43 protein-coding genes, 1 tRNA gene and 1 pseudogene (1 of these 45 running past the window's edge) are annotated in these 57671 nt (G+C 73.0%); 18 read left to right on the forward strand and 27 right to left on the reverse strand.

Annotated features, from left to right (window positions below; all coding sequences use genetic code 11):
• Positions 1 to 4 precede the first annotated feature (4 nt).
• The 8 genes from serS to ACTWP5_RS25290 all read right to left on the reverse strand — a co-directional run bounded on the left by serS (position 5) and on the right by ACTWP5_RS25290 (position 9405).
• Positions 5 to 1282 carry a serine--tRNA ligase gene (gene serS / locus ACTWP5_RS25255; protein ID WP_443223410.1) on the reverse strand — a complete coding sequence of 426 codons (1278 nt, stop codon included), beginning with the start codon at positions 1280 to 1282 and terminating at the stop codon, positions 5 to 7.
• A 471-nt stretch (positions 1283 to 1753) separates the two neighbouring features.
• Complete coding sequence (gene pheA / locus ACTWP5_RS25260; protein WP_443223411.1) at positions 1754 to 2689, reverse strand: prephenate dehydratase; 936 nt, start codon at positions 2687 to 2689, stop codon at positions 1754 to 1756.
• A 63-nt stretch (positions 2690 to 2752) separates the two neighbouring features.
• Positions 2753 to 4024, reverse strand: coding sequence for an iron uptake transporter deferrochelatase/peroxidase subunit (gene efeB / locus ACTWP5_RS25265; RefSeq protein WP_443223412.1), 1272 nt, complete (start codon positions 4022 to 4024; stop codon positions 2753 to 2755).
• Positions 4025 to 4074: 50 nt separating this feature from the next.
• Entirely contained in the window at positions 4075 to 6183 is a 2109-nt protein-coding gene (locus ACTWP5_RS25270; protein ID WP_443223413.1) for a copper resistance CopC/CopD family protein, read from the reverse strand.
• A gap of 6 nt (positions 6184 to 6189) precedes the next feature.
• The gene (locus tag ACTWP5_RS25275; protein ID WP_443223414.1) at positions 6190 to 6711 is read right to left on the reverse strand and encodes a copper chaperone PCu(A)C; all 522 of its coding nucleotides are present in this window, start codon (positions 6709 to 6711) and stop codon (positions 6190 to 6192) included.
• Positions 6708 to 7406, reverse strand: coding sequence for an SCO family protein (locus tag ACTWP5_RS25280; protein ID WP_443223415.1), 699 nt, complete (start codon positions 7404 to 7406; stop codon positions 6708 to 6710). The genes ACTWP5_RS25275 and ACTWP5_RS25280 overlap by 4 nt, the downstream gene beginning before the upstream one ends.
• A 167-nt stretch (positions 7407 to 7573) precedes the next feature.
• Positions 7574 to 8416, reverse strand: coding sequence for a YcnI family copper-binding membrane protein (locus tag ACTWP5_RS25285; RefSeq protein ID WP_443223416.1), 843 nt, complete (start codon positions 8414 to 8416; stop codon positions 7574 to 7576).
• Between the two features lie 83 nt (positions 8417 to 8499).
• A complete protein-coding gene (locus ACTWP5_RS25290; RefSeq protein WP_443223417.1) occupies positions 8500 to 9405 on the reverse strand; it encodes a hypothetical protein in 906 nt (301 codons plus the stop codon).
• A 220-nt stretch (positions 9406 to 9625) separates the two neighbouring features.
• Here ACTWP5_RS25290 and ACTWP5_RS25295 point away from each other — a divergent pair, with 220 nt between their 5' ends.
• The 3 genes from ACTWP5_RS25295 to tatA all read left to right on the forward strand — a co-directional run bounded on the left by ACTWP5_RS25295 (position 9626) and on the right by tatA (position 11207).
• Entirely contained in the window at positions 9626 to 10096 is a 471-nt protein-coding gene (locus tag ACTWP5_RS25295; protein ID WP_443223418.1) for an ATP-binding protein, read from the forward strand.
• 115 nt (positions 10097 to 10211) lie between these two features.
• Positions 10212 to 10727, forward strand: coding sequence for a DUF6174 domain-containing protein (locus tag ACTWP5_RS25300; protein WP_443223419.1), 516 nt, complete (start codon positions 10212 to 10214; stop codon positions 10725 to 10727).
• A 129-nt stretch (positions 10728 to 10856) separates the two neighbouring features.
• Positions 10857 to 11207 (forward strand): Sec-independent protein translocase subunit TatA, encoded by a 351-nt coding sequence (gene tatA, locus ACTWP5_RS25305; RefSeq protein ID WP_443223420.1) that lies wholly within the window; start codon positions 10857 to 10859, stop codon positions 11205 to 11207.
• 186 nt (positions 11208 to 11393) lie between these two features.
• On the opposite strand, the gene ACTWP5_RS25310 is transcribed toward tatA, so the two are convergent.
• Positions 11394 to 12122, reverse strand: coding sequence for a DedA family protein (locus ACTWP5_RS25310; protein ID WP_443223421.1), 729 nt, complete (start codon positions 12120 to 12122; stop codon positions 11394 to 11396).
• Positions 12123 to 12188: 66 nt separating this feature from the next.
• Entirely contained in the window at positions 12189 to 12608 is a 420-nt protein-coding gene (locus ACTWP5_RS25315) for a winged helix-turn-helix transcriptional regulator (protein WP_443223422.1), read from the reverse strand.
• 94 nt (positions 12609 to 12702) lie between these two features.
• Between ACTWP5_RS25315 and ACTWP5_RS25320 the strand changes: the two genes are divergently transcribed.
• Positions 12703 to 13764, forward strand: a complete 1062-nt coding sequence (locus ACTWP5_RS25320; RefSeq protein WP_443223423.1) for an NAD(P)-binding domain-containing protein — start codon at positions 12703 to 12705, stop codon at positions 13762 to 13764.
• A 59-nt stretch (positions 13765 to 13823) separates the two neighbouring features.
• Positions 13824 to 14834: an NAD(P)-dependent oxidoreductase gene (locus ACTWP5_RS25325; protein WP_443223424.1), complete on the forward strand. Its 1011-nt coding sequence runs from the start codon at positions 13824 to 13826 to the stop codon at positions 14832 to 14834.
• On the opposite strand, the gene ACTWP5_RS25330 is transcribed toward ACTWP5_RS25325, so the two are convergent.
• From ACTWP5_RS25330 to ACTWP5_RS25345, 4 genes are all read right to left on the reverse strand, one after another.
• Positions 14785 to 15834, reverse strand: coding sequence for a hemolysin family protein (locus tag ACTWP5_RS25330; protein WP_443223425.1), 1050 nt, complete (start codon positions 15832 to 15834; stop codon positions 14785 to 14787). The two genes, ACTWP5_RS25325 and ACTWP5_RS25330, sit on opposite strands and share 50 nt — an antisense overlap.
• Positions 15831 to 17291 (reverse strand): hemolysin family protein, encoded by a 1461-nt coding sequence (locus tag ACTWP5_RS25335; protein WP_443223426.1) that lies wholly within the window; start codon positions 17289 to 17291, stop codon positions 15831 to 15833. The genes ACTWP5_RS25330 and ACTWP5_RS25335 overlap by 4 nt, the downstream gene beginning before the upstream one ends.
• Positions 17292 to 17598: 307 nt before the next feature.
• Positions 17599 to 19092 (reverse strand): aminopeptidase P family protein, encoded by a 1494-nt coding sequence (locus ACTWP5_RS25340; RefSeq protein ID WP_443223427.1) that lies wholly within the window; start codon positions 19090 to 19092, stop codon positions 17599 to 17601.
• Between the two features lie 167 nt (positions 19093 to 19259).
• A complete protein-coding gene (locus tag ACTWP5_RS25345) occupies positions 19260 to 20759 on the reverse strand; it encodes a SpoIIE family protein phosphatase (protein ID WP_443223428.1) in 1500 nt (499 codons plus the stop codon).
• A gap of 690 nt (positions 20760 to 21449) precedes the next feature.
• Here ACTWP5_RS25345 and ACTWP5_RS25350 point away from each other — a divergent pair.
• Complete coding sequence (locus tag ACTWP5_RS25350) at positions 21450 to 22403, forward strand: bifunctional DNA primase/polymerase (RefSeq protein WP_443223429.1); 954 nt, start codon at positions 21450 to 21452, stop codon at positions 22401 to 22403.
• Between the two features lie 332 nt (positions 22404 to 22735).
• On the opposite strand, the gene ACTWP5_RS25355 is transcribed toward ACTWP5_RS25350, so the two are convergent.
• The 3 genes and pseudogenes from ACTWP5_RS25355 to ACTWP5_RS25365 all read right to left on the reverse strand — a co-directional run bounded on the left by ACTWP5_RS25355 (position 22736) and on the right by ACTWP5_RS25365 (position 25894).
• Positions 22736 to 23716 carry a DUF5926 family protein gene (locus ACTWP5_RS25355; RefSeq protein ID WP_443223430.1) on the reverse strand — a complete coding sequence of 327 codons (981 nt, stop codon included), beginning with the start codon at positions 23714 to 23716 and terminating at the stop codon, positions 22736 to 22738.
• Between the two features lie 447 nt (positions 23717 to 24163).
• Positions 24164 to 24664: pseudogene (locus ACTWP5_RS25360) on the reverse strand (ATP-binding protein); the annotation flags it as partial.
• 363 nt (positions 24665 to 25027) lie between these two features.
• Positions 25028 to 25894, reverse strand: a complete 867-nt coding sequence (locus ACTWP5_RS25365; protein ID WP_443223431.1) for a glycerophosphodiester phosphodiesterase — start codon at positions 25892 to 25894, stop codon at positions 25028 to 25030.
• A 305-nt stretch (positions 25895 to 26199) separates the two neighbouring features.
• Here ACTWP5_RS25365 and ACTWP5_RS25370 point away from each other — a divergent pair, with 305 nt between their 5' ends.
• Both ACTWP5_RS25370 and ACTWP5_RS25375 read left to right on the forward strand, forming a co-directional pair.
• A complete protein-coding gene (locus ACTWP5_RS25370) occupies positions 26200 to 27657 on the forward strand; it encodes a S1C family serine protease (RefSeq protein WP_443223432.1) in 1458 nt (485 codons plus the stop codon).
• A gap of 117 nt (positions 27658 to 27774) precedes the next feature.
• A tRNA-Ser gene (locus ACTWP5_RS25375) sits at positions 27775 to 27862 on the forward strand.
• A gap of 156 nt (positions 27863 to 28018) precedes the next feature.
• Here the strand turns inward: ACTWP5_RS25375 and ACTWP5_RS25380 are convergent.
• Both ACTWP5_RS25380 and ACTWP5_RS25385 read right to left on the reverse strand, forming a co-directional pair.
• Complete coding sequence (locus tag ACTWP5_RS25380) at positions 28019 to 28318, reverse strand: hypothetical protein (protein ID WP_443223433.1); 300 nt, start codon at positions 28316 to 28318, stop codon at positions 28019 to 28021.
• 254 nt (positions 28319 to 28572) lie between these two features.
• Complete coding sequence (locus tag ACTWP5_RS25385) at positions 28573 to 29139, reverse strand: EF-hand domain-containing protein (protein WP_443223434.1); 567 nt, start codon at positions 29137 to 29139, stop codon at positions 28573 to 28575.
• 743 nt (positions 29140 to 29882) lie between these two features.
• Between ACTWP5_RS25385 and ACTWP5_RS25390 the strand changes: the two genes are divergently transcribed.
• On the forward strand, positions 29883 to 30428 hold the full coding sequence (locus ACTWP5_RS25390; protein WP_443223435.1) for a hypothetical protein: 546 nt from the start codon (positions 29883 to 29885) through the stop codon (positions 30426 to 30428).
• Positions 30429 to 30478: 50 nt separating this feature from the next.
• Here ACTWP5_RS25390 and ACTWP5_RS25395 read toward each other — a convergent pair whose 3' ends face one another.
• Positions 30479 to 31957 carry a serine/threonine-protein kinase gene (locus ACTWP5_RS25395; protein WP_443223436.1) on the reverse strand — a complete coding sequence of 493 codons (1479 nt, stop codon included), beginning with the start codon at positions 31955 to 31957 and terminating at the stop codon, positions 30479 to 30481.
• Complete coding sequence (locus ACTWP5_RS25400) at positions 31954 to 34170, reverse strand: protein kinase domain-containing protein (protein ID WP_443223437.1); 2217 nt, start codon at positions 34168 to 34170, stop codon at positions 31954 to 31956. Before ACTWP5_RS25400 ends, ACTWP5_RS25395 begins: the two co-directional genes overlap by 4 nt.
• A gap of 283 nt (positions 34171 to 34453) precedes the next feature.
• Between ACTWP5_RS25400 and ACTWP5_RS25405 the strand changes: the two genes are divergently transcribed.
• The 7 genes from ACTWP5_RS25405 (at position 34454) to ACTWP5_RS25435 (ending at position 47282) form a co-directional block, all read left to right on the forward strand.
• Positions 34454 to 35926, forward strand: coding sequence for a VMAP-C domain-containing protein (locus tag ACTWP5_RS25405; protein WP_443223438.1), 1473 nt, complete (start codon positions 34454 to 34456; stop codon positions 35924 to 35926).
• Positions 35923 to 37020, forward strand: coding sequence for an AAA family ATPase (locus tag ACTWP5_RS25410; RefSeq protein WP_443223439.1), 1098 nt, complete (start codon positions 35923 to 35925; stop codon positions 37018 to 37020). The genes ACTWP5_RS25405 and ACTWP5_RS25410 overlap by 4 nt, the downstream gene beginning before the upstream one ends.
• Positions 37020 to 41438 carry an FxSxx-COOH system tetratricopeptide repeat protein gene (gene fxsT / locus ACTWP5_RS25415; protein ID WP_443223440.1) on the forward strand — a complete coding sequence of 1473 codons (4419 nt, stop codon included), beginning with the start codon at positions 37020 to 37022 and terminating at the stop codon, positions 41436 to 41438. The genes ACTWP5_RS25410 and fxsT overlap by 1 nt, the downstream gene beginning before the upstream one ends.
• 60 nt (positions 41439 to 41498) lie before the next feature.
• Positions 41499 to 42638: an alpha/beta fold hydrolase gene (locus tag ACTWP5_RS25420; RefSeq protein WP_443223441.1), complete on the forward strand. Its 1140-nt coding sequence runs from the start codon at positions 41499 to 41501 to the stop codon at positions 42636 to 42638.
• Complete coding sequence (locus tag ACTWP5_RS25425; RefSeq protein WP_443223442.1) at positions 42635 to 43729, forward strand: effector-associated domain 2-containing protein; 1095 nt, start codon at positions 42635 to 42637, stop codon at positions 43727 to 43729. The genes ACTWP5_RS25420 and ACTWP5_RS25425 overlap by 4 nt, the downstream gene beginning before the upstream one ends.
• Positions 43730 to 44091: 362 nt before the next feature.
• Positions 44092 to 45834 carry an HEXXH motif domain-containing protein gene (locus ACTWP5_RS25430; protein ID WP_443223443.1) on the forward strand — a complete coding sequence of 581 codons (1743 nt, stop codon included), beginning with the start codon at positions 44092 to 44094 and terminating at the stop codon, positions 45832 to 45834.
• A gap of 341 nt (positions 45835 to 46175) precedes the next feature.
• Positions 46176 to 47282, forward strand: coding sequence for a protein kinase family protein (locus ACTWP5_RS25435; RefSeq protein WP_443223444.1), 1107 nt, complete (start codon positions 46176 to 46178; stop codon positions 47280 to 47282).
• Positions 47283 to 47289: 7 nt separating this feature from the next.
• Here the strand turns inward: ACTWP5_RS25435 and ACTWP5_RS25440 are convergent, their stop codons facing one another.
• The 5 genes from ACTWP5_RS25440 to ACTWP5_RS25460 all read right to left on the reverse strand — a co-directional run bounded on the left by ACTWP5_RS25440 (position 47290) and on the right by ACTWP5_RS25460 (position 54939).
• Positions 47290 to 48510, reverse strand: coding sequence for an epoxide hydrolase family protein (locus ACTWP5_RS25440; protein ID WP_443223469.1), 1221 nt, complete (start codon positions 48508 to 48510; stop codon positions 47290 to 47292).
• A 129-nt stretch (positions 48511 to 48639) separates the two neighbouring features.
• A complete protein-coding gene (locus tag ACTWP5_RS25445; protein WP_443223445.1) occupies positions 48640 to 50001 on the reverse strand; it encodes an FAD-dependent oxidoreductase in 1362 nt (453 codons plus the stop codon).
• Between the two features lie 76 nt (positions 50002 to 50077).
• Positions 50078 to 51106: a terpene synthase family protein gene (locus ACTWP5_RS25450; RefSeq protein WP_443223446.1), complete on the reverse strand. Its 1029-nt coding sequence runs from the start codon at positions 51104 to 51106 to the stop codon at positions 50078 to 50080.
• A gap of 87 nt (positions 51107 to 51193) precedes the next feature.
• Positions 51194 to 53269, reverse strand: coding sequence for a squalene--hopene cyclase (gene shc, locus ACTWP5_RS25455; RefSeq protein WP_443223447.1), 2076 nt, complete (start codon positions 53267 to 53269; stop codon positions 51194 to 51196).
• Positions 53269 to 54939, reverse strand: coding sequence for a polyprenyl synthetase family protein (locus tag ACTWP5_RS25460; protein ID WP_443223448.1), 1671 nt, complete (start codon positions 54937 to 54939; stop codon positions 53269 to 53271). Before ACTWP5_RS25460 ends, shc begins: the two co-directional genes overlap by 1 nt.
• Between ACTWP5_RS25460 and ACTWP5_RS25465 the strand changes: the two genes are divergently transcribed.
• Entirely contained in the window at positions 54829 to 56166 is a 1338-nt protein-coding gene (locus ACTWP5_RS25465; RefSeq protein ID WP_443223449.1) for a cytochrome P450, read from the forward strand. The genes ACTWP5_RS25460 and ACTWP5_RS25465 overlap by 111 nt on opposite strands.
• Before the next feature lie 158 nt (positions 56167 to 56324).
• The gene (locus ACTWP5_RS25470; RefSeq protein ID WP_443223450.1) at positions 56325 to 57167 is read left to right on the forward strand and encodes a methyltransferase domain-containing protein; all 843 of its coding nucleotides are present in this window, start codon (positions 56325 to 56327) and stop codon (positions 57165 to 57167) included.
• A gap of 93 nt (positions 57168 to 57260) precedes the next feature.
• On the opposite strand, the gene ACTWP5_RS25475 is transcribed toward ACTWP5_RS25470, so the two are convergent.
• Positions 57261 to 57671, reverse strand: the 3' portion of a protein-coding gene (locus tag ACTWP5_RS25475) for a response regulator (protein WP_443223451.1). 276 nt of this gene lie beyond the right edge of the window; 411 of the gene's 687 nt are visible here — the last part of the coding sequence; its start codon lies off the right edge, out of view; the stop codon is at positions 57261 to 57263.

Consider the following 57671-nt stretch of genomic DNA (forward strand, 5'->3'; position numbering starts at 1 on the left):
GCCGTCACGCCGCGAGGGGGGTCAGCGTCTCGCGTCCCCCCAGGTACGGCCGGAGCACGGGCGGCACGTGGACGGAGCCGTCGGCCCGCTGGTGGTTCTCCAGCAGCGCGACGATGGTGCGCGGGACCGCGCACAGCGTGCCGTTGAGTGTGGCCAGCGGGCGGGCGCGGCCGTCCTCGCGGACCCGGACGTTCAGCCGGCGGGCCTGGAACTCCGTGCAGTTCGACGTGGAGGTCAGCTCGCGGTACTTCCCCTGGGTGGGGATCCACGCCTCGCAGTCGTACTTGCGGCTGGCGGAGGCGCCGAGGTCGCCCGAGGCGACGTCGATGACGCGGAAGGGGAGCTCCAGCGCGGTCAGCCACTGCTTCTCCCAGGCCAGCAGCCGCGCGTGCTCCGCCTCCGCCTCCTCGGGGGCGACGAAGGAGAACATCTCGACCTTGTCGAACTGGTGTACCCGGAAGATGCCCCGGGTGTCCTTGCCGTAGGAGCCGGCCTCGCGGCGGAAGCAGGGGGAGAAGCCGGCGTACCGCAGCGGGAGCTGGGCGGCCTCCACGATCTCGTCCATGTGGTACGCGGCCAGCGGCACCTCGGAGGTGCCCACCAGGTAGTACTCGTCCTTCTCCAGGTGGTACACGTCGGTGGCGGCCTGGCCGAGGAAGCCGGTGCCCTCCATGGCCCGGGGCTTGACGAGGGCGGGCGGCAGCACGGGGGTGAGGCCGGCCTCGACGGCCTGCGCGATCGCCGCGTTGACCAGGGCGAGCTCCAGCAGGGCGCCGACGCCGGTCAGGTAGTAGAAGCGGGAGCCGGAGACCTTGGCGCCGCGCTCGGTGTCGATGGCGCCGAGGGCGTGGCCGAGGGTGAGGTGGTCGGCCGGCTCGAAGCCCTCGGCGGCGAAGTCGCGGATCGTGCCGTGGGTCTCCAGGACGACGAAGTCGTCCTCGCCGCCGACGGGGACGTCCGGGTGGACGAGGTTGCTCAGCTTCAGCAGGAGGCGCTGCGCCTCGACGGCGGCCTCGTCGCGCTCGGCGTCGGCGGTCTTCACCGCCTGGGACAGCTCGCCGGCCCGCTCCAGCAGCGCGGCCTTCTCCTCGCCCTCGGCGCGGGGGATGCGCTTGCCGAGCTGTTTCTGCTCGGCGCGCAGCTCGTCGAAGCGGGCTCCGCTGGAGCGGCGACGCTCGTCGGCGGAGAGCAGCGCGTCGACGATGTCGACGTCCTCACCACGGACGCGCTGCGAGGCGCGCACTCGGTCGGGGTCCTCACGGAGCAGACGCAGGTCGATCACGTCCCCAGGCTACCGAAGGCGTCCGCCCCGCCGCCCGCCGCTGTCGTGCTGGCCGGCCGCACCGCCGTCCTACCGTGCCGTATCCACAGCTCGGCGGGGTGTGGACGAAGTTATCCACAGGCGTCGTGGCGGACCTGTGGATAAGTTTGGGGAGAGCGGTGGTGGCCGGCGTGTGGGGGCCAATGAATTCCCCCGCCCCGTCGTCCTCACACCCACCCACGGGCGAATTCCGGAGGAAACTGAAGGGAATTGCCTCACTCCCCAGGGTGAGAAGGGGTATCTCGACTGACGAAACCGGACATATCGCTTGTCGATACGCCGGCGCGCGCGGTCGTCGCCCTGGTCGGCCACGCCGCGTGGCGCCGGCTGGGGATTGTCGACTCATCCACAGCCCTCGAGATGGCCTGTGGAAAACTTATTCGGGTCACCTCGGTGGTCGTGTGGACCGCGCGGTCCGCACGGACCGCGCCGTCAGCGCGGGCGGCCGTCGAGGCAGCGCGTGAGCCAGTCCCCGGCGTTGAGGAAGTCGGCGTCGGCCATGCCGGGCCGCACCGTGGGCTGAACGGCGTCCGCACGCGGGTACGAGCCGAGGTACCGCACGTCGGCACAGAGCCGCTTCAGGCCCATCAGCGCCTCCCCCACCCGGCGGTCGGAGAGGTGCCCCTCGCAGTCGACGGAGAAGCAGTACTGTCCGATGCCCTTGCCCGTGGGCCGGGACTCGATACGGACCAGGTTCACACCACAGGTGGCGTACTCCTGGAGCACCTCCATCAGCGCGCCCGGGTGGTCGGCGCGCAGCCACAGCACCACCGAGGTCTTGTCGGCGCCGGTCGGCGCGGCGGGCCGGGCGGGCCGGCCGACGAGAACGAAGCGGGTGGCCGCGTTCTGGGCGTCGTGGATGTCGGTGACCAGGGGCTCCAACGCGTAGGTGGCGGCGGCGAACTCGCCGGCGAAGGCGGCGTCGAAGCGCCCCTCCTGCACGAGCCGGGCGCCGTCGGCGTTGGAGGCGGCCGACTCCCACTGCGCGTCGGGCAGGTGCCGCTCCAGCCAGACGCGGACCTGCGGCTGGGCCACGGGGTGACCGGTGACCGTCTTCACGGTGTCGAGGGTGGTGCCGGGCCGGACGAGCAGCGCGAAGGAGATGGGGAGGACGACCTCGCGGTAGATCATCAGCGGGTCGCCGGACGCCAGCTCGTCGACGGTGGCGGAGACGCCGCCCTCCACGGAGTTCTCGATGGGCACCAGGGCGCCCGCCGCCTCGCCCGTGCGGACCGCGTCCAGGGCGGCCGGGACGGAGATCATCGGGACGAGCTCCCTGGTGGCGGCCTCGGGCAGGGTGCGGAGCGCGGCCTCGGTGAAGGTGCCCTCGGGGCCGAGATAGGTGTAGCGGCTCGCAGCTGGCGTCATGACGTAAACCGTAACGGGGGTGGGCGGTGTGTGTCGGGTGGTCTCGGAGTGCGGTCGGGCGGTTCAGCCCTCCAGGAGGCGCTGCCCGACGTACTCGCCGGGACCTGCCCCGCCCGGCACGGCGAACAGGGCGCTGGCCTCGTGGCGGATGAAGGTGGAGAGGGCGTCCCCCCGGTCCAGCTTGCGCTGCACGGGGACGAAGCCGCGGCGCGGGTCGGCCTGCCAGCACACGAAGAGCATCCCGGCGTCGGGGCTGCCGTCGTCGAGGTGGCCGTCGTGGTACGAGAACGGCCGGCGGAGCATCGCGGCGCCGTCGTTGGTGTCGGGCGAGGTGACGCGGACGTGGGCGTTGGCGGGGATGACGGGCGACCCGTCGGCGCCGGCGGCGTCGAGGTCGACGGGCGTGGTCTCGGTGCCGCCGGTGAGCGGGGCGCCGTCGGACTTGCGGCGGCCGATGACGCGCTCCTGGTCGGCCAGCGGCTGGCGCTCCCAGTCGTCGAGGAGCATCCGGATGCGGCGGACGACGACGTAGGAGCCGCCGGCCATCCAGCCGGGGTGGTCCGCGGCCGTCGCGGCGTCGGGGTCGCTGGGGACGAAGACGCGCTGGTCGAAGTCGGGGTCGTCGGGGCGGGGGTTGTTGGTGCCGTCGACCTGGCCCATGAGGTTGCGGGTGGTCATGGGGCGGGCCGTGGCGCCGGGGCCGCGGTTGAAGCCGGTCATGTGCCAGCGGAGGCCGGCGGCGCCGAGGTCGGCCGCGTCGCGTTGCAGCAGACGCAGGGCGTGGAAGGCGACGAGCGCGTCCTGCGCGCCGATCTGGATCCACAGGTCGCCGTCGGAGCGGGCGGGGTCGAGAGCGTCGTTCGAGAAGGGCGGCAGGGGTTCGAGGGCCTCGGGGCGGGCGTCGGTCAGGCCGGTGGCGTCGAAGAAGGAGCGCCCGAAGCCGAAGGTGACGGTGAGGGAGGAGGGGCCCGCGTCGAGCGCGACGCCGCTGTGGTCGCCGCCCGGGGTGCGGCCGGCCATGAGGGCGCGAGCCGTCGCGGACCACTCGCGCAGCAGGGTGGCCGCCCTGCCGCGGTCGGCGCCGGGGGTGAGGTCGAACGCGGCGAGGTGGCCGTGGGCCTGCATCGGGGTGGTGATGCCCGGCTGGTGGGTGCCGTGGAAGGGGACCGCGGTGGCGCCGACGGTGCCGAGGAGCGCGCCGTCGCCGTCGCCGCCCCCTTCGTCGCTGGTGGCGAGGGTGATGCCGGTGGCGCTGGTGGCGCCGAGGGCGAGGCCGGCGGCTCCTGTGGTGCCTGCGGTGGCCAGGAGGCGGCGGCGGGAGATCTTGCTGGTCATGGTGTCGTTTCGTCGCCTGGAGAGGGAGAGGGAGAGGGAGGGAGAGGTGGTCAGCCGATCGGGATGGTGGTGGAGACGGTGGTCTGGTCGATGTCGGAGGTGCGGACGGTGAGGTCGAGCCGCCACTCGCCGGGGCGGGGGAGCTGGAGTCCGGTGACGGTCCAGCGCCCCTCTCCGACGCGCTCGGGCTCGTCGTAGCGCAGCGGGCCGATGTCCTCCGCGGGGAGGGTGAGGGCGACGCGCAGCTCGACGGCGTCGGCGGTGCCGCCCTCGGGGTCGGTGAGGTGGACGGTGAGGGTGTTGTCGCCGCCCGAGCGGGCGGGGGCGAGGTCGAGGTGGGCGGTGCCCTGGCCGTTGTCGCCGCCGGTGTCGTAGGCGATCGTGCCGGAGAACGGCTCGGGCTCGGCGGTGGGCCGGGCTGGCTGGCTGCTGCCCGGGGTGTCGCCGCCGCCCGGCTCCGCCGGGGTGGCGGCCTCGGTGCGGGCCGGCGTGGTGGTCGTGAGGATCGTGGTGACGGCGAGGACGACGGCGGCGATGCCGGCCTCGGCCAGGACGGAGCGGCGCAGGCCGGCGCGGGTGGGGTCGGCCTCGCGGGCGCGGCGCAGGCGGGTGCGCTCGATCGCGGCGCGCTGGCGGGCGAGCTGCCTGGCGCGCTCGGGGTTCTCGGGGGTGACCTCGGCGCGAGGGTCCGCGCCGTCCCCCGCGTCGTCCCCCGCGCCGTCGTTCCCGTCGTTCCCGTCGTTCCCGTCGGACGCGGACGCGGACGCGGGGGCAGGGGCGGGCGCGTCGGCGAGGCGGGCGGTGAAGCGGCGGGAGAGGGAAGCCACGGCGAGGATCGCCGCGACGAGCGCGACCTTCACCAGGAGCAGCCGCCCGTAGTCGGTGTCGGTCAGCGCGTCGAGCGTGCGGACCTGACGCCAGGACTGGTAGAGGCCCGTGACGGCGAGGGTGACGACGCTGAGGAGCGCGAGCCGCGAGAAGCGCCGGATCGCGTCGCGGGGCAGGGCCTCGGGGGCGCGGTGCAGCAGGCTGAGGAGGGTGGCCAGGCCGCCGAGCCAGGCCGCGGCGGCGAGGAGGTGGAGCGTGTCGGCGGGGATCGCGAGGCCGGTCTGGGGGCCGGTGGAGGCGTGCTCGGACAGCGCCCAGGTGGCGGCGGTGCCGGTGGCGAGGATGAGGCCGCCGACGGCGAGGCCGAAGTGGAGGTCGCGCACCCGCCCCGGCACGGCGTCCCCGGCCCCGAGCGCGCCGCGGAGACGGGCGTAGGACCCGGTGAGGACGGCGAGGAAGAGCGTGGCGGCGGCCAGCAGCAGGAGCCGGCTGACGAGGTACGTGCCGGTCTTGGTGCCGATGACGTCCTGGAGACCGTCGAGGTCGAACGCGTCGGCCAGGCGCCCGCTGCCGGTGTAGGGGGTGCGCAGGAGGAGCTGGGCGAGGGTGGCGACGGTGAGCGTGACCCAGCCGAGGAGGAGGAGGCGGTGCGTCGTGCGGTGGGCGGCGGCGCGCGGCCAGCAGCTCAGGGCGAACGCGGCGGCGCCCGCGAGGAGGACGAAACCGGTGTAGGCGGCGTAGCGGGCGACGTCGTAGAGCGCGCCCACGGCGCCGTCGTCGCCGCCGCCGGTGTCGGCGACGTCGGAGGCGTCGACGGAGGTGTCGGAGGGCGCGCCCACGGCGAAGGTGAACGCGCCGCTGATCGGGTGGCTGTCGGCCGAGACGGCCTGCCAGGCCACGACGTAGGTGCCGTCGGGCACGTCCGCGCGGAGGGAGACGCCGTAGCGGGCGGCGTCTGTCTCGTCCGCGAGGTCGGTGGGCTGCCCGGTGTGGACGGGCCGCCCGTCGGGGTCGAGGACGCGTATGCCGTCGTCGGGGACGGAGACGGGCTCGGAGAAGGTGAGCGTGACGCGGTCCGGCGCGGTGGCCACCACCTCCCCGCTCTCGGGACTCGTGCCGGTGAGGCTGGCGTGCGCCGCCGCGGGCGGGGCCGCCACCAGGAGCAGCGCGAACGCGGTCGCCGCGGTGGCGAGCGCGGCGGCCAGCAGGGAACGCACGGGGCGTCGGCGACGGACCCCGGGGGCCGTTCCGAGGGCTGCTCCGAAAGCTGGTCCGAGGGCTGCTCCGGGGAGGACTCCTGGGAGGGGACGGGGGGAGGTGGGGGCGGTCATGGCGGTCTACTCCTGGCCGGTGTGGGTGGGAGATTCGACCGGGACCCGCAGGGTGATGGGTTCCGAGTGCCGGAAGTGGAGGGTGAGAGGGAGCGTTTCGCCTTCCGTGGGTCTGCGGGTCAGGTCGAGCAGCATCAGGTGGTTGCCGCCGCGGCTGAGGACGAGCTCGCCGTCGGCGGGGACGGGCAGTTCGTCGACGCGGCGCATGGAGTTGTCGACGGTCTCGTGGATCTCGACGGTGCCGGCGGCGTCGCTGGTGACGGACGTGAGGGCGTCGTCGGCGTCGCCGGTGTTGTCGATGGTGAGGAAGCCGGCGGCGACGTCCCCCGTGATGGGTTCGGGGACGTAGGCGTCGCGGGCCGTCAGCTCGGGCGTGCCGCCGTCGCCACCCCCGTCGCCGTCCCCGCCACCCCCGCCGTCCCCGCCGCCGCAGGCGGTGGCCGTGGCGGCGGTGAGGAGGGCGGCGGCGAGCGCCAGGGCGGCCCGCCGCCGGGCGGCGGGGGCGCCGGTCCCGGTGCGGCGGCTCACGGCAGTTCGCCTTCGAGGAGGCGGGGGATGTCGCGCTCGAAGGTCTCGGAGGTGACCCCCTCGGTGTAGATGACGTGCGCCCTGTCGTCGGTGGGGAGGAAGGCGACGACCTGCGTGCCGTGGCTGGAGGTGACGGTGCCGTCCTCCGCGACCGTCGGCGGGTCGATGTGGATGCCGAGGGAGCGGGCGCCCTCCTGGATGGCGTCGAAGTCACCGGTCAGGCCGACGAAGTCCGGGTCCTGGGCGTCGAGCCAGGAGCGGAGGGACTCGGGGGTGTCCCGCTCGGGGTCGGTGGTGACGAAGACGACGCGCAGGTCCTGCCGCTGCTCCTCGGTCAGGGTGGCGGTGGCCAGCGCGATGTTGCTCATGGTCAGGGGGCAGATGTCCGGGCAGTGGGTGTACCCGAAGTAGAGCAGGGTGGCGTGGCCGTCGGTCTCCTCGGCGAGGTCGTAGCGTTCGCCCTCGGTGTCGGTGAGGACGAGCTCGGGCTTGGCGAACGGCTGGTCGAGGACGGTGCCCTCGGCGTCGCTCGCGGCGCCGGAGAGCTCGGCGGCCCCCGAGGTGTCGCCGTGCTCGTGGGCGGCGTCGCCGCCGCCGTTGCCGTTGCCGTCGTCGCTGCCGCAGGCCGTGAGGGTGAGGGCCAGGGCGAGGGCGGTCGCGGCGGCGGTGGTCGTGAGGGTGGTGCGCAGGTGCATGAAGACGTTTCCCGGGTGGTCTGGTGTCGTGGCGCTGTGGCGCACGGAGAGGTACGGGGTGGTGTGAGGTGGCGGCCGGGCCGGTGGCCGGGCGCGGGGCGGTCTCGCTGGTGGCGGGCGCCGCCCCGCGCCCGTCGGCTTGTGGCCGCTACGGGGGGTGGTGCCGGTTACGCGCGGCGGCGGCTGGCGAGGACGCCGAAGGCGACGCCGCCGAGGCCGACGAGGATGCCGACGACGCCGAGAACGCGGGCCGTGGTGTCGGAGGCGTCACCGTCGGAGCTCGCCTCGGTCGTGGTGTCGTCCACGGCCTCCGCGTCGGCGTCGGCGTTCGCGTCGGCGGCGGCGTCGGCGTCGGCGGGCTCGGTCCCCGACTCGGCCTCGGCGGGCGTCAGCTGGAGCACGGGCGAGGGGCTCTCGGGCTCCTCCTCGCCCTCGACGGGCTCCTCGATCCACCGGACGACCTCGCCGCTGTCGTAGGTCTGGATCGCGTCCAGGACCAGCCGGTCGGCGTCCTCGGGCAGCTGCCCCACGGAGAGCGGGAACTGCTGGAAGGTGCCGGGCTCGATGCCGTCGCCCGTGGCGGTCCAGACCACCGTGGCGGGGGCCTCGGTGATCTCGGTGCCGTGGGACTCGATGGGCTCGTCCAGCTCGCCGGTCTCGACCTCCACGTCCCAGCCCGGGACGGGCTGCGGCATCACGGAGGCGAGGGGGTGGTCGGGGTCGAGGTGGAGTTCGAGGCCGACCGTCGAGGCGTCGTCGCGCTCGTTGGGGACCTTGACGTTGATGGTGGCGTAGCCGCCCTGCTGGGCCTCTCCCGGGGTGATGGAGACGTGGGCCTGGGCGGGGGCGGAGAACGTCAGGACGACGGCCGAGGCGGCGGCGGTGAGCGCCAGGACACGGGCGGCGGTCCTGACGCCCGTGCTGGTCCTGATCCTGCTCCCGGCCGTGGTCGGGGCCGGGGCCGGGGTGGTCGTCGTCGGGGTGGACGGGGACGTGGGGGTGGGTGTCATCGGGACACTCCTCACGGTGTGAGTGAAGGCGGGGAGATGAGCGCGCGGCTACGGGCGGACGCACCCGTGCCGTGGGGCGTCCGTCAGGCCGCGAGGATGAGCTGACCGCGCGCGTCGCGCGGGTGGTGCGGGTGTCCGGCCGGGGGCGGGCCGCGCCGGGTCACCGCGTGCGGTGCGATGGGGCCGCACGGCTCGGGGGTGGTGGCGAACGCGCCACGCCGCGCGGTGGCCGCGGTGGCGTACGGCGCGGGGTCGTCGAGCAGGGCTCGGGCCAGGCGCAGCGCGCGCGGCAGGGAGCGCAGGAGGGTGGCGATCCGCGTGACGCGGACGCTCACCTCGACGGTCAGGCGTCCGGAGAGCCGCACCAGGCGCCACAGGGCGGCCTCGCCGCGGCGCAGCAGGAGGCCGGCGACGAGGGCGGCGAGGAGGTGGCCGAGCAGCATGGGCGCGGAGCCGAGGGAGGCGGCGGCGTCCAGGAACGCGCCCGGCAGCTCCGTGACGGTCTCGCCGAAGCTGCTGCCGCTGCCGTTGCCGCCGAGGTCGGCCCCCGTGCCCGTGCCGGCGCCGCCGTTCGCGTGCCCCGAGTGGGCGCTGGGGTCGAGGCCGGCGGCGGTGACGATGCGGGTGGCGTCGGCCTCGGTGAGGGGAATGGCGTGGTCGTTGCACAGCAGCCGCCGGGCCGCGGCGATGATGCCCCCGCCGTCGTCGTGGGCGGCGAGCGTCGGGGCGCTGTGGCGTTGGCCGAGGCAGTAGAGCGTGTGGAGGGCGAACTGGCCGGCGGTCAGGGCGGCGGTGAGCGCGGCGGTGGAGCGGCGCTCGCGGCCCGCGAGCGGGGCGGCGACGGCGAAGACGAGGAGCCAGCCGGCGGCGAGGGCCCACAGGGCGATGCCGGGACCCGCGGCGGCGACGTGACCGGCGGCGGCCAGCGCGGCGCAGACCGCGGCGAAGATCGCGGCACGCAACAGTCGCAGGTCGGCTCCGGCACACATGGCCACGCCATCATCTCACCGTACCCACGCGTCACGGGAGACCAGGGCAGTGATGTCGCACGGGTGTGCTCACATTCACCCCATTCGGTGGATTGCTATATCGACATTGCGACGTCCACGCATCCGCCGAACGGGGGGTGTTCGGTCAATCGGACGCTTACGCCCGTCGCGGCTTGGCAATACCTACGCATATGTCGAGCCGCGGCCAGGAGGCTGGAGCATGAGCATGTGGTGGTCTCTCCAACTGCGGCGGGAAGCGGCCAGCGTCCCGCTCGCGCGGCGGCTGCTGCTCGGCGCGATGGAGGCGGCGGGCGTGGACGCCGACATCTCCCACGACCTGTCGGTGGCCCTCTCCGAGGCGTGTTCGAACGCGGTGCGCCACGGCGGCGCGCCGCCCTCGGACGCGGCGGGCGAGGTGTACCGCGTGACGGCGTTCATCGACGACGAGCTGTGTCGCATCGAGGTCGCGGACGACGGGCCGGGCTTCGCGGGCGGCGCGCCCGCGCCGGTGCGGGAGTCCGAGCCGCGCGAGCTGGCGCAGTGCGGGCGCGGCCTGCACCTCATCGAGGCCCTGTCGGACCGGGTCTGCTACGGCAACGGCTCCGGCAGCGGCGGGGCGGTGGTCAGGTTCGACCGGGCGTTGAAGCGCCGCGAGGCGGCGGCGGACGCCGCGCTGCTCAGGGCGGGCTAGCGTCTCCCCTTCTGTCGGACCGCGGGCGCGACCGCGGTCCGCGTTCCGGCGACCGCCGGCGGCGCCCGGGGAACCGCCCGGGGAACCGCCCGAGGGGCGGCCCCGTCCCAGGGCCATGAACGTCACGACGAGTGGGAGAAGAACGCGCGGCGCGGGCCGGCTGCCCGGCGCCGCGCTCGCGCTGACCGTGGCCGTGGCCTCGGGAGCGGCGCTCGCGGGGTGCGGCGACGACGCCGAACCGGGCGGCGGAGGGGGGTCCGGGGCGTCGCGGGAGGCGGGCGCCGCGTCGCTGTCGGACTGGCGGGAGCCGGCGGACTACGCGTACACGTTGACCTCCTCGTGCGGGGAGCGCTCGCTGATCGGCACCTTCCGGGTCACCGTCGAGGACGGCGACGTCACGGGGTGGGAGCCGGTGGGGGAGAACTACGCGCCCCGCTCCGTCGAGGTCCCGTCGATCGGTGACCTGCTGGCCGAGGCGGAGGCGGCCAGGGAGCGCGGCGCGGACTCCGTCGAGGTGGAGACGGCGGCGGACGGGCGGCCGACACGGATCTCCGTCGACGAGATGGAGGAGGCCATCGACGACGAGGCGTGCTACGACATCGAGGACGTCGAGCCGGTGCCGGCCAGCTGAGTGGCGGAGCCGAGATCGGGACGTTCGGGACGTGGGGCCCTACTGTGTCTCGCCTGTACGAGTTACAGTCGTCTGTGATATCGGCCGTTCGCGTGCCTCTTGGGGCCTGCACAGGAAAAGGCGGTAGCCATGGGCCAGATCGGAGCGAGGGAACTCGTCGTCCTCCTCATCGTCGTGTTGATCGTCTTCGGGGCGAAGCGACTGCCGGACATCGCCCGTTCGCTGGGTAAGTCCGCGCGCATCCTCAAGAGCGAGACGCGGGCGATGAAGGCCGAGAACGAGGCCGCGCCGCAGCCGCAGACCGGGCAGCCGGCCCCGGCGGACGCGCCGACCCAGACGGCGGACGCGCAGCAGAAGACGATCCAGGCGGCGCCCGGCGACGTGACCAGCGCCCGGCCGGTGGCCGAGGAGCAGCCGCAGTCGGCCGCCACGGCCTCCACCGGCGCCACGGCGAGCACCGCGAAGACCCCCACCGCCTGACCGCCGAACGGCAACGCGACGTACGCGAACGACGTACGCGAACAGAGCTGACGACACAGAGCTGACGACCAAGCGCCGAACGCTGCCACTCATCCATGGCGGCAGCGTTCGGCGCTTGCGCTTGTGTGCTCGCTCGTCCCGTCGACCGCCCCTGTCGGTGAGCGGCTGTCGGTGAGCGGCTGTCGGTCAGCGCTTGGCGTGCCGTCCGCGCGTGGGGGAGGCGGGCCGGTCGCCCTCGTCCGACGCCTGTGCCCGCTGCGCCCGCGCGGCGTCCGTCGCGTCCGCGTTCCCGCCGCTGGAGCGGCGCGCCCGCAGGTACTCGATGACGATCGGCAGCACCGACAGCAGCACGATGCCGACGAGGATGTACTCGATGTTCTGGTGGACGAAGTCCACCTTCCCCAGGGCGGCGCCCAGCAGCGTGACGCCCGCGCCCCACAGCACGCCGCCGATGACGTTGAACGTCACGAAGGTGCGGTAGTTCATCTGGCTGACGCCGGCGATGATCGGCGTGAACGTCCGCACGATCGGCACGAAGCGGGCCAGGACGATCGACTTGGCGCCGTGCTTCTCGAAGAACTCGTGGGCCTTCTCGACGTTCTCCTGCTTGAACAGGCGCGAGTCCGGCCGCCGGAAGAGCGCCGGCCCCACCTTCCGGCCGAAGAGGTACCCGACCTGGTCGCCCACGACGGCGGCGATCACGATCAGCACGCAGACCAGCCAGAGCGGGGAGTGCAGGTACTGGTCGGTGGAGACCAGCAGACCCGTGGTGAACAGCAGCGAGTCGCCCGGCAGGAAGAAGCCGATGAGCAGACCGGACTCGGCGAAGACGATGGCGAGGATGCCGATCAGGCCGAAGGACTCGATGAGATGTTCCGGGTCCAGCCAACTGGGCCCGAGAGCAAGAGAATTCATGACGCACGAACCTCGTCATCCGCGGCCCGTGACCTCTTGCCCGGGCGGTATGTCCAGGCTATCAACTCACTTGCCTCCGAACGTCGACACGGCGGCGACGGCCTCCGGCTCCGCGAGCTCCTCACCCCCGTCGGCCCCCTCGGCCGCCGGCGGAACGCCCCGGACGGCCTCGATGTGGGAGCGGTGCGCCGCGCCCCAGGCGCCCAGCGGGGCGAGGGCCTCGTTGAGCGAGACGCCGAGGTCGGTCAGGGAGTACTCCACCCGTGGCGGCACCTCGCGGTAGACCTCGCGGTGGACGATCTGGTCGGCCTCCATCTCGCGCAGCTGCTGGATCAGCACCTTCTCGCTGACGCCGGGGAGGGACCGCCGCAGCTGCCCGAACCGCTGCCGCCGGTCGTGCAGGGCCCACAGGATGAGCACCTTCCACTTCCCGCCGACGACGTCGATCGCCGCGTCGATGCCGCAGCTGTAGGGGAGCTTCCGCACGTCCGCCGTCCCTTCCTTCACTGACCTTCAGGTCAGTACCGCACTTATTTGTAGGTACTTGCCGATTCTACGGTGCCGGGAAAGCCTGGGACGCGTGACGACGAACGTGACAACGCCCACGACCGGACCCAGCGGACGCACCGGACCCACCGGTTCCGCCGGTCCCACCGGTCCGACGGACCACCGGAACGAGCAGGGGAACGCACAGGGGAACGAGTACGAGGACGGACAGCGGGGCGGACGCGGAGGGAAGGACACGGCCGCCGAGGCCGTGGCGGTGATCGGGCTGGGCGCGATGGGCTCGGCGCTGGCCGAGGCGTTCCTGCACGCCGGCCACCGGGTGACGGTGTGGAACCGCACCGCCGCCAGGGCCGAGGCGATCGCGGCGCGCGGCGCGGTGCCCGCGCCCACGGCCCGCGAGGCGGTGCGGTCGGTCGGGGACGGCGGGCTGGTGATCGTCTGCGTGGTCAACGACGAGGCGGCGCGGCAGACGCTCGGAACCCTCGGCGAGGACCTCGCCGGCCGGACCGTGGTGAACCTGACCAACAGCACGCCCGAGCAGGCGCGGAGCCTGGCGTCGTGGATGGCCGAGGGCGGCGCCGCGTATCTCGACGGCGGCATCATGGCCGTCCCCCCGATGATCGGGCAGCCCGGTGCGCTGGTGCTCTACAGCGGCGACGCGGCGGCCTTCGCCGCGCACCGCGCCACGCTGGAGCGGCTGGGCGCGGCGGACTTCGTCGGCGCGGACCCGGGGGCCGCCTCGGCGCTCGACCTGGCGCTGCTGACCGCGATGTACGGCCTGTTCGGCGGCTTCCTCCAGGCGCTCGCGATGGTGGGCGCGGCGCCGTGGGCCGGTGCCGGGACGCTGTCGGAGTTCACCATGGCCCGGGTGCTGCCCTGGCTGAACGGGATGATGACGGGCCTGCCCGAGATGGCGCGGCAGCTCGACGCGGGCGAGACCGTGGCCGCGCAGTCGCCGCTCGCGATGCAGGCGGCCGCCTTCGACAACCTGACCGACACCTGCCGGGCGCTGGGCGTCAGCCCCGAGCTGATCGCCCCGATGGGGGAGTTGCTGAAGCGGGCGGTCGAACGCGGCCTGGGGGACGGGGACCTCCCCAGCCTCGTCGGGCTGCTGCGCGAGGGGACGGACCGATGACCGATCCGACGCCCCGCACACCCGCCGACGCGCCACACCCGAACGAGGAGACAGACGACGTGACCGACGCGACCGACGAGCCCCGGGCGACCGACGTGACCGAGGCGACCGAGGTGACCGAGGTGACCGACGTGACGGTCGTCGGCCTGGGCGCCATGGGCTCGGCCCTGGCCGAGGCGTTCCTGCGCGCCGGCCACCGGGTGACGGTCTGGAACCGCACCCCGTCCCGCGCCGAGCCGCTGCTCGCGCGCGGCGCGCACTGGGCCGGCTCGGGCGGCGTGGCCGAGGCCGTCGCGGCCAGCCCGCTCACCGTCGTGTGCCTGGTGGACCAGAAGGCCAGCCGCCAGGTGCTCTCCGAGCCGGCCGTCGCGGCGGCCCTGTCCGGCAGGACGCTGGTGGACCTGACCTCCGACACGCCCGAGAGGGCCCGCGAGGCGGCGGACCGGGCCGCCTCCCACGGCGTCGCGTACCTCGACGGCGCCGTGATGGTCCCGACCGTGGTCGTCGGCTCGCCCGAGGCGTTGCTGCTGTTCAGCGGCTCCCGGGAGGCGTTCGACACGCACCGGGCGGTGCTGTCGGCGCTCGGCGGGGACCTGCGTTTCCTCGGGCAGGACCCCGGCGCCGCCGCCCTGCACGACCTCGCGCTGCTGGACGTCTTCTGGTCGATGATGGCCGCCGCCGTGCACGCCTTCGCGCTCGTGACCGCCGACGGCGTGCGGGCGGAGGACTTCGCCCCGCTGGCCGTGACGTCGGTCACCGGCCTGGCGCCGCTCCTCACGGAGCTCGCGACCGAGATCGACGAGGGAACGTACCCGGGCGAGCTGGCGAACCTCGTCATGGACGCGGCGGCCGCCGCCCACGTGGTGGAGGCCAGCCGCACCCGGGGCCTGGACACCAGCGTGATCGACGCCGTCCACGGCCTGATGGCCCGCGCCATCGCCGCCGGTCACGGCGGCGACGGCTTCAGCAGGGTCGTCGACGTCGTCCGCGCCGCGGGTGGCGCGGACGACGCCGCACCGGCTACGCCGGCTGCGGGCTCATCAGCCGAACGAGGAGGTCGTCGAGGCTGATCAGGCCGGTGAGCCGACCGTCGGCGCCGCGCACCACCGCGAGGGAGGCGCGGCGCTGACGCAGCTGCTCGACGGCGTGGGCCACCGTGTCCTCGGCGGTGAGCTCCGGCACGGGCCTGGCCAGCTCGCGGGCGGTGACCGCCTGCCCCCTGGCACGGGCCACGACCGCGTCGCGGGCGTGCACGGAGCCGACGACGCCGCCCCACCGCTCGCCCGCCGCCGCGCCGGAGGGCTCCTCGCGGACGAGCAGCCGCGTGTGGTCGCTGGCCGCCGCGGCGGCCAGGATCGCGTCCGCGTCGGCGTCGGCGGAGACCTGCGCGATGCGCGCCGCGGGCACCTGGATGGCGCCGACGGGCGACTGGGGCTCGGTGAGGGAACGGGTGATCAGCCCGGAGTCCGCCTCGCTGATCAGCCCCAGCCGCTGCGACTCGGCGACGAGGTGCTCCAGCTGCTCGCGGTCGTGGACGGAGGCCAGCTCCTCGCGCGGCGTGACCTTGCACATCCGCACCAGCACGTTGGACATCCGGTTCAGCACCGAGATCAGCGGGCGCACCGCCCGCACCACCGCGCGGAACGGCGGGGCGAGCAGCATCGCGGAGCGCTCGGGGTGGGAGATGGCCCAGGACTTCGGGGCCATCTCGCCGACCACCATGTGCAGGAAGACCACGAGGAACAGGGCCAGCACGAACGCGACGCCGTGCGAGAGGCCGAGCGGCAGCCCGGCGCGCTCCAGCCACGGGTCGATCTGGTGGGCGATCGCCGGCTCGGAGATGCTGCCGAGCCCCAGGGTGCAGACGGTGATGCCGAACTGGGCGCCCGCCAGCATCAACGCCAGCTCGTGGGAGCCGGCCAGCGCCGCGCGGGCGCCGCGCCGGCCCTCGGCCAGCGCCTGCTCCAGGCGGTGGCGCTTGGCGGCCGTCAGGGCGAACTCGGCGGCGACGAAGAAACCGCTCGCGATCAGCAGGCCGAAGGTGACGGCCAGGGCCATGGGGACACTCATGACGGCTGCCCCTCACGTTCCCGCACCAGCGGCCGGTCGCCCTCCCGGGCCCGCCGGCCCCCGAAGGCGTCCGCACCGACGGCACCGTCCGCACCGACCCCGTCCTCGGCGGTCGACGTGAGGGCGGAGACCGCCGCGGGCGGCGCCGGCTCCAGCCGCTCCAGCCGGATGCGGGCGGGCACCCTGCGGTCGAGCGACAGGACGACGATGGCGGCCCGCCCGCCGTCGGTCAGCTCCACCTCGATGCCCTCCCCGACCTGCGGGAAGTGCCCGCAGCGGTCGATGACCAGGCCGGCGACCGTCTCGAAGTCCTCGTCCTCGGGCAGCGGGATGCCGGTGGCCGCCGCCGCCTCGTCGACGCGGCGGCCGGCGTCGACGAGCCAGCCCGCGCCGTCCGCGACGGCCGGCTCGATGACCCGGTCCGACTCGTCGGCGATCTCACCGACGAGCTCCTCGGCGATGTCCTCCAGGGTGACGATGCCCGCCAGCCCGCCGTACTCGTCGAGCACGCACGCGAACTCCTCGTCGGCCGCGCCCAGCTGCTCCACGGCGCCGGGCAGCGGCAACGTGTCGGGCAGCAGCAGCGCCGGCCGGGCGAGGGCGCCCGAGGTGAGGCGCGCCAGCCGCTCGGGCGTGGTGCGCATCAGCTCCCGCACGCCGATGACGCCGACGATGTCGTCGACGCGGTCGCCGACGACGAGGTAGTGCGAGTGGCCGTGCTCGCCGATGAGCCCGACGACCTCGGCCGCGGGCGCGGTGGCGCGCACCGTGCGCACGTCGACGCGGGGCACCATGACCTCGGAGAGGGTGCGCTCGGAGAACTCCAGCGCGTGGTCGAGGAGCGCGGCCGTGGCGTGCGGCAGCTGGCCGTGCTCGTGGGACTCCTCGATGAGGTGCCCGAGCTCCTCCAGCGTGGCGCCGTGCCGCAGCTCCTCCACGGGCTGGATGCCCACCCGGCGCAGCAGCCGGTTCGCGGCCGAGTCGAAGACGCGGATGACCGGCCCGGCGATCTTCAGGTACGCGAGGGTCGAGGCGGCCATGGACTTGGCCAGCCGCTCCGGCACCGCCAGCGCGAGGTTCTTCGGGCCGAGCTCGCCCAGCACCATCTGGATGCCGATGGCGAGCGAGAAGCCCAGGACCAGGGCGGCGGCGTGGGAGGTGGCCTCGGGCAGGCCGAGGCCCTCGAAGGCCGGTTCGAGGAGGCGGGCGATGGCCGGCTCGGCGAGGAAGCCGACCACGAGGCCGGTCACGGTGATGCCGAGCTGGGCGCCCGAAAGCATGAACGACAGCCGCTCCTGCACCTTCATCGCGCGGGCGGCGCGTCGGTCACCCGCCGCGGCCTGACTGGACAACGCCAGCCGGTCGGCGGCGACGAAGGCGAACTCCTGGGCCACGAAGTACCCGGTGCCGGCTGTCAGCACCACGACGGCCAGGAGGGCGAGAAGTGCGGCACTCACTGAACACCACCTCGCCGCGTGCCGCGGGCTGCCAGAAGCTGGCGAGGTGGTCCGGGACTATGCCCGGGAGAGTCCGACGGTTGGGCGGACACAGGATTCTCCTTTCTGGCCGCAGGGGGCCTCGTCCCTCTCGAACGCCCGAGGGGGCGTCCGTGTTCCGAGGCTGTACCCGGAAATGCCCGGGTGACACCTGCCCGCGCCGGGGATCGCTCCAGGTCACCGGCGCGTCACGCGAACCGCCGGCGCGACCCCCCGAGGGGACCACGCCGGCGCGTTCACGCGTCGTGTGACGCGGGACGTCACGCGTTCATCCTGCCAGGAGCTCCGCCATCCAGGCCTCGACGTCCTCGGAGCGGCGTGGCAGGGCGGCCGAGAGGTTGACGTTGCCGTCGGCGGTGACGAGGACGTCGTCCTCGATCCGCACGCCGATGCCCCGGTACTCCTCGGGGACGGTGGTGTCGTCGGGCTGGAAGTAGAGGCCGGGCTCGACCGTCAGGCACATGCCGGGCTCCAGCGTGCCCTCGACGTACGCCTCGCGGCGGGCGGCGGCGCAGTCGTGGACGTCCATGCCGAGCATGTGGCCGGTGCCGTGGAGGGTCCAGCGGCGCTGGAGGCCCAGCTCCAGGACCCGCTCCACGGGCCCCTCGACCAGACCCCAGGCGACGAGGTGCTCGGTGAGGACGCGCTGCGCCGCCTCGTGGAAGTCGCGGTACTTCGCGCCCGGCTTCACGGCGGCGAGGCCGGCCTCCTGGGCCTCGTACACGGCGTCGTAGACGCGGCGCTGGAGGTCGGTGAAGCGGCCGGAGACGGGCAGGGTGCGGGTGACGTCGGCGGTGTACAGCTCGGTGGTCTCGACGCCGGCGTCCAGGAGCAGCAGGTCCCCGGGGCGGACGGGCCCGTCGTTGCGCACCCAGTGGAGGGTGGTGGCGTGGGGGCCCGCGGCGGCGATGGTGCCGTACCCGACGTCGTTGCCCTCGACGCGGGCGCGGAGGAAGAAGGTGCCCTCGATGTACCGCTCGGAGGTGGCCTGCGCCCTGTCCAGGACGCGGACGACGTCCTCGAAGCCGCGGACGGTCGACTCGCAGGCGCGGGTGAGCTCGGCGATCTCGAACTCGTCCTTGACCAGACGCATCTCGGAGAGGACGGTGCGGAACTCCTCGTCGCGCTCGGCGGTGACCTTGTCGTTCAGGGCCGCCTCGATCGTGGCGTCGTGGGAGCGGACGACGCGGACGGGGCCCGTGGCCTTCCGCAGGATGTCCGGCAGCTCGCGGACGTCGGCGCAGGGGATGCCGTAGAGCTGCTCGGCCTCGGCGAGGCTGTCGCGGCGGCCGACCCACAGCTCGCCCTGACCGCTGAGCCAGAACTCGCCGTTCTCACGGTTGGAGCGGGGCAGCAGGTACAGCGTGGCGTCGTGGCCCCCGCCCTCGGCCCCGGCGGGGCGGGGCTCCAGGACGAGGACGCCGTCCTCGGTCTGGTTGCCCGTGAGGTACGCGTACTCGACGGCGGCACGGAAGGGGTAGTCCGTGTCGTTGGAACGGGTCTTCAGCCGGCCGGCGGGGATGACGAGGCGCTCGCCGGGGAAGCGGGCGGAGAGCGCGGCGCGGCGACGGGCGGTGTGCTCGGCCTGGGCGACGGGCGCGAGGTCGCGGCGCTCGGTGTCGGCCCAGCCCTGCTTCATGTTGGCGGCGAGCTCGTCGGACACCTGGGGGGTGACGCCGTTCTTCCGCTCCTCGGACTCGCTCGGCTTGTCGGCCTGCTCCGGGTCCGTCTGCTCCGTCTGCTCCGTCTGCTCCGTGGCCACGGGGTGCCTCCTCGCGTGCTGGCGTCGGCCGACTTCCATCGTAAGTGTGATCGATTCGGCTCGGACAGGGTCGCACCGGGCACCGTTTCCCGAGGCGTTCCGGGTCCGTCACCGTGTCCGGCCCCTCGCCGCCGTCGGTCCCTCGCCGCCGTCAGGGGACGCTCTCGTCAGGGGGACGCCGGGCCCTGGAAGCGGGCGGCGAGGAGGACGGCGTCCTCGACGAGCCCGACGCCGCGGTGCGTGGCGCGGCGCCCGGCGGGGTGGCCGTGGGCGGCGTCGGTCGGTTCGGGGAGGCCGGGGACGTGTCGGTCGTCCGGCAGGAGGGCGCGGGCGAGGTGGCGGGTCAGGGCGGCGGGGTCGGCCCGGACGCGGGGAGGGGCGGCGCGGGCGGCCTCCTCCAGGCGGGTGTACGCCTGGTCGAGCGGGGCACGGGTGGCCCGGAGCAGGCCCAGGTTGTAGAGCAGGACCGTTTCTCCGTGAGCGATGTCGAGGCGAACGCTCGGCGCCTCCCAACAGGGCAGCATGCCGAGCGGCGCGGAGAGCGCGGTGTCGGCGAAGACCACCCGCGTCGGGCCGACGACCAGGGGCGGCGGCTGACCCGCCGAGGCGACGACGACGCGGCGGGTGGCGGCGGGGCCGTGGCTGGGTGGCGGTTCCGCGTAGGCGAACAGCGCGGTCGCCACGTGGTGCGGCTCGGTCATGCGCAGCAGCAGCTCCAGGTCGGACAGGACCGCGACCGGGTCCTCGCCCTCCATCACGGCGTACGCGCGCAGGCCGGCGCGGAGCCCGCCCGCGGCGGCGAGGGTGGCGGGCCCGGCGGTGGGGCCGCTGCCGGTGGTGGTGCCGATGGCGAGCCCGAGGGCGCCCTCGGGCAGGGGGAGCGCGTCGTAGAAGGTGCAACTCGCGGTGCCCGTGTCGGCGAAACCGCCCGTGCCGCCGTCCGTCACGGCGTCCGTCACGGCGGCGGCGCCGGCACGCGGGCGGGCTGGGGCGTGGTGGACGGCGAGGGTGACGCCGGGCACCTGCGGAAGGTGGCGCGGCAGCAGGCCGTCGCGGAGCGCGCGGGCGGCGGAGCGCGCGCGGTCGAGCTCGACGCGCTGGCTGAGATGCGCGGTGGCCTGCCGGAGGTAGCGGGCGAGGAGGTGGCGGGAGCGGGGCTCAGGGGCCCCGGGATGGTCGTAGAGCCAGACGGCGACGCCGAGCGGCCCGGCGCTCTCCCCGACCTCCTGCCCCTGGCCCGCCGTCGGGGGGTTCGTCAGCGGGACGGCGTAGCTGGCGCCGCAGCCGAGGTGGGCGGCGACCTCGCGGTGACGGGGGTGAAGCGCCTCGTCGCGCGCGATGTCGGGGTGGACGAGCTCCCGGCCGGCGGCGTCGTCGCGCAGCAGGCGGGTGTGGGGCGCGTCGTGGGGCGGCACGGTGTCGAGGTGGCCGAGTTCGGCGTGGCTGAGGCCGAGGCCGACGACGCGGTGAGGGCCGAGCCCGTCGGAGGGGCGCAGGTTGAGCAGGCCACGCTGGGCGCCCAGGAGCGTGGCGCCGGCGCGGAGCGTCTCGTGGAGCGCGTCCGTGAGGCTGTTGGTGCGGCTGAGGCGGTCCGTGAGGTCGTGCAGGGTGCTGAGCTCGGAGGTGAAGGCGGCGACGCGTTCGTGGATGCCGCCCGGGACCGACACCGGACGCGCCGTGCCGTGCCGCGTTGGGTCGTGAGGCGTCCTGTGCGAGGGCGAAGGATTCTGGGTCGCGCCCAGGAGCGCCGGGCTGATTCCGGCCACTTTCGGCGTTGGCGGGGTGGTCATGCCTGCGGGCCCCGGCCGTGGTACCTGTCCCACATCAGCATCGCGCACCCCATGTCGTGCCTGTGATGTCCCGTGTGGTCTGGATGATGCCCACGCGACGCGGGTCTCGGGGGAGCGACAGGCCGGGGCGGGCGACGTTGGGGAAATCTTGGCCGAAAAGGGCCAGTGGGCCGTCCGACGCGCGATCGACTGAGACGCTGGCTCGGTGGCTCGCGCCGGGCGGCTGGAGAATCAGGCCTGGCCTGAGCGGGTCCGTTTCGCCGCAGGGTCCCTGGGGTGCTCCGCACGATCGGGGGTACAAGACCGTGGGGCACGCACCGGTCGGTACAAACCGGTGGCAACGGACTCGGTAGGTACAGAGCGGAACGGCTCGCCGCGTTTCGGCGTCCTACCGAACGGGCGGGCCGGCCAGGCGACCTTCGGCCACGCCGGTCCACGACCGGCCCCGGCGCCGCTCTGGCGCAGCGGTGTGCGAGCCACCGCGAACAGTGATCTAGGTTCCACGTGGTGTGAACGGGTCGGCAGGGTGAGCCGGACCGCGGACGCGAGGGAAAGGAACGAGCGCCGATGCGCGAGATCCTGGGAAAGCTCGGAAACGGGGAGCACGGGCGGTCCGGCGCGGGTGACGCGCACGGAGAGGCGGCACACGACGGGGTGGCGGCCCGGGGCCGCGGCCCGGAGAGGGAACGGGAGCACAGCCGGAAGCAGGGCCGGGAGCGGGGACGCGACGGCGACGGACCCCGGGAGCGGCACGCGACCCACACGACCGGGGACGCGCGCGGGACGGGCGGCGACCCGCGGGAGTCGCGGGACGGCCAGGGGGCACGGGACTCCCGGAGGTCCCGGGAGTCCGGGGGGCCCGGGGACAGCCAGGAGCAGCCCCGCGAGTCGCGGGAGCACAGGGAGGCCCGCGAGCGGCGCGAGACGGCGCTGCGGTGCGCCGGCCAGTGGGGATGGCCGGTCGTCCCCGGCGCCGAGCCCGACCGGGACACCGGCTGCCGTTGCCCCGCCGGCCGCTCCTGCCCGGTGCCCGGCGCGCACCCCCACGACCCACGGCTGCTGGCCGCCACGCGCGACGTGCGCATGGTGGGCTGGTGGTGGGAGCGGCGGCCGGAGGCACCGGTGCTGCTGGCCACGGGCGGCGCGGCGCCGTGCGCGGTGAGCCTGCCCGTCGCGGCGGCCGTGTGGGCCGTGGAGGAGCTGGACCGGCGGGGGGTGCGGACCGGGCCCGTGGTGGCCGGGCCGTCGCGCTGGGCGCTGCTGGTGCGGCCCTACGAGCTGCCCGAGCTGGGCGAGGCACTCATCGCGCGGGAGGAGCGGGTGCCGACGGCGCTGCGCTTCCACGGCCCGGGTGGCTACCTGCCGATGCCGTCCTCCCGCACGGGCGCGGGCCGCGTGCGGTGGGCGCGCCAGCCCGAGCTGCGGCAGGGGCGGGTGATGCTGCCCCGGGCCGAGTGGCTGCTGGACGTGGTGATCGAGGGCGCCGCCAACCTCAGCGCGTACAGCGAACGACAGCTGTGACGCGGTGGCCGTGACGCGAGAGCCGTGACCGGCCTGGCCGTACGTCGGCCGCACGTCTGTGGCGCGCGCGAGCGCGTGACCGCGTGCGGCCGGCGGCCCACCCGAAGGAGCACAGCAAAGAACCCGATCGCTGGCGACGGGGGATGCACCAGCGACCGGGCTCATCTCCGACGGTAACAAGTCCTCAGGGATTCGCAAATCCCACCCCGCCCGGCCACGGCCAAACGGGGCCTTCCACGGGGTGACTTGTGACCGGAATCACGCGTCGTGACTCCCGCGTTCGGGCCCGGGCCGCAGAACGCGGAACCGGGCCCGAACGCGGGACGGAGGACTCAGCTCAGGGTGATCTGACGGTTGGTGAGTCCGCTCCGCGCGCGCCGTTCCTCCGACGTGAGGGGCGTGGCGGCGCCGAGCGCCTCCGCCAGCCGCTCGGCGAACGCCGCCGCCGGCTTCTCGCACTCCTCGGCGCCCATGGCACCGGGCAGGTCCCAGACGGGAACGATCAGGCCGTGGGCGCGGAACGATCCGGCCAGCCGCGTCTCGTCGCCCAGCGTCGCGGCGCCGGCCGCGTGCAGCCGCGCCAGGGCGTCGAGCAACGCCTCCTCGGGGTGCGGCATGACCCAGCGCAGGTGGTTCTTGGTGGGCGTCTGGCACCAGTACGCGGCCTCGACGCCGGTCAGGCGGCTGGTCGGCACGGCCGCCGCGTTCGCCCGTTCGAGGGAGGCCGCCACCTCTCCCGTCGCCTTCTCGGCGTCGTCCAGCCAGAACTCGAAGCCCTCGTGGACGGTGGGAACGAAGGGCGCCTCGGGGTCGAGGACGTCCTGGAGCCGGGGCCCGTCGGAGCTGGTGCGGCCGGCGGCGACCGGGCTGCCGGGCGTGGCGGTCAGGGAGTCGGTCAGCACGGCGGCCAGGTCGCGGCTGAGGTCCCCGGTGGGGGTGTCGTTCTGCAGCCCGAGCAGGACCGTGCCGTCGTCACGGCGCAGCGCGGGCCAGGCCATGGGCAGCACCGTGGCCAGCGTCAGGGAGGGCACGTCCTCCGGCAGGCCGTCGCGGAGGGTGAGCGGCGCGGTGGCGGCGGGAACGAGCTCGCGCAGCGCGACCCAGTCGCACTCGCCGGGCAGCCCTTCGAAGGGCCGGCGCACCAACTCCGTCGCGGCCTGCGCGGCCGCCCGGCCGTGACATGCCTTGTACCGGCGGCCCGAGCCGCAGGGGCAGGGCTCGCGCGCGCCGACGACGGGGATCTCACCGTCGGCGGCGGGCCGTGGGGCGGCCGGGGCGCTGGACTGGGTGCGGGGGCGGCGCTTTGTGGCCATGCGGTGGATCTCCTGCTGCTGGTGCTTGTCGCTGCGGGTGGGCTGGGGTGGGCTGTGGCCCTGTTGGTCTCGCCGTTCTCGCTGTTCTCGCCGTTTTCGCTGCTACGGCCGGTCTGGCCGGTCTTTCGCGGGTCTCGCGACGAGGTGTGGGCGGCGAGAACACGGACGCGCGTCCCGCGAGCGTAGCTCTCGCCGGGCCGCCGCGTCAGACCAACTCCCGCATCAACTCCCGCACGGCCTCGGCACCACCGCGTGAGCCGTCCCGGCGGCCGTGCGGGGGCGAGGTGTGAGGGCGCGGCGGGTGCGGGCCCGCGGCGTGGAGGGAAGACCAGTCCGTGGAGTGCGAGGACCACGGCCGGAGGGGGGGCTCACGCGGCGGTGCGGGCGGTGGCGCGACCCGTCCGGGCGAGGGGCGAGCAACGCGTGTCGGGTGGCTCAGGGCCGCTCGTCGGTCGGCAGCACCGCCCAGACGGTGACCTCGCCGGACGGCTCGGAGGCGCGCACGCCCCAGTCGCGGGCGAGGGTGGTGATGATCGTCAGGCCCCGGCCGCCACGGGCTGTGACGGAGGGGGACGCGGGCCGCGGCAACGTCGGGCCGCCACCGTCCGTGACCGCGATGGTGACCGCGCCGTCGGCACCCCGACTCCAGGACGCGTTGACCAGGTGGCCGCCGCCGAGGGGGCGGGCGTGACGGTACGCGTTGCTCAGCAGCTCGGACAGGACGAGAGCCGCGTCGTCGATGAGCGCCTCCGACGTGCCGCAGCCGCGCAGCTCCGCGCGCAGTCGCCGTCGAGCGGTGCCTACCCCGGACGGGCCGTGGGGCACCGACATGGACGACGACGTCGGTACTTGTTGTGTAACCACCAACGCCACCCCCGAGACCTCCTTTGCCCCACGCCATGGGTTCGATGCCCTCACCACCTGGGGCGGAAACCGGTGGTGCCGGATCTGTTGACGGAGTCGTAATGTTCCGATACGCGTCGAACGCGTGACGGTACGGCCTGTGAGATTCAGGCATATTCCTTCCCAGGCATATGCCGATGGCCGAATCATCCAGAAAGCAGGTACGTGGGGATGGCGCGCATCCGCGTCGGAGCCGGTGTCCACGCGGTGTCGACGGGGTGTCGAGCCCGTGTCGAAGGGGTGTCGAGGCGGCCGCGGCGAGGATGGGGCGCCGTGGTCACTCCCTGTTGATCGAACCCGTGCGGATCACCGCACGCAGCCCCTCCGCCGCCCCGGTCCCCACTCCCTCGTCACGCCCCCGGCCCCCCGCGTTGTCACTGCGCGTGAGCAACGAGCGGGGCGGCGTCGTCACTCCGCGTGGAGACGGGCGAGCTGTTCCCGCACGGTCCGGGGCCGGTTGGTGATCACGGCGTCCACGCCGAGGCTCGCGCAGAACTCGACGTCGGCCGGCTCGTCCACGGTCCACACGTGCACCTCGTGACCGGCGCGGTGGGCGCGGGCGACGTAGTCGGGATCACGGCGCAGGATGCGGATGCTCGGGCCGGCGATCTCCGCGGCGGCCGGCAGCCGCCCCGAGCGGTGCCGCGGCAGGAGGAACTGCATCAGGTACACCGTCTCCAGGTGTGGGGCGGCCCGCCTGACGCGGAGCAGGGAACGGGCCGAGAAGCTCATGATCCGCACCCGGCCGGGAAGCGGGTGCGCGGCCAGCAGCTCCAGCAGCCGCTCCTCCACGCGGCCGGCCCAGCGGGTGGGGTGCTTGGTCTCGATGGCCAGACCGACCGGGCGGTCGGCCTCGGCGACCAGGCGCAGCAGCCGTTCCAGGGTGAGAACGGTCACCGGCTCGTCGGTCCCGGCGTCGTGCCGGTCCGGGCCGCGGCCGGCCGGCTCGTCCGCCGTGCTGTCGGGCGTCTCGGGGCGGCCCGAGGGCGTCTTCCAGGAGCCGAAGTCGAGCTCCGCCAGCTCGGCCAGTTCCAGCGAGGCGACGGCCCCCCGGCCGTTGGAGGTACGGTCCACACGACGGTCGTGCACGCAGACCAGGTGGCCGTCGGCGGTGAGCCGCACGTCACACTCCAGGGCGTCCGCGCCGTCGGCGATGGCCCTGCGGTAGGCGGCCAGGCTGTGCTCGGGCGCGTCCTCCGAGGCGCCGCGATGGGCGATGACCGGGATACGGTGGGGGATTCCGCGCGGTGTCGCGTGGCGCGTCGCGTGGCTCATCGCGTCATGGTGCCATCCCGGTGACGCGGGGACGGGAGAGGCGGCCGGGTTTTACGCCCGCCTGACAGACCATGGGAAAGACTGCTCACACGTTCGTTCGCGCAGCTGTCTGATCCGAGGCTCTCGGAGACCCCGGAGTTCTCCGACGTCACGTGATCCACGCGGATCACGTGGGTCACGTGGGTCACCCGGAGCGCAGGATCACAGCGATCACGAGAACGTGGAGATCGAGCCCCACGCACAGCCAGCCCCACGCACAGCCGAGACACAGGGACCCAGTCCGAAGCATCCGAGGAGAAAGAGCCGTGAGTACCGAGTACGAGGGTGGCAGCCGGCCCGAGCAGCCGGCCAGGCCGGCCGTCGGCGAGGACGCGCCGCGGCCGGAGGCCGAGCGGCCCACGCGGGCCGGGGAGGGGCCCGCCGCCTCGCCTGGTGCGTCGTCGCCCCAGCCGCCGACCGTTGCCTCATCCCCCTCACCCATCTCACCCACCCCGCCGGCCCCACCCCACGCCTCCCCCGCTCCCCCGGCCGTCGTTCCTCCGCCCGTGCCACCCCAGCCGGGGAGCACGCCGGCCGCCTCCCCGATGGGAGGCCCGCCGCCTCCCCCCGCGGCCCCGTGGGGCGCCATGCCCGCGCCCCCGGCGCAGCCGCGCGCCCGCCGTGGCGGCCTGCTGGCCGGCGTGATCGCCGCCACGCTCGTCGCCGGCAGCATCGGCGGCGGCGTCGGTTACCTCGTGGCGGACGAGGGCGACGGCTCCTCCGGCTCCACGACGGTCGCCGGGGAGGAGTCCGACGGCGACGCCCAGGCCCGTCCCCCCGAGTCGGTGGCGGGGATCGCCGAGGAGGCGATGCCCAGCGTCGTCACGATCGCAGCGGGCGAGGGCTTCGAGGCCAGCACCGGCACCGGCTTCGTCTTCGACGAAGAAGGCCACATCCTGACGAACAACCACGTCGTCGCCAACGCCGACAGCGGCGCCGCCCTGACCGCCACCTTCTCCGACGGCGAGAGCTACGAGGCGGAGGTCGTCGGCCGCGCCGAGGGATACGACGTGGCGGTGATCCGGCTCACCGACGTCGCCGGCCGCGACCTCGACCCACTCGGCCTCGGCGACTCCGAGGAGGTCGTCGTCGGGGACGCGGCGATCGCGATCGGCTCCCCGTTCGGCCTCGACGGCACGGTCACCACCGGCATCATCAGCGCGATCGACCGGCCCGTCTCCTCCGGCGACGGCATGAGCGCCACCTCGTACATGAACGCCCTCCAGACCGACGCCTCGATCAACCCGGGCAACTCCGGCGGCCCCCTGCTCGACGGCGACGGCGACGTGATCGGGATCAACTCCGCGATCCAGCCCGCCCCGGAGAGCTCCGGCCAGTCCGGCAGCATAGGGCTCGGCTTCGCCATCCCGATCAACCAGGCGGTCCGCGTCGCCCAGGACCTGATCGCCGACGGCGAGCCGGTGTACCCGATCATCGGCGCCGTGGTGAACACCGACCCCATGGTGTCGGGCGCCCAGATCGTCGAGGAGGGCTCCGAGGCCGGCGAGCCGGTCACCCCCGGCGGCCCGGCCGACCAGGCCGGCCTCCAGCCGGGCGACGTGATCACCCGCTTCGGGGACCGCCTGATCGACAGCGGCCCCACGCTGATCAGCGAGATCTGGTCGCACGAGCCGGGCGACCGCATCGAGGTGACCTTCGAGCGCGACGGCCAGGAGGAGACCACCGAGGTCGTCCTCGGCGAGCGCGTGGGCGACGACGCGTAGCCCACCCCGCCGCCCGGGGGTTCCACCAGGCGCCGCCGTCCACCGGAGGGGGAGGGACGGCGGCGCCGCTCCCGCTAGGCTGCTTCCGTGCGCCAACGACTCCACCGGCGCGCCCCTGGAGGTGTGCCCGAGCGGCCGAAGGGAACGGTCTTGAAAACCGTCGTGAGGTAACCCCTCACCGTGGGTTCGAATCCCACCGCCTCCGCCGAGCACCAGAGCGAACGGCCCCTGAACAGCACAACGATCAGGGGCCGTCGTCATGCCCGCTTCACCATCGATGACCGTGGCTCCCCGCTGTGTCACCGCGCAGCGGGCACACGAGGGCACGGCGTGAGCACTGCACGCGAAGGCGAATCGTCGTTCAGTCATGCCACTCGGTCAGACGGAGCCTGACCTGATGGTTGTGTTCCGCATGCCAGATCACAGTCGCCGTGACCGACGCGCCCATGGGGGGCAGCTTCATGCTTCGCGGCATCGCCGTGATCTCCGCCAAGCCCACCGCGTCCGGTACGTCGTCGAACCTGACGAAGACACCGAACGGCTGTCGACCGACCACCACACCCGAGACGACCGCGCCTACCGGCAGCGCCCGAACCGCCGCGGCCCATCCGTGCCCCAGGCGAGAGAACCAATCCCCCACCGGCCACGCGTACTCGACCACATCTCGATCATCACACAGGAGGTACAACCAACACTCCCCTTAATCGAAGGAGGGTCCTCGCACCGCCTGCTGCAGCGAAAGCCAACGAACCACCTGTGAGGGTTCGTGCGAGCCGGAGACCGTCAACGTCTTCGACAACATTCTCGACGGCCGACTCTCGCGACTCTCCCGCCTCCGAGGCCGCCGAGTGGCGGCCCCGGAGGAGCCCTCGTTGACCGGGGCGCGTCTCGTGGCGTGCCCCGGTCACGTGAGTGTCAGAACCGGGCCGTCGGGGAGCCGAAGTACCAGTTGCCGGGGGCGGCCGGGTCGGGGCTGGTGAAGTACTCGATGACGGCGGCCCGCAACTCGGCGCGGGTCACGTGGCCGTCGCCGTCGCGGTCCAGGTGGCCGAAGGCGTCGCGCACCTCGTCGGGTGGGAGGCCGGGGGCCTGGCCGCGAACGAACGCGGTGTACTCCTCAAGGTCCAGCTCGCCGTCGCTGTCGCGGTCGGCGATGTCCGTGATCCGATCGGCGAGCCCGCCGAGCACGGCCTCCGCCCGCTTCGCGTCGTTGGCCAGCGACGACGTGGACGCGATGAACTCGTCGCGACTGATCCTGCCATCCCCGTCGGTGTCCATGGGGAGATGCAGCTCGCGCCAAATTCGCAGGTAGGCGTCGATGACTCCCTGTTCCTCCGGGGAGCCCGCCCCGTAGCCGAGCCCTTCGGCAACGTCCCGGCCCATCAGCACGTGATCAGCCTCGGTCAGGGCGCCGTCCCCGTCACGGTCGAGATAGTCAAATCCAGCACCAACTTTCGCGATGATGAAATCATCGTCGATCATCTGCGATCCCTTTCTCCTGTTGACGGGAGAGGGGAGACCCTTCCCCTGCCGCCGCGTCTGTAGGTGCGTCGCACTCCGTCGAACGCTAGATGGCGAAGCGCGGCCGGAGGGCATGCGGAAGAATGTTGAACACATTGCTTTGGGTGTATTGCAGTTATGACCAGTCCTGATCGAGCGGTGTCGTACGACGGCTGTTGCGACACGTTGGTCCGGACAACGCAGGGGCCTCAGCCGCCGAAACCGGCACTGCAAAGGCGGACGGGCTACGGCCCAAAGCGCTTCACCGCGGCGGCTGATGGGCGAGATGCGCCAGTACCGCGCGACCGGACGTCAGCCAGGCCCCGTCGCCGTCGAGATCGAGGTTCCGGGGCACGTCCAGCCCGCTGGGATGGGGGCAGCCGTAGGGCCGTGAGCATGCCCCTGGCGTGGTCGAGCCTGTCACCTGGGTACCTCCAGCCCGTGAAGGTCCGGGGTACCGGCGTTCTCATGTCTGCCGCGCGTCCGACAATCCACAGGGAGTCGCCGGCACCTCGCAGGCGGCGGTGATGGCCCTCCTCCACTCGCGAAGCTGCCACGACGTGAGCTCAGCGGGCCGGTGGGACGAGGCGGTCGGCTGCAGCGTTGTGCCTGTCACCTTCTGCCCGGTGCCGTCCGGGAAGGCAGCTTCAAATCTCCTGGACGCACCCGAACTGCTGAGGCGCCACGTCGGTAACGTTAAGGACCAGGGGCCGTGATGAAGCGGGGTGAACATGGATACGACAGTATTCGGGGTGATATGCGGGCTCATCGGCACCGTGGCCGGAGCCGCCGTGGCTTATTTCGGCCCACTGCAACTTGAACGGCGGCGGGAGCGAAGCGAGCGCGCGGCACGGATGGAGGCCAAGATCAACGCGGACATCGGTCGGTATGTCGCCGCTCGGGCTGCCGCCGACCAATGGCTGGATCTCCTGCGCAGGGGACATCGGGCGGTGTTGGAGAGCCGTCTGGATCTCGACCAGTTCGACGCGGACGTCGTGCGCCACTCCGACGAACTACGGCTGCGGCTTGCGGATCTCGCTCATATCGGCATGAGCGACTCCCGAACAAATCCCACCTTCAGCTCGTTCCGTCGGGCAAGCGATGCGATCAGGCGATCGGCGATCACTCGAAATGCGATGTCTTACGAAGATGACATGGAAACTGCCGTTGATCGCCATATTGAGGCGTGTGCGGCGGAGCGCACCAGATGGGCCAGGAACGTACTCGACAAGCTAAGCCGGGAGGGAATGGACAGGGGCGCCGTCTCATAGGTGCCGTCGGCGCGTAACAGCACGATGGGGTAGGCCTGCCTGCCGGAAGGTTACGTTGGGACCTTCGGGAAGACGGATCTCGCGAAGTCGGCTACGGCGTCGCACCCCACACCGCCGATGACGTTGGGCGGCTCGTCGGCGTACACCGAGACCCGGCCGAACGAAGTCCGCCAGGTGACCTCGCAGGCGGTCTCGAACTCCGAGCTGTTGGCGTATGCCTCGGCGCCGGGAAGGTCTGACAGGTCGGTCGGGAAGCGATGGCGGTTCTCCTGGATCATCTCCAGGGAGGCAGGGCCGTAGGCGAGCGTGAAGTACCCCTCGTAGCCGGGGTCGGGATCGCCGAACTCGGCAGTCGCCCACCGGCAGGTGCGCACCCGCTGGGAGCCGCTGTCGTAGCCGCCGGGGCTGCCGGTGTCGGTGAGCATGTGGCGCTCGGCGATCGCGTTGTCGAGCACATCGCAGGGGGCCATCGAGCGGTCCGCGACCGTGGCGTCCGTGGAGGCTCCTCCGCTGCGCCCGCTGTCCGGCCAAGCGGTCGCGGTCCACGCGCCCGCAGCTGCGAGCAATACCCCGATGGCCGTGAACACGAGAATGCGTGATCGACCACCACCTCGGCCCGAGGGCTCCTCGGGCGGCGGCAGCGCACCCAGAGCCCGCCGCTGAAGCACCATGGCCTCTATCCCGGGAGGCGGCCAGGCGGAGTCCCCGGAGGGATCCGCGAACTCGGCCAGGGCCTGATCGACGGTGGGCCGCCGACGCGGTTCGTGATCCAAACAGGACATCAGGAAGGGCAGGAGGTGCTCAGGAACCCCGGCCAGATCGGGCTTCTCGTTGATGGTGCGGTACTGGATGACGAGTCCGTTTCCCTCGCCATACGGGCTGTGGCCGCTCGCGGCGTACACCAACACGCAACCGAGTGCGAAGACATCGGAGGCAGGCCCGGCGTCCCGGCCCTGGAACTGCTCGGGAGACATGTAGCCGGGCGTGCCGAGCACCGAGTTGGTGGCAGAGGATCCGTCCAGCGCTCGGGAGATGCCGAAGTCGATCACCCGTGGCCCGTCATCGGCGAGGATCACGTTGGCGGGCTTGAGATCGCGGTGGACAAGCTTGCTCCGGTGGATCGCGGCGAGCCCTTCGGCCAGCCCTGCGCCGAGCACCCGCAGTGCGCCCGACGGCAGCGGGCCGTGTGCCTGCACCGCCTCCTGTAGGGAAGGGCCGGGGATGTACGCGGTGACCAGCCAGGGTTGTGCGTCCTTCGGCCCCGCGTCCACGACCTGTGCGGTGTGGAAGCCGCCGACCTTGCGGGCAGCCTTCACCTCGTCGGCGAAGCGACGGCGGAACTCCGGGTCATCGGCTATGTCCTGTGCGACCACTTTCACCGCGACGGGCCGACCGCCCCGCGAGCGGGCCAGGTACACCTGCCCCATACCACCTCGGCCCAGACGTGCCACCAGCCGGTAATGGCTGATGCGACGCGGGTCCCCGGCACCGAGTCGACGGGAGTGCACGGCGGGCTGCCGGCCGTTCATTCCACCGTCCACAGCTGTACAGCGGCGAGCATCTGCGAGGTGATCACCGAGCCGGCCAGCGTCCGCCCGTCGGGCCGGAATGCCAGGTCGCTGGCGCCGTTGAGCACGGTGACCCTCCGCTGTCGGGTGTCCAGGTCGTAGAGGCTGACCTCGGCCCCGCCCACGGCGACGGTGCGGCCATCCGGGCTGACCGCGATGGTCTGGCTTCCATCATTGGCCGTCCCGATCCGATCCGTCAGCGACCGTCCTGGCACGTCCCACAGCGCCAGCCCGCCGAATGACCCGGCGAGGGTGCGGCCGTCGGGAGTGAAGGCGAGCGAGGTCACCCCGAAGGCGTTCGTGTCGTTCAGCGGCAGCTCACCGTCCGGCTCCCAGCTGTCGGTGCGGAAGAGCGACACCCCGCCCTCCACCGCCACGCCCCAGCCGGCCGCGAGCAGCCTGCCGTCCGGGCTGAAGGCGAGGGAACGGGCGGCACTGGTGGTGTTGCCTCTCCCCGCGCCGATCAACAGCTCCGCCTCCAATCGTCCGCTCCGCACCTCCCACACCTGTACCTTGCCGATGGCGTCCTGCGCGTTGCGCGCCCCTGCCACCAGCAGACCGTCAGGGCTGAGAGCGACGGCCTCCATGCCCTGCAGCGCCTTGTCTTCGGTGGGTGACTCCAGCTGGGCGACCCGCTGCGGCTGGCGACCACCGGTGTTCCAGGCGGTGATGCCGCCGAGGTCGGTGGCGAAGTTCTCCAGGGTGAACGTGCGGGTGTAGCCGAGTGCGAGGAGGCCGCTGGCACCGTAGGCGAGAGAAGTGGTGAAAAGAATGTCCTCGGCGGTGAGGTCGGCGAGCCGGCGGTGGGAGTCCGCGTCCCAGAGCGTCACCCGATCCTCCAGGGTGATGGCCAACTGCCCGCCGTCCGGACTGTAAGCGACCCGAGTGCCATGCTCGGCGCTTCCCAGCTCGATGGTGTGGGTGGGTATCAACCCGGTGGCCGCAGGGGCCGGCTCGCCGCCGCTCGGACGCCGGGATACGTCCTGGCCGTCGGTGCTGTCGGCGGAGCCGGTCAGCAGCACCCCCGCCGCCCCGCCCGCAGCGGCGAATGCACCCGCGCCGCCCACGGCGAGCAGCAGGGCCCGCCGACGGGGCGCGGCGGGGGCCGCGGCCGGTGCGGCAAGCGGTGGCGGCAGCCAGGCGGCGGTCTCCTGCGCGGTTGGGGCGAGCTGCCGCAGGAGGTTCTCCAGGCTGGGCCGGTGCTCCGGCACCTTCTCCAGAGCGCCAGCGAGCGGCTCGTGCAGGTGCTCCGGCACGCCACCCAGCTCCGGCGGGTCCTCGACGATCGAACGCAGCACGTCCGCACCCGCCCCGTCCCGGAACGGCGGGCGCCCGCTGGCAGCGAACACCAGCAGCCCGGCCAGGGCGAAGACGTCCGACTCCGGTCCGACGTGGTGCCCACGGGCCTGCTCAGGGGCGAGGAACCGGCCGTCGGCCGTGGTCGCCGGACGGGAGGGGACAGCGGCAGCGACCGCGCGGGCGGCGGCAAACGCGGTCAGCCGTGGGCCGTCCGCCGCGAGCAACACCTTGTGCGGCTGGAGCGCGGCGTGCACCAGCCCGGCCGCGTGCAGTGCGATCAGCGCCTCGGCCAGCCCGGCACCCAGGACCCGCACGGTTCCCAGAGGCAGCGGGCCGTGTATCCGCACCGCCTCGGCGAGGGATACCCCTGGTATGTACGGAGAGGCCAACCAGGGCGGGTCGGCGGCGGCGTCGGCGGCCACCGTCTCCAGCAGGCCCGTGCCTGTGGCCCGACCGACCGCGGCTAACTCCTCGGTGAGGCGCCGCCGGAAGCCCTCATCCCCGGCAAGCTGTGGAGAGATCACCTTCACGGCGACGGCACGGCCACCCCGGGTTCGCCCCAGGTATACCGAGCCCGTGTCTCCCTGCCCCAGAGCTGCCCGCAGGTGGTACGGACCCACCTGTCGCGGGTCGTCCGCACCTAAGGAAAGCCCCACACCTGACGTCATGAACGTATCCCCACTGTCGTCGCGGAACTGAGGATTGAGGGCGTACAGGATATTACTGAAAAGCAGGATACAGAGCAGATACGCCGGTTCTGCAAGCGTTCCGGTGGCGAGCGCAGCGCTCCAAAGCAGAACGCGTCGTGTGGCATGTGCGCGTGATTCGCCACGCCTTCCGGCTCGTCTGACTTGCCCCGCCGACCACGCGTTCATCGCGGTGGCCAGGCGCGCCGCGGGCCCTCGGCCAAGTCCTCGTCGATGCGGACCAGGGCGCTTCCCTCACCGGGACCCAGGACGTCCGGCAGGTGTGTGTCGTCCTCGACCACGACGGTCGACGCGGGTTGAGTGGTGCCTTGACCCCGGGTCAGCTTGCCAGTTGGCTATGAGGTGCCGTGATACTTGGCGACTGAGGAGGGGGACACATGCTGGCTTCTGGGGGTGGTCGGTGACGTTGAGCGCGCCGCGATGGCCGTCACAGCAGGCGCGGCTGCGTCTGGTGCTCGTCGAGGAGCTCTGTGGGCTCGACTGCGTCCGGGACCCGGGCCAGCGGGTGCTCTTTGGACAGAGCGTGGGAGAGTTCCTCAAGAAACCGGTGGATCTGCAGGGCCGGGATGCCCGGAGCGATACGGTCGCCATCGTGCAGGCGGTGTTACGGGAACAGCAGGACCCTGAGCCGGGCGTGACGGCGTTGCTCTACGCCGTGTCGCTGCATGAGGGCAGCGACGTCGCGGGCACCGTGCGCGAGAGGATCCTGGGCGCCTGGAGATCCGAGTCGAGCCGCCGGCTCCTGCCGTTCGAGGCGTTCGAGGACAACGACGTGAAGGCGGCCCGCGCCCTGCTCGCCGGGCACGCGGGGACGGACGAGGGACGGCTGTGCGATCTGCTGTCCGACGAGTTGGGGCTCGACCTGCCACGTCACCTCACGACCACCGAGCTCTTCGAGCATCTGCTGGACACCAACGCCCAGGCCGACGGGCTGCCGCCCGCCGTGATCCTGCTGGAGCTCACCGCCGTGCTCACGCCTCACGAGAGCACCCGTCGTCGCCTGCGCGAGTGGTGCGACAGCTGGTCCGCGAGTGCCGGGGCCCAGGCCGCGCTGCTGCGGCGCCGTGAGCAGATCGAGGCGCGTGACCTCCCGGACCGGGAGATCCCACGCTGTCTGATCGTCATGGTGGATCCGGCCGAGGACGGTTCGCCCGACGTCTACGTGCGGCACTGGGTCAACCGGACCGTCGGATACTGGGCGCCCGTGCCGGGACGTATCGAGCGAGTCACCCTGGACACGCTGGACGCCGCCGTGGAGCGGGCGGTGCGGCGAGGAGAGGAGTTCTGGACGGACGCCGACAGGGACGGCGAGGACCAGAGCCCGATCCACGTCGAGTTCGTCCTGCCGTACTCGCTGCTCAACTACGACGTGGCCGGCCTGCATACGGTCGCGGACAGCTCCCATCCGGTCCCGATAGGGCTGCGCTACTACGTCCATCTGCGCAGCCTGGACCGGATGCGGCTGCGCGACCCGGCCCAGCTGCGCCGTTGGCGGCTGCGCTGGAACTCACTCAAGGCGTCCGCGGTGGCACGGCACCACAGCTGGTCGGGCGACGTGCAGACGGCGGACGATCTGGGGATGTGGCATCGCCAGCTCGTGGCGGACCAGCGGTTGACCGCGGTGCTCCTGGGTACCCCCGCACTCGAGGGGCGCGCGATGGAGCCGCTGAAGGCCGCCATCGCCGAAGGGATCGGCGTGGGCCTGTGGGATCGACGGGATCCGGCCCCGCAGGAGGCGCGAACACTGCTGGACATGGTCATCGGGTATCCGGCCGCCCAGTTACCCATCACTGTCCACCGGCTTCGCCTCAAGGCGGCGACAGCGGAGAGCGGGCACCAACTCCCCGGGGGACATGTGGCGTTCCTGTACGACGACCCGTTCAGACTGGTCGACTACGAGGAAGAAGAGGGCGTATCGGCATGACCGAGGACAGGCACGAGCAGCACGCCGCCAGCGAGGAGAACGGTGCCCATCGCTCCTGGCGGATCTTCCACGCGACGGGCGCCACGCCGGCGGGGGAACCTCCGGCCATACCCGCCACGCCGCCCTGGCGTGAGTTCGCGGGCGAACCGCTCCAGCCCGCGCCAGCCGCCGACGACCGAGCCGCCCGCCGCCGCCTGGGGGCGACAGGCTCACGACTCAACCTGCGGGACGAGGAGATCGACGTCGTCAACGCCGCCCTGTTACTGCGCCGCCCGCTGCTGGTCACCGGGCCGCCGGGCGTCGGCAAGTCGACGCTGGCCTATCTCTTAGCCCGTGAGTTGGGCCTCGGGCGAGTGCTCCAGTGGAGCATCGTCAGCCGTACGACTCTCCGCGACGGGCTCTACGAGTACGACTCCATCGGCCGTGCCCAAGCCATCGCCGCCTGGCGCGCCGCAGCCGACCCCGCTTCCTCTGCGGAACCTGTCGCCTCGCCGGCGGAACAGCCGGCCAGACACGCCCCGTACCTCGGGGACTTCATCACCCTCGGACCGCTCGGCACCGCGCTGCTCGCGTACGAACGGCCGCGCGTCCTGCTGATCGACGAGCTCGACAAGAGCGACATCGACCTGCCCAACGACCTGCTGCACATTCTGGAGAACGGCAGCTACGACATTCCCGAACTGGTCCGCAGCGCGATGCCCACCGTCAATGTCTTCACGGACGACCCGGACAGCCGTGCGGACATCGCCGGTGGCCGCGTCGAGTGCCGCGAGTTCCCCGTCGTGGTGATCACCAGCAACGGTGAGCGGGAATTTCCGGCCGCGTTCCGCCGCCGCTGCCTGCCACTGGAGATGCGTCAGCCCAGTCGCGAGCAGCTCGTCTCCATCGTGGTCAGCCACCTGCAACGCAGGCCGCCGGAAGGGCTGGAAGCACTCGTCGAGGACTTCGAGCGGCGGATTCGGGAGGGCGGCACGCAGTCGGTGGACCAGCTCCTGAACGCCGTGCACGTGACCTCGATGGGTGGTTTTCAGGCCGACGCCGACGGGCGTAAACTCATGGAAATGCTCCTTCGCGACCTCTCGAAAGGCCGCTGATGGACGATCTGCCAAGGGAGCGATCACCCGCCACCCATGACGCGGTGGACGGGAGCCTTGGCGATGGTCTGACATGGTGGGAGATGGCCGACGGCGTCTGGCTGGCGGCCGCCCGCGCGTCTCTGGCTCCGCTTCCGGCGGGCTCGGGGGACCCTCCTCTGGAGCCAGAGTGGTCCCCCAAGGGATCTCCTCACCAGGGGTCCGCCCGCCCGAATGGGGCTGCCGAGAGCACGTCGTTGACCGCCGACGAGTCAACGTCACGACCACCCCGTCTCGGTGTCCGCGGTCCCGTCTCGGTATCCGAGCCCGTCCTGGGCGACACGGGCGAGGAGTCCCCTTCCTCGATCCTGATCCCGGCGGTCACGTACGACGCCGACGTCCCCGTGCGGCCGCCCATGCCCGTACGGCGCACGACGCAGCCGCGACTCGCCAGGGCGATGCACCGGCTGGCCCGCAGCGTGGCCGCATCCGACCGCGACGAACTGGACGAGGAGCGCACCGCCCGGCACGGCATCTCCGACGGTCTCTGGCTCCCCTACCTGCGGCCCGCCACCGAGAAGGCCCTCGACCTCGTCCTGCTCGTCGACGCGGCGCCGACCATGCGGATCTGGGAGGACCGGGTGGCCGCGATCGTCGTGGAGGCCGCGCGCAGCGGCGCCTTCCGCGATGTTCGTACGGTACGGCTGGAGGTGCCGCGGCAGGGAAGGGCGCGGCTGCGCTGGTCCGGGGACCGCGCAGGCAACCCCGCGGAACTTCTCGACGTGCGAGGCTCCCGCGTCCACCTCCTCGTCACCGACGGGCTGGCTCACGGATGGGCGAGCCCGGCCGCGGACGACCTGTTGATGGGCCTCGCGCGCAACGGCCCCACCGCGGTGGTCCATCTGCTGCCGACCTACTTATGGCACCGCTCTTCGGTTCACCCGTACCGCGCCGAACTGGACGCGAGTGGTTTCGGTGTGCCCAACGCGCGGATCGGCTACCACCCGCGCCGGGGCGAACAGCCGCCGGAGCCAGCCGAGGGGCCGGGCGTTCCGGTCCCGGTGCTGAGCCTGCATCCGGCGTCCTTCACCGTCTGGGCTGACCTGGTCGCCGGCGAACTCGGCGTACGACACGCCCTGCCGTTCCTTCTCGCGGGCACCTTGGCCAGGAGCAGGCCGACTCCCGGACTGCGCAAGCCGTCGCTGACCGGGTCCCGCTCCGCCGACGCCGCCGTGCGACGGTTCCTCTCCCTGGCCACCCCCACCGCGCGTCGGCTCGCCACCCATCTGGCGGTCCTGCCGTTCGACTTCGAGCTGTTCGAGGAGCTGCGCGTCCGGGCTCTGCCCGAGGCGGAACCCGAGCACGTGGCCGAGATCCTGATGGGTGGACTCATCGACTGGGACGGCCCCAGCGGCGAGGAGCGGCCCGACTTCGCCGAGGGCATCAGGGAGGCGCTGCTCGCCACCGGCACCCGCAGCCAGCTGGCCACGGTCGTCAACCTCTTCGCCGATCTGCCCAGCGGGGGCGACCGGGGCGTACGACTGCGGGCCGCGCTCCAGGACCCCGAGAACGCCGCGCTGCCGGAGAGCACTCCGGCGAACCGGCCCTGGGTGCGGGTAGAGCTAGCCGTGATGAAGGCGCTGGCGGGCCCGTACGCCCGTCGTGCCGCCCGGGTCACCGCCGGCGTCGGCGCCAGGCCCCTCGGTGCCAACGGCTCCGCCAACGCCGCCGGCGCCGCCGTCATCACACCGGGTGGTTCGGCCCTCCCGGACGAGGAGCGAGCTCCCGAAGCGGGCATAGACGCACAGAAGTCCCAGGAAGCCCAGAACGTTAACGATCCGCCTGGAGTGCGCGTGCCGAGCACCACCCCCGCCACACCCTCTGACACCGAAGTCCGGAAGGCTGACCAGATCATGCAGTCCCAATCGTCCCAGACCCTGCGCGTTCGTCGCTCCAGCCAACCAAGGGTCATGGGGAACGTCCCGCCGAAGAACTCCAACTTCACCGGCCGGGAGAGCCTGCTGACAGCGGTCGAGGAACAACTCCGGGCGGAGGAGACGGCGGCGGTCCTTCCCCACGCACTGCACGGCATGGGGGGCGTCGGGAAGTCGCAGCTCGCCATCGAGTACATCTACCGGCACAGCCACGAGTACAACGTCATCTGGTGGATCCCCGCGGAACGGGACAGCCTCGTCCTCGGCGCGCTCGCCGAGCTCGCGGCCGCCCTGAACCTCGACGTCGGCCCGCAGGCCAACACGGCGGTGCCCGCGGTCCGCGAGGCGCTGCGCACGGGCAAGCCGTACGACAACTGGCTGCTGGTCTTCGACAACGCGGAGGACATCGAGTCGGTCCGCTCCTACTTCCCCACCGGTGGCCCCGGGAAGATCATCGTCACCTCGCGCAACCGCGACTGGGAACGCGTCGCCACGCCTCTGACGGTCAACGTCTTCGAGCGTGAGGAGAGCATCACCCTGCTGCAACGCAGGGCCAGGCACCTGAGCGCCGAGGACGCCGACAAGCTCGCCGAGGCCCTTGGCGACCTGCCGCTCGCCATCGAGCAGGCCGGCGCCTGGCACGCCGCCACCGGCATGCCCGTCGACGAGTACCTGGAGCTGCTTGAGCAGCGCCGGCCCGACATTCTGGACCTGGCCCCGTCGCCGGATTACCCCATCTCCGTCGCCGCCGCGTGGAACATCTCTCTCGACCAGCTGGTCGAGACCAACCCCGCCGCACGGCAGTTGCTGGAGATCTGCGCCTGCATGGCGCCCGAGCCCATCCCGCTGGGCATGCTGCGTGGTACCCGCAACGTCGACATCAGCCCGGAGCTCGACCCCGTCCTGCGCGACCCCGTGCTGCTCGCTCGGGCCACCCGCGACCTCAGCAAGCTGTCGCTGATCAAGCTCGACCACAAGAACCGCACCCTGCAGATGCACCGGCTGATGCAGACCGTGGTCGCCGTGGGACTGGACGAGGAGAAGTCGCGGGAACTCCGCCGCGCCGCCCACGTGCTGCTCGCCTCCGCCAACCCCGACGCGCCCACCTTGCCCGACCAGTGGCCCGACTACCAGGCCCTGTTGCCCCACGTGCTGACGAGCGGGGCAGTCCGCAGCCCTGACCCCTGGGTCCGCGAGCTGATCATCAGCATGGTGCTCTACCTCTACTACTGGGGGGCGCACCAGGCTGCCGCCGACATGGCCAGGGAGGCGTGGACCGCATGGCACGCTCAGTCGGGCGAGGAGGACACCCAGGTCCTGCTGATGGGCAAGCACCTGGCCTTCATGTCGCTTCAGATCGGAGACATCGCCGAAGCAGTGGAGCTCAACGAACGCGTTCTCGAGGTCTCCCGGCGGGAGGCCATCCCCGAGGAAGACCTCATCGACTCGATGACGCAGATGGCCGGCGCCCTGCGCTACAAGGGAGACTTCTCCGTGGCTCGTGCGCTCGACGAGGAGGCCGACAGCCGCGCCCGCGACCTGTTCGGTCCCGAGGAACCCGGGACCCTGCAGGCCGCCCACGGCTTCGCCGTGACGCTGAGGGGATGCGGCGAGTTCGCCAGGGCCCGCGCGCTGGACGAGGAGACCGTACGGCAGTACGAGACGCTCTACGGGCCGGAGCACGCTCTCACCCTCAACACCCTGAGCGGCCTGGCCATCGACATCCGTGAAGAAGGCGATTACCCGGACGCCCGGCTGATGCAGGAGGAGACGTACCGGGTCTACCGCACGGCGTTCGGCGAAGACAACGCGGCCACCATCAACGCCGCCCGTAACCTCGCCGAGTGCCGCCGTCGGGACGGCGCTCTCACGGAGGCGTCCGAGCTCACCGAGGAGACCCTCGATCGCTTCATCCTCCGGTACGGCCCCAGGTATTCCTCCACTCTGGCCTGTGCCGTGAACGCCGTCATCGACCGCCGGATCCGCGGGGACTTCGCCGCCTCCCGTGAGCTGGGTGAGCAGACCCTGGAGCGCTACAGGTCGACCCTGGGCACCCAGCACGCGTTCGTGTTCGTCACGATGGTCAACCTCGCGGCGACGCTGCGGGCCACAGGAGACATCGACGCTGCCGAGGCCATGGACACCGAGGCCGCCGGGGCCCTGGCCGCCACACTGGGGGACACGCACCCCTACACTCTCACCGCTCGCCTGGGCCTGGCGAACAACCACTATGCCCGGCTGGACTTCGCCGCGGCCAGGAGCCTCGACGAGGCGAACCTGCCGCAACTCGTCGAGACCTGCGGCGCCGATCACCCGGTGACGCACGCCTGTCGCGCCAATCTCGCCCTGGACCTGCGCGGACTCGGACAGGTCCAGGAGGCCGACGCCCTCAATGCCGAAGCCGTGGAGGGCTTCCTCGGGGTCGTCGGCACCGACCATCCGTGGCTGATGGCGGCCCGCCTCCATCGGCGGATCGAGTGCGACATCGTGCCGATGCCGCTCTAGGCCACGGACAGTACGGGAGTTGAGTTAGTGACGACAGCACTGTTCGTTCACGGCACGGGTGTGCGTGAGCCTGGGTTCTCTCAGTTATTCGAGACGTTCTCCACCAGGCTCCGCGCACTCGCCCCCGCCGTTCGGCTGTCGCCGTGTTACTGGGGAGGCGACCTCGGCGCGACGCTGGGGGCCGGCGGCCTCTCTGTTCCGTACACACACGGCAGGAGCCGCAGCGGCATCGGCGAGACCGTGGCGGACACCGACGAGACGGAAGCTTGGGCCGAGCTTTGTCGCAACCCTCTCGCGGAGCTGGCGCTCGCCGCCGCCCACGGGGGCGTCGGCGAGGAACTGCCTCCCGGCGCCCCGCTGCCCGCCGAACGCCCCCAGGCGCTCCTCGCCGCCCTGGAACTGGACGATGTCGCCGCCGGCGCCGGCCTCTCCGGCCGGCACCTCGCGGCGGCCCTCGCCGACGTCTCCCGTTCTCCGTTGCTCGGCCGGGCCGCCACCGCCCTGCCCGACGACGGGGACCTCGCATGGCGGCTGGCCCGCGCCCTCGTCGCCGCCGCCCTCTCCGCCGCGCTCGCCGAGGGCGCCCCGGTCATACCCGACGGCACCGCGAGGGACGCCGCCGTGGCCGCCCTCGCCGAACGCATGGGCGCCCGACCTCGGGGCTCCGAACGCGGCGTCGGCGCCCTGCTCGCCCGCCCCGCGGTGCGCCTCGCCTCCCGCCACCTGGTCCGCCGCAGACGGGCGCTGACCGAGGCTACCCACCCGGCGGCCGCCGACATCATGCTCTACCTGGCGCGCGGCGAGCCACTGCGCCGACACCTGCGCGAGCTGGTCGGGGAGCTCAATCCGCCGGTCGTCGTCGTCGGTCACAGCCTCGGTGGGATCATCGCCCTCGACACCCTGATCGCCTCGCCCCTGCCCCAGGTCGAGCTGCTGGTCACGGTGGGATCGCAGGGCCCTTTCCTCTACGAGAGCGGTGCGCTGCCCGGACTCGTCCATCCGGAGCCGTTGCCTGACCACGTGCCCCGCTGGCTGAACCTGTACGACCGTCGGGATCTACTCGGATACGTCGGTGGCCAGCTCTTCCCCGGCCGGGTCTCCGACATCGAGGTCGACAACGGCCAGCCGTTCCCTGCCGCGCACAGCGCCTACTGGACCAACCCCGCCGTCTATCGTGCGATCACCGAACAACTGCCGTGAACGACACCCCCACCCCCACCCCCGACCGGACCTTCGCGCTCGTCGTGGGCATCGAGCGCTACGCCGCCGGGCCGGCGTGGGACCTGCCGGGGCCAGCGCGCGACGCGCTCCGCTTCCGCGACTGGCTGCTGGGCAACGGCGTGCCGGAACGCAACGTCCTACTCTGCCTCGCCCCACTCGTCGACCTCGGCGTGCCGCATCGGCCGGCCGACCACGCCAGCCTGCGCGACCTCCTCGTCTCCCGCCTCCCTGCCCTGGCCCTGCACGGTGAGGCGCTGTGGGTGTGGTGGGGCGGCCACGGCGTGCTCGACAAGGACGAGCGGCTCCGGCTGTTCTGCGCGGACGCCACGACAGCCGACAAGCGCAACCTCGATCTGGAGTCGATGCGCAGGTCCCTGAGCAGCGACGCCCTGCCCGGCTTCGCCCGGCAGACCTGGATCGTCGACGCCTGCCAGACCTTCGAGGAGCGACTCGGCTTCCACCACACTCTGCCCGCCGAGACCCTGCCGGTCGGTCAGCGCGTCCAGGCACACCACCAGGCGCTGCTGCTGGCCGCAGTCCGCGGCGAGCGGGCCATCAACGACCCGGCGCGCGGGACCGGCCTGTTCTCGGACAGTGTCCTCGACGCGCTGGCCAAGACCCCCGGGCCCTGGCCGGATCCTGAGGACCTCTTCCGCCACGCACGGGAACGGATCGAACGTCTCAGGGCCGAGGGCCGCACTACCCAGCTGCCGGTGCTGTCCTTTCACAGCCCACAGCGAAACGAGTACCTGCCGCCACCCGCCGCCGGGGGGCCGGCTGCCCATACGCCAACGGAAGCGCTGCTCGCGGCCCTGCTTGCCTATCCGATGATGGCCGACCCGGAGGAGCGCCAGACGGTGGTCATGGAGTTGGGGACCAGAAGCGTGGAGCGGATGCGGCGGCACAGCAAGCCGCGTACGGACCTCATCGGCATCATTCGAGCCCTGCACGGGCAGCCCGGCGAGCTGTGGCGCCTCTACGACGCGGTCACGCTGGTGGACGACGACGAAGAGCGAGCCGCGGCCCTGGCGGCGGCCGTTGACGGCTGCGCGGGCCCTCGGCGGGCGTAGGGCGGGCGATCGACCAGCATGGAACATGCGGCCTCCTTTCGAGGCGACGCCGGTTCCTTCATGATGGAAGGGCTCCGCGATCGCGAGCGGGACACGAACGGGGCCGACGAAGGGGGAGCACGTTGCATGAGCCGGTCAACGGGGAGCGGTCGGGGCGCGCGGGCCGCCCGGATTATGTCGAGTCCGATCTGGTGGACCTGACTGAGGTGAGCCTCGCCGCGCTCCGGGAAATCCCCGCCGCGTTTCGTAACGGGCGGCTACTGACTCAGACCCGACGTTATCGGAGCAACGCCATGGCCGGCGGAGGCCCGTCGGGGAGGGCCGAATAGGTGGTCACGTCGGGGCACGACCGGCGGTTACGCATGCCCGGTCGCTGGTTCGACGAACTCGCCTCCGGTGGCGGCTCTCCTGAAGCCGTCGACCTCCTGGTACGGGCCGAGCGCACCCGGCGCCTCATGCTGCTGGGCGAGGTGCTCGACCGGCTCGACGAGCGCCCGGACGCGCTCGGCGAGTTGGGTTCCGCCGACATGGCCTGGCGGCTGATCGCTCAGGCCGGTGAGTCCCGGCCGGAGGCCGCCGAGGAGCTGCTGATGAGCCCGCAGGTGGGCTGCTGGTCGGCGCACCTGCTGCGGCGGCTGCACGGCACGGCGGACGGCCCACCGCTGTGGGTCGACGCCGGACACCTCTTCGCGATCTGCCTCGTCGCCCGGCTGCGGGCCGGGTTGGACGCCGACCTCGTCGTCCCGCTGTGGGACGGCGGGCTGTCTCTCCCCACGCTCGGCCTCGTCCGGTTCCCCGGCCCCCGCGGATTCACCGCCGCGACCGCCCGGCTGCGCGGCCCCGACCTCCGCCTCACCTCCGGCGGCGACACGATCACCCTCCGCCCGCTACACGCCGAGCCTGACAAGGCCGCCCGGCGCGGCGGCGCGTGGCTGCCGCTGCGCGACCTCGCTCCCGCGACGACCTGGCTGGACGACCTCGACCCCTACCGCGACCTCGACGAGCCCATCGTCCCCGAGCCGCTCGACGACGCCGAGGTGGAGCACTGGCGGCGGCTCTTCGGGAAGGCCGTAGCCATTCTGCGCGCCTCCGCCGACGGTCCGGGACGGCTCCGCCCCGAGCAGGTGCGCCGCATCGTCCCCTGGACCGGGGCGCCGTCCAACACCGCCGACGGCTCCGCGAACGGTCCGCTGCTGAGCGCGACCACCTCGGACGCCTTCGGCTCCATGGTCATCTCGCGCCCGCCGAACGGGCTCGCCCTTGCAGAAACGATGGTGCACGAGTTCCAGCACAGCAAACTCGGGGCGCTTCTCCACCTCTACCCGCTGCTGCGCGACGACGGCGCCAAGACGCACTACGCGCCCTGGCGCCCCGACCCCCGCCACCTCACCGGCCTCCTGCACGGCGCGTACGCCTTCACCGGCGTCACCGGCTTCTGGCGGGACCGCATGAAGGACGGGGCGACCGACCCGGAGACGGCCTCCTTCCACTTCGCGCTGCGGCGCGTCCAGACCCGGCTGGTCGTCCACACCCTGCTGACCCGGGCCGAGCTCTCCGCCACCGGCAGCCGCCTCCTCCACGGGCTCGCCACCACCCTCGACGGCTGGCTGCGCGAGCCCGTGGCCCCGGAGACGGCGGCGAGGGCACGCGCGGCCGCGCGCGGCAACCTCGTCGAGTGGCGGCTGCACAATCTCCGCTGCGGCGACGAGGAGGCATCCGCGCTGACGGCCGCCCTCCATGCCGGCGCTCCGCCCCCACCGGCATACCGCTACAGGCCCCTCGTCGCCGAGGAGAGCACGCTCTGGACGGACACCAGGACGTCCCTCTACCGCGCGCCGCCCCAGAACCCCGCCTCCGCCGACGCCCACCTCGCCGCCGGCGCCCCCGAAACGGCCATACGGCTCTACGGCGACACCCTGCGCAAAACCCCCGACGATCCCCATGCCCTCACCGGCTGGCTTCTCGCCACCGCCCAGGTGAGTCCCGCGCACCGGCGTCTGCTCCGCCGCCCTGAGCGCCTTCTCGCACTCGCGCCGGAGAGTCCGGAGGAGTTACGGCGCGTCTCCGACTGGCTGTGTCGGCGGCACTCGGTCGACGGACCGTGACGCCGCCCCGCTCGCGGCGTGCCGCGTGAGGCACGAGGGGCAAGGCGCAAGGCGCAACGATCGACTGGGGCGTCTGCCGTTCGCTGATCGACGCCACCACGGGACGTGCGGCGCACCAGGAGCCGCCACGGCTGCCGACAACGCCGCTGTCGGCCCACGCAGGACCTGACCGGCCGGTAGCCTCCGTGGCGCTGGTGGCTGGTCAACGAGCAGGCCCGTACAGGCCGGTGCAGGCCGGAGCGGTGGAGGTGCGGTGTCGGCGTGAGAGGCTGGCGGCAGATTCTGCCGGGGGTTTGTATGTGGGGGCGCGGGAGCTGGGGGCGCAGGTGGGGGGTCGTGAGATGTCGCGGGGTGGTCGGCTGGGGGTCCACGGTGGTGTTTCCACGTCGTTGGCGCTGTGCAGTGATCGCAGGCTGCGTGAGCTCGTGGACGCCGCCCCGTCGGTGAGCTCCGGCATCGGGGGCAGGGCCGTGTTGCTGGAGGTCGACGGGACCCCGGTGTTCGTCAAGCAGATACGTCTCACCGATCTGGAGCGACGGACTGAGCACCTGCACTCCACGGCGAATCTGTTCGGGCTGCCGCTCTTCTGCCACTACGGGGTCGGCCGTATCGGCGCCCCGGGGTTCGGAGCCTGGCGGGAGCTGGCCGTGCACACCATGACGACGAACTGGGTGATTGCGGGGGACTACGAGGGTTTCCCCCTCATGTACCACTGGCGGGTGCTCCCGGACCTGGGTGAGCCGCTTCCCGAGGAGCTGGCCGACGTCGAGCGAGCCGTCGCCTACTGGGGAGGCGGGAGGGAGATGCGCGGCCGGATCGAGGGCCTCCGGCAGTCCTCGGCCAGCCTCATGCTGTTCCTGGAGTACATCCCGCAGAACCTGCACCACTGGTTGGACGTCCAGATCAAGGCTGGTGACGAGGCGGCCGAGCGGGCCTGCACCATGGTGGACGAGGAGCTGAACGCCGGCATCTCCTTCATGAACGCCCGTGGGCTGCTGCACTTCGACGCCCACTTCCAGAACATCCTGACCGACGGCCGACGGCTCTTCTTCGCCGACTACGGCCTCGCGATCTCCTCCCGCTTCGAGCTCGCCCGTGACGAGGCCGACTTCCTCGAACAGCACCGCACCACCTACGACCAGTGCTACGCCGTCACCCACCTGGTGAACTGGCTGACCGTCGCTCTGTACGGGTACGGACCGGAGGAACGCGAGGCGTTCGTGCGCGGCTGCGCCGAGGGCGTGATCCCGGCAGACGCCCCAGCGGCGGTGGCGGCGCTCCTCGCCCGTCACGCGCCGGTCGCCGCGGTGATGGGGGACTTCTACCGCCGCTTCCAGCAGGAGAGTCGGGCGACGCCCTACCCGTTGGAGGCGATCCGCCGGATCGGACAGCAGGAAAGGAGCCACAGCGCGGGCACGGGCTCGCGTCTCACCCGAGCATGGGAGTGAACGGGGGTCAGCGCACGTGGCGGAAGAAGGCGCGGACTTCGGTGACGAAGAGGTCGGGCTGTTCCAGGGCGGGGAAGTGACCGCCCCGGTCGAGTTCGTTCCAGTGGCGGATGTCGGTGAAGGACTTCTCCGCCCACTCGCGGGTCGGGCGCAGCATGTCGGCCGGGAAGATCGAGCCGCCCATGGGGGTGGACACCGGCTCCGCCAGCCAGGGGCCCGACGCGGCCAGGCTGGCGGCGTGTTCCCAGTAGAGCCGGGCGGCGGAGGCGGCCGTGGCCGTCAGCCAGTACAGCGTCACGGTGTCGAGCAGCGTGTCACGGTCGACGGCGTTGCCCGGGAGGCTGCCGCGGTCGGTCCACGCGTGGTACTTCTCCGCCAGCCACGCGCAGAGTCCGGCCGGTGAGTCGACCAGCCCGTACCCCAGGGTCTGCGGCCGTGTCGACATCTGCGCGGCGTAGCCGGAGCCGCGGGAGGTGAACTCCTCCAGCGCCTCGACGGCCTCCCGTTCCCGTCGCGTCAGGTCGCGGTGACGGTCACGGTCACCGGCACCGGCACCGGCACCGGCACCGGCACCGGGACCGGCACCGGGACCGGCACCGGCGAGCGCGGCGGGGTCGGGCACCACGGGGGGCGCCGCGCAGTGGATGCCGGCGACCTGGTCCGGGGCCAGGCGGGCGAGTTCGGTGGTGACCAGGGCGCCCCAGTCGCCCCCCTGCGCGCCGTACCGCCGGTACCCCAGGCGCCCCATCAGCTGGGCCCAGGCCGCCGCGACGCGTCGGATGTTCCAGCCCGGCTCGGCGGGGCGTTGGCTGAAGCCGTACCCCGGCAGCGACGGGCAGACCACGTGGAACGCGTCGGCGGCCGGGTGGCCGTGGGCGGCCGGGTCGGTCAACGGGCCGACCACGCGCTCGAACTCCAGGAACGACGAGGGCCAGCCGTGGGTGAGGATCACCGGAAACGAGTCGGGGCGCGGGGAACGGACGTGGACGAAGTGGAGGTCGAGCCCGTCGATCGTGGTGCGGAACTGCGGCAGCCGGTTGATCCGCGCCTCGGCGGCGCGCCAGTCGTACGCCTCGGACCAGTGGTCGCACAGGGCCCGCAGGTGGTCGAGCGGCACGCCCTGGGACCAGTCGGCGACGGTCTCCGCCTCGGGCCAACGCGTCCGGCGCAGCCGCTGGCGCAGGTCGTCGAGGTCCTGGTCCGGGATGGCGATGCGGAAGGGTGTCAGGTCCGGAGGTGCCGCGTTCGGAGGTGCCGCGTCCGGAGGGGGCGCGTCCTGAGGTGTCGCGTCTTTCGTGGATGGCTTGGGCACGGCGCTCGTCCTTTCGCGGGAGCGGGAGCGGGAGCGGGAGGGGGATCAGCCGCGCTGGGGCAGGAGGAGGCGGGCGAGCAGGCGGGGGCGGGCCAGTCGGAGCGGGGACTCCGTGAGGGAGATCGCTTTCAGCACCGAGACCGCGATCTCGGGGTCCGTCGCGGCGGCGGCCATGAGGCGGCGGAAGCCGGCCCCGAGCAGCCGCCCGGTGGGGCCGTCGTGCGCGAGGCCGCGGTCCCCGCTCGCCGCCAGCCACCAGGCCGGCGCCGTGACGCGGCGGGCCGCGCGGAAGAAGCGTCGGGCCAGCCGGTCCCGGCCGTCGCCCAGGCAGGTGTCCAGCGCGGTGGCCTGGCCCGCGGCCAGTGACATGCCCGTGCCGTACACCGGGTTGATGGAGCACAGCGCGTCGCCGATCACGAGGAGCCCGTCGGGGAAGGCCCGCAGCCGGTCGTAGCGGCGGCGGATCGCGCAGGGAAAGCGGTGCACCGCGACCTCGTCGAGTGGGGTCGCCTCCCGCAGAGCGCGCAGCACGTCCGCGTGCTCCCCGGTCTCGGGGAGGACCGTGGCGGCGAGCGCCAGGAAGCCCGCCGCGTCGACGGCCGGGCGCTCGCGACCGTAGAACTGGAGGGACACCACCCAGGTGCCGTTCTCCTGGAGCGACATGATCATGCCGCGTGGCCGCGTCGGTGTCGGGCCGAGGACGACGACCCGCGTGTCGCCGACCAGCCCGTCGGCAGGGACGGCGAAGTGCCGGCTGACGTAGGTGACGTCGTTGTGGCTGCGCTCCTCGGCCGGCCGTGCGTAGCCCAACCGATCCAGCCACGCGCCGCCGCGCCCGCCCCGGCCCGTCGCGTCGACCACCAGGTCCGCCGTCAGGGACTCGCCGTCCCGCCCACCGCCGTGGGGGGAGAGCTGGACGCCGCACACCCGCGTTCCTCCCGGTGTCCCGGTGGTGAGCGGCGCTCCCGCGCTGACGCCATCGCGCAGCGTCAACCCGGGCAGGCGCAGGACCCGTTCCCTGATCCTGGCCTCCAGGAAGGGCCGTGCGGCGGCGACGTTGACGATGCCCGTGCGGACTCTGGGCAGGGTGTGGCCGTGATAGGTGATGCGGGAGTGGGTGCCTTCGTAGTCGGCGGCGCCGTCCGCCCGGCACGCGTCGGTCAGGCCGGGGAAGAGCTCCTCCAGGTACCGGACCCCGAGGCCGGCGAGGACGTGGACGTGAGGGCCCTGCGGTACGCCGCGCCGGGGCTGGCCCGCGGGGAGGTGGCCGACGAGGTCGCGTTCCACGAGTGTGACGCGGCCGAAGTGGCGGGTCAGGACGCGGGCGGCGCACAGGCCGGCGATCCCCGCTCCCAGGACGACCGCGTGGTCCCCGGTGACTGCGTGGTCCCCCGTGAGAGACGGCATCGTTGACCTTCCTTCCTTGGGGCGTTCTCGGGGTCTCTTCGGTCGTTTGGTCTGCTCCGGTCCTGGGGCGTCGGGGTCAGCTGGGGGGCGCGGTCGGTGCGGGGTGGGTGGTTCCGGCGAGGGCGTAGCGGTCCTCGGCGATGGTGAGGTGCCAGAAGGCGAGGGCGCTCAGCGTGACCGCCGCGTTGCGGGCGTACGCGCGCAGCTGGGGAACCGACGACTCCCCCATCCGCCCGATCAGGCCGACGGCGAGTTCGGCCTCCTGGTGGCACATGGCGCAGGCGCGGGTGAACGCCTCGGCGAGGTCGCAGCCGTGGTGGCGCATGAGGAGCCCGGGGAGGCTGACGGGAACGCCGCCCGCCTGCCGCTCCTCCTTGGCGTAGGAGTAGAGGTCGTTGCACCAGGAGATGAGGTTGCAGGTGGCGGTCTTCAGGCGGAGGTAGTCCTTGTCCCGGCGGGCGGACCGTGGCATCTCCAGGGCTCCGAGGGGCTCGGCCAGGGTCCGTTCCAGCCAGGACGCGCTCAGGTGGGGGCGCGCGGTGAGGTACGCGGTGAGGCTCGGCCACGTGCCGGTGGTCTGGAGCTGCGTCTCCCACAGCCACGCCACGAGGAGGCTGTGCAACGCCATCCTCAGCTCCGCCTGGTGGGCGGGCGCGAGGCAGTCGCGGCGCAGGATGTCGGCGAGGCCGGCCGCGAAGCCGTCGGTGGGCTCGGTGGCGGTGCCGTTGAGGATGTCGAGGAAGGAGAAGAGCCGCAGGGAGAGTTCGTCGAACGTGCCGCTCGTCGCGTGCTCGACGTGGAGGTCGTCGAAGGCGGTGAACCAGACGAGCACGTCGGCCGCGAGGTCGAGCGTCGCCTGGTCGGCGGTCGGGTAGATGCGGGCGTAGCCGGCGCCGCTGACGATGGTGTGGCACAGGACGGCCTGCTGACGGGGGGTCGGCGCCAGCTCGTGGGTCTTGACGAACAGCCTGACGTGGTCGTCCAGCGCCGTCGTCGCCTCGGGGCGCTCGGGCGGCATCAGGGGCGGGAAGTACCGGTCGAGTTCCGGACGGGGGAGGGTGGGTGTGGGTGTGGGTGTGGGTGTGGGTGTGGGGGTGGGGGGCATCGGGGTGTCCTTCGGTGGGGTCGCGTGAGGGTGCCGTGAGGGGGGTGCGGTGGAGGGGGTGCGGTGAGTGGGGTGGCGCGTGCGGCGTCAGCGTCCGGTGGCGGTGAGGAAGGCGGCGAGGAAGGCGGCAAGGGCCATGACAGGGAAGACCCGGGGGTAGGAGCCGTAGCGGATCGGCGAGGTCCAGGGGAAGCCGGTGCCCGTGTACTGCTCCTCCGTCCAGCACCCGGGCGAGGACTGGTTGCGCAGCAGCCACCGGACGCCTCGGGTCACGTGCTCCGCGCGGTGCGCTCCCTCCCCACCGGCCGCGAGCAGGCCCGTCAGCGCCCAGGAGGTCTGGGAGGCCGTCGACTCGCCGCGGCCGCGCCACCGGGGGTCGACGTAGGAACGGTGGTCCTCGCCCCACCCGCCGTCCTCGTTCTGGGCGTTGACGAGCCAGGCCACGGCGCGTCGCGTCGCGGGGTCGTCCGACGGGACGCCGGCCGCCGCGAGAGCGGTGAGGACGGCCGAGGTCCCGTAGACGTGGTTGCAGCCCCACCGGCCGTACCAGGAGCCGTCGTCCTCCTGCGCGGCGAGCAGCCACGCGACCCCTCGGCGCACCGGCTCGCTGTGGGCGGGGCCCGCGAGGGCCAGGGTCTCGACCACGTGGGCGGTGACGTCCGCGGTCGGCGGGTCGACGTACGCCACCGACTCCGAGGACATGATCCGCCGCACCCGGGAGACCCTCGGGTCGGCGTCGAACGCCGCCCACCCTCCGTCCCTGCCGGCCATTCCGGCGAGCCAGCGCAGCCCTCGTTCGCGCGCCTCGTCCTCCTCGGGGTCGCGGTCGCGGGTGCCGTGCAGCAGGCTCCTCAGCACCAGGGCGGTGTCGTCCGTGTCGGGGCAGTGTCCGTTGCCCTCCTCGAAGGCCCAGCCGCCGGGGGTCAGGCCGGGTCGGTGGGGGGACCACTCGCCCGGGGTCCGTAGCTGGCGCGGGACCAGCCAGGCGATCGCCCGGTCGACGGCTCGGTCGACGGCCTGGTCGACGGCCCCGTCCTCGGCCCGGTCGGTCGCCGGGCGGGTGGCTGCCGAGCCGGTGGGCTGGAGCGCTCGGAGGGACTGAAGGGGCTGGAGGGACTGGAGGGCTTGGAGGGCGAGGGCGGTGTCCCACACCTCCGAGTGGGAGAACCGCACGCTGACGCGGCCGTCCCCCTCGTCCTGGAGGAAGGTGCGCAGACCCGCGAGGGCCCGCTCCACGCGCTCGCCGTCCTCCCGTTCGCCGAGCACGTGGAGGGCGAGGACGGCGTAGAGCGTCGGCGCGTGGATTCCGCCCCAGCAGCCGTCGGTGTCCTGGCGCGCCACGAGCCACTCGCGGACGCGCCGGAGCGCCCGGCGCCGCACGCGCCCAGGGACCCAGCGGCCGTACGCCCCGAGAGCCCGCGCCGACCTGGTGGCGCGCGGGCCGGGAGCCGCCTCGCCCGTGGGGAGCAACTCGGCGAGGTCGAAGTCCACGGAGCACACCGGGCGACGGGCGGTGATCACGGCCAGCGACAGCACCGTGGAGCGTGCCCAGACCGCGAAGTCGTCCAGCGAGACCGGGGCGGACGCGGGAAGCAGGACCAACTCGGGGGGCACGGCCGGAACGTCGTCCCACGGCCACTGGCCGAACAACGCCAGCCACAGCCGGGACGATCCCCCTCCGCGCGCCGGGCCGCCGAGCTCCCTGACCCGCGCTGCCGCGGCCCGCATGTGGTCCTCGTCGGGCCGGTCACCCACGACCCGCAGCGCCAGGTACGCCGTGACGCTGGTCGACACCTCGTCCGGGCCGCCCGCGAAGTTCGCCCATCCCCCGTCCGCGCTCTGCCGCGCGCGGATCCAGGCGGTGATCGCCGCGGCCTCCGGGGGGAGCGGCCGGCGAAGGAAGGCGTGCAGCAGCAGGTGGTGGGCGTCGACGCTGACCTTGTTGCCCAGGCCCTCGTCCCAGTGTCCGTCGTCGCGTTGACGTGCGACCAGCTGCCGTACCGCGTGGTCGAGTGCCTCCGCCGCGGATGCCGCCAGGTCCGTGTCCGTGTCCGTGTCCGTGTCGGTTTCCGTGTCGGCTTCCGTGTCGGTGTCGGTGTCCGTGCTGGTCTCTGTGCCGGTCTCCGAGAACAACGCGCTCCTCCTGCGGGTGGAATCGGTCATCAGGCGGTTCGGTCCACGAGCTTCGCCACCAGCTCGTGCAGCAGGGGCGTGGCGAGCAGCGGTGCCGCCGCGAGGGCTTCGCCGGCCTGTCGGGCGCGCTCGCTGATCATGCACTCGACGCTGTCGCGGGCTCCGGTGTCGGTGATGATCGCGCGGACGACCTCGGCGTCGCGGGGTGAGACGTCCGCGCGCCCGAGCCGGCTGCGCAGCGCGCGGGCCTGGTCGGGGCTGGCGTTCGCGTAGGCGATGCTGGTCAGGACGGTGGACTTGCCTTCCCGGAGGTCGTCGAGCGCGGACTTGCCCGTCGTCTCCGGGTCTCCGAACATCCCCAGCAGATCGTCGCGGAGCTGGAACGCCTCGCCGAGCGGCAGCGCGTAGGCGGTCAGGGCGCGTGTCTGTTCCGGTGAGGCGCCGGCGAGCGAGGCTCCGAGGTGGAGGGGGCCCTCGACGGTGTACCGGCTGGTCTTGAACCGGATGATCCGGCCGGCGGCGGCCGTCTCCGCTGTGACGCTCCCCGTGGCGACGAGGTCGAGGTACTGGCCGGTCAGCGTCTCGGTGCGCAGGGTGTTCAGCTGGAACCAGGCGACGGCGAGTTGGTCCGCGGTGATCTCGGGGGAGTGGAGCAGCTCGTAGGACCAGCCGAGCGCGAGGTCGCCCAGGAGGATCGCGGTGTTGGTGCCGAGGGTCTCCGCGTCCTGCCGGGGGTGGTGGAGCGCGGTCAGGAGCCGGTGCGCGGTGGGCCGGCAACGGCGGGTCTCGGAGGGGTCCATGATGTCGTCGTGGATGAGGGCGCAGGCGTGGAAGAGCTCCAGTGACGCGGCGACGCGCCAGACCGCGGGGGGCGGGGGCGGTCGGTGATGGCGTGCCAGCCCGTGACGCAGAGGATCGGACGGAGCCTCTTGCCACCGGCCGCGATCATGTCCCGCAACTGACCGGTGAACACGCCCAACTCGGGGAGGTCGAGGGCCGACCGCTCCTGGGCCTGAAGAAACTCCCGGATCAGTAACTCGACCGTCGAGCGGATGACCGCGGGGTCCCGGGAGCCAACGGTGGTCTCCATCGTGGTCAGGGCGTCCTCCCTCGTCGCCGCCGATGCCGGCGGTCCGGTCGGTCGTCTGGGCTGGAGATGGTGGTCGCCTCGGTGAGACGTGGTCAGCACGCCCGAGGGCGGTGCCCCGGCCGTGTCTGTGTTCAGCATCGACAGCGACGGGCGAGGCTAACCCTCCGTCATCGGGCGACTGCTTTTCGTGTGCGCGGGAGAGGTGCGCCCCAGCGTGTCCGGCAGGGGGCGGACGGCGTGTGGGGGCGCGTTGCCCGGTGGGTGCGGGCGGGCGGGCGGGACGTGTGGCGAGTGCGTCCGCGCGCCGGGGCGGAGGGAGAAGGAGCGGGGTCCGGGCTGGGAAGCACCTCTGCGTCGCATGCGACGGACGGTCAGACGGTCGGTCGGTCGGACGGACGGACGGACGGTCGGACGGTCGGACGGCACCCGGCGGCCGACCGACGGCCTGCCGGCGGCCGACCGGTGGCCGCCCGACGGCAGCCGAGGAGAGGACGCCATCGTGGACACCGTGGACTCGCTCCCCATGGCACCGGGCACGGTGCCGCTGCTGGGGCACGCCATACCCATCTTCCGGGACCCGCTCGGGTTCGTGACGTCGCTGCGGACCCACGGCGACCTGGTGCGTATCCGCATGGGGTCGAGCACGGTCGTCGTCGTGTGCGATCCCGAACTCACCCACCAGGTCCTCGTCGACGACCGCACCTTCGACAAGGGCGGCCCCCTCTACGAGCGGATCTTCGAGTGGTCGGGAGACAACCTCGGCTCCTGCCCGTACCACCGGCACCGGCGCCAGCGGCGGCTGTGCCAGCCGGCCTTCCACCCCGACCGGTTCCCCGCCTACGGGGCCGTCGCGGCGGAGACGGCCCGGGAGATGGTCGCCTCGTGGCGCGAGGGCCAGTCCCTCGACGTGAGCGCCGAGATGGCCGCGGCGACGTTGCGCATCGCGGTGAGGACGATGTTCGCCTCGGCACTGCCGGGCCGGGTGGTGCAGGAACTCGCGGACGACTCCGCGGCCATCCTCGGGAGCGCGTTCCGCCAGATGGTCATGCCCCGCCTGATCAGCCGGCTGCCGACACCGGGCAACCGGCAGCTGGACCGGGCGCACAGGCGGCTGCGCCACACGATCGGACGCATCATCGCCGAACGCCGCGCCCGGGACGCGGAGCACGGTGACCTGCTGTCCTCCCTGATGGCCGCCGTGGACCCCGACAGCCCCACGGGCACGGACACCCTCTCCGACCAGGAGCTGTCCAACCAGATCATCGGATTCATCATCGCCGGCACGGAGACCACGGCGGGCACCCTCATCTGGGCGCTGCACCTGCTGGCCGAGCACCCGGACGTCGAGGCCGCCCTCCACCGCGAGGTGGACGGCGTGCTGGCGGGCGGGCCCCCGAGCTACGAGGTGCTGCCGAAGCTGGAGCTGGCCTCCCGGGTGGTGACCGAGACCCTGCGGCTGTATCCGCCCGCCTGGCTGGTGACCCGCCTCGTCACCAGGGACACGGTGCTGGGCGGCGTCACCCTGCCGGGCGGGACGTCCGTCGCCTACAGCGCCCATCTCGTCCACCACCGGCCGGACGTCTACGACGAGCCCGAGAGGTTCGAGCCCGACCGGTGGACCGGCAGGGGGCCCGACCGGCGCTCCTACCTGCCGTTCGGCGACGGCGCGCGCAAGTGCATCGGGTACCGGTTCGCGATGGTCGAGGTCGTCCTGGCGCTCGCGGCGATCACGTCCCGCTGGAGGCTCGTGCCGATCACCGGCTTCCCCACACGGCCCTCCCCGCTGAACCTTCCCGCTCCGCGCGGGCTGCGCATGCGCCTCGTGCCGCGCCCCTGAGTGTCGCGTCCCTGAGTGTCGCGTCCCTGAGTGTCGCGCCCCCGAGTGTCGCGTTCCCGAGTGCCGCACCGCGGCGAACGGCGGTTCCCGCGCCGCACAGCCCCGCACCAGCAGCCCGAGCCCGTACCAGCAGCACGGACCAAGGAGAACGACCGGTCGTGACGACGTACGACGCCCCCGACTCCCCTTCCGTGGCGGACTTCTACGACCTCCTGAGCGACGTCTACTCCGAGTGGTGGGACGGCAACCTCCACTTCGGCTACTGGGAGGACGACGCCGACGACAGCACGCTCGCCGAGGCCGCCGAACGCATGACGGAGGAGATGGTCCGGCGACTCGCCCCCCGCCGCGGCGACCGCGTCCTCGACGTCGGCTGCGGGACCGGCGCCCCCGCCGTGCGGCTGGCCCGCGAGCGCGGGGTGCGGGTCACCGGCATCACCGTCAGTCGACACCAGGTCGTCCGCGCCACCGAGCGCGCCGCCGCGGCCGGCCTGGCGGCCACGGTCCGCTTCGAACGCGCCGACGCCATGCGACTCCCCTACGAGACGGCGTCCTTCGACGGCGCCTGGGCTCTGGAGTCCCTGCTCCACATGCCCGACAAGGCGCAGGTGCTCGCCGAGGTCGCGCGGGTCCTGCGGCCGGGCGGCCGGCTCGCCCTCGCTGACCCCGTCCTGCGGACGCCGGCCGGGGAGAAGCCCGGAGAGGAGCCCGGGAACCGGACGGAGGGGGACGCCCCTCTCGGTCCCCACGTGTCCCTGGCACGGCCCGAGACGTACCGGTCCCTCCTCACGCGGGCCGGCTTCCACGCGATCGACGTCGACGACGTCAGCGCCCACACGGCCCGCTCCGCCCCGGCCGTCGTCGAGGCGCTCCGGAGCCACCGCGACCGGTACGTCGAGGTCGCCGGTGTGGCGGAGTTCGAACGGGCGGTGGCCATGCTCGACCAGCTGGGCGGCGGCCCGGACGTCGGCTACGTCCTCGTCTCCGCGTGCCGCGCCTGACCGGTCGGGTCGGCGGGGTGCGCGCGGGACGAGCCCTCGCGGGCGGCGGGTCGCCGGCTGGGCCCTGGGGGGCGGGCGGTCCCGCCCCCGCCGTCAGACCTGGCACACCTTCTCGGGGCGCTGCCCCGGGGTGATGAGGCCGGACTCGTACGCGATGACGACGGCCTGGGCGCGGCTGGTGAGGCCGAGCTTGCTCATCAGGCGCTTGATGTGCGTCTTGACGGTCGCCTCGCTCAGCATGAGGTGCTGGGCGATCGCGGAGTTGGTGATGCCTCTGCCGACGAGGTGCAGGATCTCCGTCTCACGGTTGGTGAGGGTGTCCAGCTGGCGGGCCCGGGCGGCGGACCTGTGGTGTCGGGCGTACGTCTCGACGAGTTCGCGGGTGATGCGGGGGGCGATGACCATGTCGCCCGCGGCCACCGCGTGCACCGCGGCGATGATGCGTCCGGGGGGCGTGTCCTTGAGCAGGAACGCGGCGGCGCCGTCCCTGAGCGCCGTGTACAC

Origin of the sequence: Streptomyces sp. 4N509B (assembly GCF_052245655.1) — a bacterium.
Classification (GTDB): Bacteria; Actinomycetota; Actinomycetes; order Streptomycetales; family Streptomycetaceae; genus Streptomyces.

Coding starts and splice junctions, on each gene's coding strand:
- pheA (WP_443223411.1), bottom strand. CDS start 2,689: ATGACGCCAGCTGCGAGCCGCTACACCTATCTCGGCCCCGAGGGCACC.
- efeB (WP_443223412.1), bottom strand. CDS start 4,024: ATGACCAGCAAGATCTCCCGCCGCCGCCTCCTGGCCACCGCAGGCACC.
- ACTWP5_RS25270 (WP_443223413.1), bottom strand. CDS start 6,183: ATGACCGCCCCCACCTCCCCCCGTCCCCTCCCAGGAGTCCTCCCCGGA.
- ACTWP5_RS25280 (WP_443223415.1), bottom strand. CDS start 7,406: ATGCACCTGCGCACCACCCTCACGACCACCGCCGCCGCGACCGCCCTC.
- ACTWP5_RS25285 (WP_443223416.1), bottom strand. CDS start 8,416: ATGACACCCACCCCCACGTCCCCGTCCACCCCGACGACGACCACCCCG.
- ACTWP5_RS25290 (WP_443223417.1), bottom strand. CDS start 9,405: ATGTGTGCCGGAGCCGACCTGCGACTGTTGCGTGCCGCGATCTTCGCC.
- ACTWP5_RS25295 (WP_443223418.1), top strand. CDS start 9,626: ATGAGCATGTGGTGGTCTCTCCAACTGCGGCGGGAAGCGGCCAGCGTC.
- ACTWP5_RS25300 (WP_443223419.1), top strand. CDS start 10,212: ATGAACGTCACGACGAGTGGGAGAAGAACGCGCGGCGCGGGCCGGCTG.
- tatA (WP_443223420.1), top strand. CDS start 10,857: ATGGGCCAGATCGGAGCGAGGGAACTCGTCGTCCTCCTCATCGTCGTG.
- ACTWP5_RS25310 (WP_443223421.1), bottom strand. CDS start 12,122: ATGAATTCTCTTGCTCTCGGGCCCAGTTGGCTGGACCCGGAACATCTC.
- ACTWP5_RS25330 (WP_443223425.1), bottom strand. CDS start 15,834: ATGAGTGTCCCCATGGCCCTGGCCGTCACCTTCGGCCTGCTGATCGCG.
- ACTWP5_RS25350 (WP_443223429.1), top strand. CDS start 21,450: ATGCGCGAGATCCTGGGAAAGCTCGGAAACGGGGAGCACGGGCGGTCC.
- ACTWP5_RS25355 (WP_443223430.1), bottom strand. CDS start 23,716: ATGGCCACAAAGCGCCGCCCCCGCACCCAGTCCAGCGCCCCGGCCGCC.
- ACTWP5_RS25365 (WP_443223431.1), bottom strand. CDS start 25,894: ATGAGCCACGCGACGCGCCACGCGACACCGCGCGGAATCCCCCACCGT.
- ACTWP5_RS25385 (WP_443223434.1), bottom strand. CDS start 29,139: ATGATCGACGATGATTTCATCATCGCGAAAGTTGGTGCTGGATTTGAC.
- ACTWP5_RS25395 (WP_443223436.1), bottom strand. CDS start 31,957: ATGAACGGCCGGCAGCCCGCCGTGCACTCCCGTCGACTCGGTGCCGGG.
- ACTWP5_RS25400 (WP_443223437.1), bottom strand. CDS start 34,170: ATGAACGCGTGGTCGGCGGGGCAAGTCAGACGAGCCGGAAGGCGTGGC.
- ACTWP5_RS25410 (WP_443223439.1), top strand. CDS start 35,923: ATGACCGAGGACAGGCACGAGCAGCACGCCGCCAGCGAGGAGAACGGT.
- fxsT (WP_443223440.1), top strand. CDS start 37,020: ATGGACGATCTGCCAAGGGAGCGATCACCCGCCACCCATGACGCGGTG.
- ACTWP5_RS25430 (WP_443223443.1), top strand. CDS start 44,092: ATGCCCGGTCGCTGGTTCGACGAACTCGCCTCCGGTGGCGGCTCTCCT.
- ACTWP5_RS25435 (WP_443223444.1), top strand. CDS start 46,176: ATGTCGCGGGGTGGTCGGCTGGGGGTCCACGGTGGTGTTTCCACGTCG.
- ACTWP5_RS25445 (WP_443223445.1), bottom strand. CDS start 50,001: ATGCCGTCTCTCACGGGGGACCACGCAGTCACCGGGGACCACGCGGTC.
- ACTWP5_RS25450 (WP_443223446.1), bottom strand. CDS start 51,106: ATGCCCCCCACCCCCACACCCACACCCACACCCACACCCACACCCACC.
- shc (WP_443223447.1), bottom strand. CDS start 53,269: ATGACCGATTCCACCCGCAGGAGGAGCGCGTTGTTCTCGGAGACCGGC.